The sequence below is a fragment of the Pectobacterium jejuense genome (assembly GCF_026800125.1).
GTDB lineage: Bacteria > Pseudomonadota > Gammaproteobacteria > Enterobacterales > Enterobacteriaceae > Pectobacterium > Pectobacterium jejuense.
On the sequence record NZ_JAPQKX010000007.1, the window covers coordinates 57,672 to 114,325 of the forward strand.

Annotated in this window: 58 protein-coding genes, 6 tRNA genes and 1 riboswitch (2 of these 65 cut by a window edge); of the genes, 18 read left to right on the forward strand and 46 right to left on the reverse strand. The window is 51.9% G+C overall.

Features of this window, described 5'->3' with window-relative positions; all coding sequences use genetic code 11:
- Positions 1-954 carry the 5' portion of a phosphoribosylformylglycinamidine cyclo-ligase gene (gene purM, locus NXT09_RS13950; RefSeq protein WP_268580072.1) on the reverse strand. Its footprint begins 84 nt before the window's first position, so the window shows 954 of its 1,038 coding nt (coding positions 1-954); the start codon lies at positions 952-954; the stop codon falls past the left edge of the window.
- 337 nt (positions 955-1,291) lie between these two features.
- Between purM and upp the strand changes: the two genes are divergently transcribed.
- From upp to hda, 3 genes are all read left to right on the forward strand, one after another.
- Positions 1,292-1,918: a uracil phosphoribosyltransferase gene (gene upp, locus NXT09_RS13955; protein ID WP_010286492.1), complete on the forward strand. Its 627-nt coding sequence runs from the start codon at positions 1,292-1,294 to the stop codon at positions 1,916-1,918.
- Positions 1,919-2,257: 339 nt separating this feature from the next.
- The gene (uraA, locus tag NXT09_RS13960; protein ID WP_094370181.1) at positions 2,258-3,547 is read left to right on the forward strand and encodes a uracil permease; all 1,290 of its coding nucleotides are present in this window, start codon (positions 2,258-2,260) and stop codon (positions 3,545-3,547) included.
- A gap of 99 nt (positions 3,548-3,646) precedes the next feature.
- A complete protein-coding gene (gene hda / locus NXT09_RS13965) occupies positions 3,647-4,354 on the forward strand; it encodes a DnaA inactivator Hda (RefSeq protein WP_268580073.1) in 708 nt (235 codons plus the stop codon).
- 38 nt (positions 4,355-4,392) lie between these two features.
- Here hda and arsC read toward each other — a convergent pair whose 3' ends face one another.
- From arsC to NXT09_RS13985, 4 genes are all read right to left on the reverse strand, one after another.
- Entirely contained in the window at positions 4,393-4,785 is a 393-nt protein-coding gene (arsC, locus tag NXT09_RS13970) for an arsenate reductase (glutaredoxin) (protein WP_268580074.1), read from the reverse strand.
- A 14-nt stretch (positions 4,786-4,799) separates the two neighbouring features.
- A complete protein-coding gene (gene bepA, locus NXT09_RS13975) occupies positions 4,800-6,263 on the reverse strand; it encodes a beta-barrel assembly-enhancing protease (RefSeq protein WP_268580075.1) in 1,464 nt (487 codons plus the stop codon).
- 169 nt (positions 6,264-6,432) lie between these two features.
- On the reverse strand, positions 6,433-6,900 hold the full coding sequence (bcp, locus tag NXT09_RS13980; protein WP_010286501.1) for a thioredoxin-dependent thiol peroxidase: 468 nt from the start codon (positions 6,898-6,900) through the stop codon (positions 6,433-6,435).
- A gap of 78 nt (positions 6,901-6,978) precedes the next feature.
- Positions 6,979-7,530: a glycine cleavage system transcriptional repressor gene (locus NXT09_RS13985; protein WP_180775701.1), complete on the reverse strand. Its 552-nt coding sequence runs from the start codon at positions 7,528-7,530 to the stop codon at positions 6,979-6,981.
- A 159-nt stretch (positions 7,531-7,689) separates the two neighbouring features.
- On the opposite strand from NXT09_RS13985, the gene NXT09_RS13990 reads away from it, so the two are divergent.
- From NXT09_RS13990 to NXT09_RS14020, 7 genes are all read left to right on the forward strand, one after another.
- Positions 7,690-8,502: an AraC family transcriptional regulator gene (locus tag NXT09_RS13990; protein WP_268580076.1), complete on the forward strand. Its 813-nt coding sequence runs from the start codon at positions 7,690-7,692 to the stop codon at positions 8,500-8,502.
- A gap of 76 nt (positions 8,503-8,578) precedes the next feature.
- Positions 8,579-8,941 (forward strand): cupin domain-containing protein, encoded by a 363-nt coding sequence (locus NXT09_RS13995; protein WP_240584780.1) that lies wholly within the window; start codon positions 8,579-8,581, stop codon positions 8,939-8,941.
- A gap of 214 nt (positions 8,942-9,155) precedes the next feature.
- Entirely contained in the window at positions 9,156-10,034 is an 879-nt protein-coding gene (gene dapA, locus NXT09_RS14000) for a 4-hydroxy-tetrahydrodipicolinate synthase (RefSeq protein WP_010286511.1), read from the forward strand.
- 16 nt (positions 10,035-10,050) lie between these two features.
- On the forward strand, positions 10,051-11,088 hold the full coding sequence (bamC, locus tag NXT09_RS14005) for an outer membrane protein assembly factor BamC (protein WP_268580077.1): 1,038 nt from the start codon (positions 10,051-10,053) through the stop codon (positions 11,086-11,088).
- Positions 11,089-11,235: 147 nt separating this feature from the next.
- The gene (gene purC / locus NXT09_RS14010) at positions 11,236-11,949 is read left to right on the forward strand and encodes a phosphoribosylaminoimidazolesuccinocarboxamide synthase (RefSeq protein WP_010286515.1); all 714 of its coding nucleotides are present in this window, start codon (positions 11,236-11,238) and stop codon (positions 11,947-11,949) included.
- Between the two features lie 219 nt (positions 11,950-12,168).
- Complete coding sequence (locus tag NXT09_RS14015; protein WP_010286516.1) at positions 12,169-12,621, forward strand: DUF441 domain-containing protein; 453 nt, start codon at positions 12,169-12,171, stop codon at positions 12,619-12,621.
- A gap of 17 nt (positions 12,622-12,638) precedes the next feature.
- The gene (locus NXT09_RS14020) at positions 12,639-14,693 is read left to right on the forward strand and encodes a tRNA(Met) cytidine acetyltransferase TmcA (protein WP_268580078.1); all 2,055 of its coding nucleotides are present in this window, start codon (positions 12,639-12,641) and stop codon (positions 14,691-14,693) included.
- Positions 14,694-14,714: 21 nt separating this feature from the next.
- On the opposite strand, the gene NXT09_RS14025 is transcribed toward NXT09_RS14020, so the two are convergent.
- Positions 14,715-15,059 (reverse strand): DUF7668 domain-containing protein, encoded by a 345-nt coding sequence (locus NXT09_RS14025; protein ID WP_268580079.1) that lies wholly within the window; start codon positions 15,057-15,059, stop codon positions 14,715-14,717.
- An 88-nt stretch (positions 15,060-15,147) separates the two neighbouring features.
- The gene (locus tag NXT09_RS14030) at positions 15,148-15,519 is read right to left on the reverse strand and encodes a hypothetical protein (protein WP_268580080.1); all 372 of its coding nucleotides are present in this window, start codon (positions 15,517-15,519) and stop codon (positions 15,148-15,150) included.
- Between the two features lie 196 nt (positions 15,520-15,715).
- Between NXT09_RS14030 and NXT09_RS14035 the strand changes: the two genes are divergently transcribed.
- The 3 genes from NXT09_RS14035 to NXT09_RS14045 all read left to right on the forward strand — a co-directional run bounded on the left by NXT09_RS14035 (position 15,716) and on the right by NXT09_RS14045 (position 18,763).
- Positions 15,716-15,943 carry a DUF1272 domain-containing protein gene (locus NXT09_RS14035; protein ID WP_268580081.1) on the forward strand — a complete coding sequence of 76 codons (228 nt, stop codon included), beginning with the start codon at positions 15,716-15,718 and terminating at the stop codon, positions 15,941-15,943.
- Positions 15,944-16,108: 165 nt separating this feature from the next.
- Entirely contained in the window at positions 16,109-16,726 is a 618-nt protein-coding gene (gene ypfH / locus NXT09_RS14040) for an esterase (RefSeq protein WP_240584794.1), read from the forward strand.
- A gap of 366 nt (positions 16,727-17,092) precedes the next feature.
- Positions 17,093-18,763: a methyl-accepting chemotaxis protein gene (locus NXT09_RS14045; protein WP_268580082.1), complete on the forward strand. Its 1,671-nt coding sequence runs from the start codon at positions 17,093-17,095 to the stop codon at positions 18,761-18,763.
- A gap of 93 nt (positions 18,764-18,856) precedes the next feature.
- On the opposite strand, the gene NXT09_RS14050 is transcribed toward NXT09_RS14045, so the two are convergent.
- From NXT09_RS14050 to NXT09_RS14065, 4 genes are read right to left on the reverse strand one after another with little or no spacing between them, the layout of a single operon-like run.
- Complete coding sequence (locus NXT09_RS14050) at positions 18,857-19,048, reverse strand: YpfN family protein (RefSeq protein WP_205552656.1); 192 nt, start codon at positions 19,046-19,048, stop codon at positions 18,857-18,859.
- 2 nt (positions 19,049-19,050) lie between these two features.
- Positions 19,051-19,725 carry a M15 family metallopeptidase gene (locus tag NXT09_RS14055; RefSeq protein WP_268580083.1) on the reverse strand — a complete coding sequence of 225 codons (675 nt, stop codon included), beginning with the start codon at positions 19,723-19,725 and terminating at the stop codon, positions 19,051-19,053.
- On the reverse strand, positions 19,722-20,849 hold the full coding sequence (gene dapE, locus NXT09_RS14060; RefSeq protein ID WP_268580084.1) for a succinyl-diaminopimelate desuccinylase: 1,128 nt from the start codon (positions 20,847-20,849) through the stop codon (positions 19,722-19,724). Before dapE ends, NXT09_RS14055 begins: the two co-directional genes overlap by 4 nt.
- A 1-nt stretch (position 20,850) precedes the next feature.
- On the reverse strand, positions 20,851-21,228 hold the full coding sequence (locus NXT09_RS14065) for an ArsC family reductase (RefSeq protein WP_268580085.1): 378 nt from the start codon (positions 21,226-21,228) through the stop codon (positions 20,851-20,853).
- A gap of 233 nt (positions 21,229-21,461) precedes the next feature.
- On the opposite strand from NXT09_RS14065, the gene ypfM reads away from it, so the two are divergent.
- The gene (gene ypfM / locus NXT09_RS22590) at positions 21,462-21,521 is read left to right on the forward strand and encodes a protein YpfM (protein ID WP_137739554.1); all 60 of its coding nucleotides are present in this window, start codon (positions 21,462-21,464) and stop codon (positions 21,519-21,521) included.
- A gap of 220 nt (positions 21,522-21,741) precedes the next feature.
- On the opposite strand, the gene NXT09_RS14070 is transcribed toward ypfM, so the two are convergent.
- Positions 21,742-23,628, reverse strand: a complete 1,887-nt coding sequence (locus NXT09_RS14070) for an autotransporter domain-containing protein (protein WP_268580086.1) — start codon at positions 23,626-23,628, stop codon at positions 21,742-21,744.
- Positions 23,629-24,017: 389 nt separating this feature from the next.
- Positions 24,018-24,725, reverse strand: a complete 708-nt coding sequence (locus NXT09_RS14075) for an aspartate/glutamate racemase family protein (RefSeq protein WP_268580087.1) — start codon at positions 24,723-24,725, stop codon at positions 24,018-24,020.
- A 217-nt stretch (positions 24,726-24,942) separates the two neighbouring features.
- On the opposite strand from NXT09_RS14075, the gene cspE reads away from it, so the two are divergent.
- A complete protein-coding gene (gene cspE, locus NXT09_RS14080) occupies positions 24,943-25,152 on the forward strand; it encodes a transcription antiterminator/RNA stability regulator CspE (protein WP_005976270.1) in 210 nt (69 codons plus the stop codon).
- A 65-nt stretch (positions 25,153-25,217) separates the two neighbouring features.
- Here the strand turns inward: cspE and crcB are convergent, their stop codons facing one another.
- Positions 25,218-25,601: a fluoride efflux transporter CrcB gene (crcB, locus tag NXT09_RS14085; protein ID WP_268580088.1), complete on the reverse strand. Its 384-nt coding sequence runs from the start codon at positions 25,599-25,601 to the stop codon at positions 25,218-25,220.
- 85 nt (positions 25,602-25,686) lie between these two features.
- Positions 25,687-25,791, reverse strand: a riboswitch (Fluoride riboswitch).
- A gap of 247 nt (positions 25,792-26,038) precedes the next feature.
- On the opposite strand from crcB, the gene tatA reads away from it, so the two are divergent.
- On the forward strand, positions 26,039-26,236 hold the full coding sequence (gene tatA / locus NXT09_RS14090) for a Sec-independent protein translocase subunit TatA (protein WP_268580089.1): 198 nt from the start codon (positions 26,039-26,041) through the stop codon (positions 26,234-26,236).
- 82 nt (positions 26,237-26,318) lie between these two features.
- Here the strand turns inward: tatA and lipA are convergent, their stop codons facing one another.
- The 13 genes from lipA to leuS form a co-directional block, all read right to left on the reverse strand.
- Positions 26,319-27,284, reverse strand: coding sequence for a lipoyl synthase (gene lipA / locus NXT09_RS14095; protein WP_010284032.1), 966 nt, complete (start codon positions 27,282-27,284; stop codon positions 26,319-26,321).
- Between the two features lie 227 nt (positions 27,285-27,511).
- Positions 27,512-28,195 carry a lipoyl(octanoyl) transferase LipB gene (lipB, locus tag NXT09_RS14100; protein WP_268580090.1) on the reverse strand — a complete coding sequence of 228 codons (684 nt, stop codon included), beginning with the start codon at positions 28,193-28,195 and terminating at the stop codon, positions 27,512-27,514.
- 160 nt (positions 28,196-28,355) lie between these two features.
- Positions 28,356-28,619 (reverse strand): DUF493 family protein YbeD, encoded by a 264-nt coding sequence (gene ybeD / locus NXT09_RS14105; protein ID WP_005976281.1) that lies wholly within the window; start codon positions 28,617-28,619, stop codon positions 28,356-28,358.
- Between the two features lie 150 nt (positions 28,620-28,769).
- Positions 28,770-29,981 carry a D-alanyl-D-alanine carboxypeptidase DacA gene (gene dacA / locus NXT09_RS14110; protein WP_205552642.1) on the reverse strand — a complete coding sequence of 404 codons (1,212 nt, stop codon included), beginning with the start codon at positions 29,979-29,981 and terminating at the stop codon, positions 28,770-28,772.
- 166 nt (positions 29,982-30,147) lie between these two features.
- On the reverse strand, positions 30,148-31,272 hold the full coding sequence (gene rlpA / locus NXT09_RS14115) for an endolytic peptidoglycan transglycosylase RlpA (protein WP_268580091.1): 1,125 nt from the start codon (positions 31,270-31,272) through the stop codon (positions 30,148-30,150).
- A gap of 13 nt (positions 31,273-31,285) precedes the next feature.
- Entirely contained in the window at positions 31,286-32,398 is a 1,113-nt protein-coding gene (mrdB, locus tag NXT09_RS14120; RefSeq protein ID WP_039356439.1) for a peptidoglycan glycosyltransferase MrdB, read from the reverse strand.
- Positions 32,399-32,407: 9 nt separating this feature from the next.
- The gene (mrdA, locus tag NXT09_RS14125; protein WP_205552638.1) at positions 32,408-34,312 is read right to left on the reverse strand and encodes a peptidoglycan DD-transpeptidase MrdA; all 1,905 of its coding nucleotides are present in this window, start codon (positions 34,310-34,312) and stop codon (positions 32,408-32,410) included.
- Positions 34,313-34,345: 33 nt separating this feature from the next.
- The gene (gene rlmH, locus NXT09_RS14130; protein ID WP_005976291.1) at positions 34,346-34,816 is read right to left on the reverse strand and encodes a 23S rRNA (pseudouridine(1915)-N(3))-methyltransferase RlmH; all 471 of its coding nucleotides are present in this window, start codon (positions 34,814-34,816) and stop codon (positions 34,346-34,348) included.
- A gap of 1 nt (position 34,817) precedes the next feature.
- Positions 34,818-35,135 (reverse strand): ribosome silencing factor, encoded by a 318-nt coding sequence (gene rsfS / locus NXT09_RS14135; protein WP_010284049.1) that lies wholly within the window; start codon positions 35,133-35,135, stop codon positions 34,818-34,820.
- 194 nt (positions 35,136-35,329) lie between these two features.
- Complete coding sequence (gene nadD, locus NXT09_RS14140) at positions 35,330-36,019, reverse strand: nicotinate-nucleotide adenylyltransferase (RefSeq protein WP_268580092.1); 690 nt, start codon at positions 36,017-36,019, stop codon at positions 35,330-35,332.
- A complete protein-coding gene (gene holA / locus NXT09_RS14145; RefSeq protein WP_268580093.1) occupies positions 35,986-37,011 on the reverse strand; it encodes a DNA polymerase III subunit delta in 1,026 nt (341 codons plus the stop codon). Before holA ends, nadD begins: the two co-directional genes overlap by 34 nt.
- Entirely contained in the window at positions 37,008-37,562 is a 555-nt protein-coding gene (gene lptE / locus NXT09_RS14150) for an LPS assembly lipoprotein LptE (protein ID WP_039356450.1), read from the reverse strand. The genes holA and lptE overlap by 4 nt, the downstream gene beginning before the upstream one ends.
- Positions 37,563-37,576: 14 nt before the next feature.
- The gene (leuS, locus tag NXT09_RS14155; protein ID WP_039275330.1) at positions 37,577-40,159 is read right to left on the reverse strand and encodes a leucine--tRNA ligase; all 2,583 of its coding nucleotides are present in this window, start codon (positions 40,157-40,159) and stop codon (positions 37,577-37,579) included.
- 309 nt (positions 40,160-40,468) lie between these two features.
- On the opposite strand from leuS, the gene NXT09_RS14160 reads away from it, so the two are divergent.
- The gene (locus NXT09_RS14160) at positions 40,469-40,951 is read left to right on the forward strand and encodes a zinc ribbon-containing protein (RefSeq protein WP_010298779.1); all 483 of its coding nucleotides are present in this window, start codon (positions 40,469-40,471) and stop codon (positions 40,949-40,951) included.
- Between the two features lie 51 nt (positions 40,952-41,002).
- Here NXT09_RS14160 and NXT09_RS14165 read toward each other — a convergent pair whose 3' ends face one another.
- The 9 genes from NXT09_RS14165 to miaB all read right to left on the reverse strand — a co-directional run bounded on the left by NXT09_RS14165 (position 41,003) and on the right by miaB (position 50,502).
- Positions 41,003-41,728, reverse strand: a complete 726-nt coding sequence (locus NXT09_RS14165; protein WP_014914630.1) for an amino acid ABC transporter ATP-binding protein — start codon at positions 41,726-41,728, stop codon at positions 41,003-41,005.
- Positions 41,728-42,402 (reverse strand): glutamate/aspartate ABC transporter permease GltK, encoded by a 675-nt coding sequence (gene gltK / locus NXT09_RS14170; RefSeq protein WP_205552630.1) that lies wholly within the window; start codon positions 42,400-42,402, stop codon positions 41,728-41,730. The genes NXT09_RS14165 and gltK overlap by 1 nt, the downstream gene beginning before the upstream one ends.
- Before the next feature lie 3 nt (positions 42,403-42,405).
- Positions 42,406-43,146: an amino acid ABC transporter permease gene (locus NXT09_RS14175; protein ID WP_039472509.1), complete on the reverse strand. Its 741-nt coding sequence runs from the start codon at positions 43,144-43,146 to the stop codon at positions 42,406-42,408.
- Between the two features lie 219 nt (positions 43,147-43,365).
- On the reverse strand, positions 43,366-44,262 hold the full coding sequence (locus NXT09_RS14180; protein WP_040032949.1) for an amino acid ABC transporter substrate-binding protein: 897 nt from the start codon (positions 44,260-44,262) through the stop codon (positions 43,366-43,368).
- Positions 44,263-44,669: 407 nt separating this feature from the next.
- A complete protein-coding gene (lnt, locus tag NXT09_RS14185; RefSeq protein ID WP_268580094.1) occupies positions 44,670-46,199 on the reverse strand; it encodes an apolipoprotein N-acyltransferase in 1,530 nt (509 codons plus the stop codon).
- A 7-nt stretch (positions 46,200-46,206) separates the two neighbouring features.
- The gene (gene corC, locus NXT09_RS14190; RefSeq protein ID WP_010298789.1) at positions 46,207-47,085 is read right to left on the reverse strand and encodes a CNNM family magnesium/cobalt transport protein CorC; all 879 of its coding nucleotides are present in this window, start codon (positions 47,083-47,085) and stop codon (positions 46,207-46,209) included.
- Between the two features lie 128 nt (positions 47,086-47,213).
- A complete protein-coding gene (gene ybeY / locus NXT09_RS14195) occupies positions 47,214-47,693 on the reverse strand; it encodes an rRNA maturation RNase YbeY (RefSeq protein ID WP_268580095.1) in 480 nt (159 codons plus the stop codon).
- Positions 47,690-48,748, reverse strand: a complete 1,059-nt coding sequence (locus NXT09_RS14200) for a PhoH family protein (protein ID WP_014914633.1) — start codon at positions 48,746-48,748, stop codon at positions 47,690-47,692. Before NXT09_RS14200 ends, ybeY begins: the two co-directional genes overlap by 4 nt.
- Before the next feature lie 329 nt (positions 48,749-49,077).
- Positions 49,078-50,502 carry a tRNA (N6-isopentenyl adenosine(37)-C2)-methylthiotransferase MiaB gene (gene miaB / locus NXT09_RS14205; protein WP_010285423.1) on the reverse strand — a complete coding sequence of 475 codons (1,425 nt, stop codon included), beginning with the start codon at positions 50,500-50,502 and terminating at the stop codon, positions 49,078-49,080.
- 227 nt (positions 50,503-50,729) lie between these two features.
- Between miaB and ubiF the strand changes: the two genes are divergently transcribed.
- Entirely contained in the window at positions 50,730-51,896 is a 1,167-nt protein-coding gene (gene ubiF, locus NXT09_RS14210) for a 3-demethoxyubiquinol 3-hydroxylase (protein ID WP_268580096.1), read from the forward strand.
- A gap of 22 nt (positions 51,897-51,918) precedes the next feature.
- Here ubiF and NXT09_RS14215 read toward each other — a convergent pair whose 3' ends face one another.
- The 10 genes from NXT09_RS14215 to nagC all read right to left on the reverse strand — a co-directional run.
- Positions 51,919-52,548, reverse strand: coding sequence for a hypothetical protein (locus NXT09_RS14215; protein WP_268580097.1), 630 nt, complete (start codon positions 52,546-52,548; stop codon positions 51,919-51,921).
- A gap of 183 nt (positions 52,549-52,731) precedes the next feature.
- The gene (locus tag NXT09_RS14220) at positions 52,732-53,220 is read right to left on the reverse strand and encodes a hypothetical protein (protein ID WP_240584805.1); all 489 of its coding nucleotides are present in this window, start codon (positions 53,218-53,220) and stop codon (positions 52,732-52,734) included.
- Positions 53,221-53,375: 155 nt separating this feature from the next.
- A tRNA-Gln gene (locus NXT09_RS14225) sits at positions 53,376-53,450 on the reverse strand.
- 6 nt (positions 53,451-53,456) lie between these two features.
- Positions 53,457-53,533 (reverse strand) — tRNA-Met (locus NXT09_RS14230).
- A 53-nt stretch (positions 53,534-53,586) separates the two neighbouring features.
- Positions 53,587-53,661, reverse strand: a tRNA-Gln gene (locus NXT09_RS14235).
- A 35-nt stretch (positions 53,662-53,696) separates the two neighbouring features.
- Positions 53,697-53,771: transfer RNA gene (locus NXT09_RS14240), tRNA-Gln, on the reverse strand.
- Positions 53,772-53,834: 63 nt separating this feature from the next.
- Positions 53,835-53,919: transfer RNA gene (locus tag NXT09_RS14245), tRNA-Leu, on the reverse strand.
- A 9-nt stretch (positions 53,920-53,928) separates the two neighbouring features.
- Positions 53,929-54,005: transfer RNA gene (locus NXT09_RS14250), tRNA-Met, on the reverse strand.
- A gap of 219 nt (positions 54,006-54,224) precedes the next feature.
- The gene (gene asnB / locus NXT09_RS14255; protein WP_010285438.1) at positions 54,225-55,889 is read right to left on the reverse strand and encodes an asparagine synthase B; all 1,665 of its coding nucleotides are present in this window, start codon (positions 55,887-55,889) and stop codon (positions 54,225-54,227) included.
- A 203-nt stretch (positions 55,890-56,092) separates the two neighbouring features.
- Positions 56,093-56,654, reverse strand: partial view of a DNA-binding transcriptional regulator NagC gene (gene nagC, locus NXT09_RS14260; RefSeq protein ID WP_205552620.1) — the 3' end only. The gene runs 662 nt beyond the window's last position; 562 of the gene's 1,224 nt are visible here — the last part of the coding sequence; its start codon lies off the right edge, out of view; its stop codon occupies positions 56,093-56,095.

The following is a 56,654-nucleotide window of genomic DNA, read 5'->3' on the forward strand; positions in this document are numbered from 1 at the left end:
TGCAACGGCCTCGTCTGCCTGTTCGGCTGGCAGTGCGATGATCATACCAACACCGCAGTTGAAAGTACGATACATTTCGTGGCGGCTGACATTACCGGCCTGTTGCAGCCAGTTGAAAACGGCAGGCCATTGCCAGCTGGATTCGTCGATCGTCGCCTGCATGCCTTCTGGCAGTACGCGTGGGATATTTTCCCAGAAGCCGCCGCCAGTCAGGTGAGAAATCGCGTGGACATCGATTTTCTCAATCAAGGACAGTATGGATTTCACGTAGATTTTGGTCGGGGCCAGCAGGTGATCGGCCAGTGATTTGCCTTCCAGCTCGAACTGCTCTGGATCGGTCTTGCTGACTTCGAGTACTTTGCGCACCAGCGAATAGCCGTTTGAGTGCGGGCCGCTGGAAGCGAGGGCAACCAGAACATCGCCGTTCTGCACTTTGCTGCCGTCAATAATTTCTGATTTTTCTACAACGCCGACACAGAAGCCAGCAACGTCGTAGTCTTCGCCGTGATACATCCCCGGCATTTCGGCGGTTTCGCCACCGACCAGCGCACAGCCTGATTGCTTACAGCCTTCCGCGATACCGGTAATCACGCTGGCAGCGGTGTCGACATCCAGCTTGCCCGTGGCGTAATAGTCGAGGAAGAACAGCGGCTCAGCGCCCTGAACGACCAGGTCGTTCACACACATTGCAACCAGATCGATACCAATCGTATCGTGGCGTTTCAGATCCATCGCCAGGCGCAGTTTGGTGCCGACTCCGTCAGTGCCGGAAACCAGAATCGGTTCGCGGTATTTTTGCGGTAAGGCGCACAAGGCACCGAAACCACCCAATCCACCCATAACTTCCGGGCGACGGGTCTGTTTCACTACACCTTTGATACGGTCTACCAATGCATTACCCGCATCGATATCCACGCCTGCGTCTTTATAACTGAGAGAGGTTTTGTCGGTCACTGCTGAGTCCCCACGAAGGTTACGGGTCGTATTCAGAAAACACGGTATTTAGAAAACATACTGTGGTAAAAATAATGCGCGCTAATTCTAACAGTGTAGGCAATCGTTTGCGAGTGATGAGTCATCGGCTGGCTATTTTTCGTTAATGGCGACAATTTCTCCCCTCGGTTGATCTGGATCAGGCTTAATCATATGGCGCTAAGTAAAAAAGGCGGTATAATCCCGCGATTTTTTTTACGACGGGCTCTTGTGCCCGCCGCCCTGCGGGCCGCCGCAAGCGGTGTTTAAAAACGCGTTTGGCGTTTTTGTCCGTCCACTAGCCGATGGGGAGATAATGATGAAGATCGTCGAGGTGAAACACCCACTCGTCAAACACAAACTGGGTTTGATGCGTGAGAACGATATTAGCACGAAGCGTTTTCGTGAGCTGGCGTCCGAAGTCGGAAGTTTGCTGACTTACGAAGCGACGGCTGACCTGGCAACCGAAAAAGTCACCATTGATGGCTGGTGCGGTCCGGTTGAAGTCGATCAGATCAAAGGCAAAAAGATTACCGTCGTACCGATTCTGCGTGCAGGATTGGGAATGATGGAAGGCGTGCTGGAAAATGTCCCTAGCGCGCGTATCAGCGTTGTCGGCATCTACCGTGATGAAGAGACGCTGGAGCCTGTTCCTTATTTCCAGAAGCTGGTTTCCAATATCGAAGAGCGCATGGCGCTGGTTGTTGACCCTATGCTGGCAACCGGTGGTTCAATGATCGCGACGATCGATCTGCTGAAAAAAGCGGGTTGTCACAGCATTAAGGTGCTGGTGTTGGTTGCGGCTCCAGAAGGGATTGCTGCACTGGAAAAAGCCCACCCAGATGTCGAACTTTACACGGCATCCATCGATAAAGGCCTCAACGAGCAGGGTTACATCATGCCGGGCCTGGGTGATGCGGGCGATAAAATATTTGGTACGAAATAACAGGTAAGCCGACTTATTAGTCGGCTTTTTTTTGGCGCAAGCATACCCGTCATACTTCAAGCTGCTTGTGCGTTGGCCGCCCTTACTCACCCCAGTCACTTACTTGTGTAAGCTCCTGGAGATTCGTGCGGTTGCCGCCTTCACGCAACTCGAATTATTTAGGGTATTGGTATTGCCTATAGTGCGCCACAGCCTGTGTTACGTCACACGCGGTTCTTTTATACATCAGCAGTCAACATGATTCTGCTTCACTACGGTGGGGCGGGATGAGTCTGGCTGTCATAAGAAGTGCGGGTCTACCTGCACACATAAATAGCAACACTACAGAGGATATTGAAGATGACTCGTCGCGCCATCGGGGTAAGTGAACGACCACCCTTGTTACAAACCATCCCGTTGAGTTTCCAGCATCTGTTCGCGATGTTTGGCGCTACCGTTCTGGTACCCATTCTGTTCAAGATCAATCCGGCTACCGTACTGTTATTCAACGGTGTGGGGACGCTGCTTTATTTATTCATTTGTAAGGGCAAAATCCCCGCATATCTGGGATCGAGCTTTGCGTTCATTTCTCCGGTTTTACTGCTATTACCGCTGGGATATGAAGTCGCGCTGGGGGGGTTCATCATGTGCGGCGTGTTGTTCTGTCTGGTGGCGCTGATTGTTAAGAAAGCGGGCACCGGCTGGCTGAATGTGCTGTTTCCGCCTGCGGCGATGGGGGCGATTGTCGCCGTTATCGGCCTTGAACTGGCGGGTGTCGCGGCGGGAATGGCCGGGCTGCTGCCTGCCGATGGCACTTCTGTCGATTCTACCGCTGTGACGATTTCACTGGCGACGCTGGCGATCACCATTCTGGGGTCTGTGCTGTTTCGCGGCTTTCTGGCAATCATCCCGATTCTGATCGGGGTACTGGCTGGCTATGCGCTGTCGTTCGCGCTGGGCGTGGTGGATTTGACTCCGATTCGTGAAGCGCACTGGTTCGCGATGCCGACATTCTATACGCCACGTTTTGAGTGGTTTGCCATTCTGGCGATTCTGCCTGCGGCGCTGGTGGTGATTGCGGAACACGTTGGTCACCTGGTAGTGACGGCGAATATCGTGAAGAAAGACCTGATGCGTGAACCGGGGCTGCACCGTTCCATGTTCGCCAACGGCATTTCTACCGTGCTGTCCGGCTTCTTTGGCTCTACGCCGAACACAACCTACGGCGAAAACATCGGCGTGCTGGCGATCACCAAAGTGTACAGCACCTGGGTGATCGGCGGTGCGGCAATCCTCGCGATTCTGCTCTCTTGCGTGGGCAAACTGGCGGCGGCGATTCAGGCTGTACCGGTTCCTGTTATGGGCGGCGTGTCGCTGCTGCTGTACGGCGTAATTGGTGCATCCGGTATTCGCGTGCTGATTGAATCCAAAGTGGATTACAACAAAGCGCAAAACCTGATCCTGACCTCCGTGATTCTGATCATCGGTGTCAGCGGCGCGAAAGTGCATCTGGGCGCGACCGAACTGAAAGGTATGGCACTGGCGACGGTTGTCGGTATCGGTATGAGCCTGGTGTTTAAGGTCATCAGCCTGTTCCGCAAAGAGGAAGAGATCCTCGATGCGCCGGAAGAGAACGACGCACGTTCATAACCGCGTCATTCTCCCTGTTGAGGCCGTGACGATCGCGTCCTCAACAGGGCCCAGTTTCTGTGATAAACTCGATCCGATTTCCTGCCCGTTTTGCTTGAGGTGATTCTGAACACGCCGGCACAGCTTTCATTGCCACTCTACTTACCCGATGACGAAACATTTGCCAGTTTCTATCCGGGTGAAAACGCGTCTCTTCTTGCCGCCGTCAATAATGCTTTGTATCAGGAGCATGGTAGCTACATCTATTTCTGGTCACGCGAAGGGGGCGGGCGCAGCCATCTGCTGCATGCAGCCTGTGCCGAATTGTCGCGTCAGGAACGCGCGGTGGGCTATGTGCCGTTAGATAAACGCGCCTATTTTGTGCCGGACGTGCTGGAAGGGATGGAGCAACTGGCGCTGGTGTGTATTGATAACATCGAATCGATTGCGGGTGATGATGAGTGGGAAATGGCGGTGTTTAATCTGTATAACCGCATTCAGGAAACAGGGCGTGCCCGGCTGTTGATTACCGGCGATCGTCCGCCGCGTCAGCTGAATTTAGGGCTGCCCGATCTGGCTTCTCGTCTCGACTGGGGACAAATCTACAAGCTGCAGCCGCTGTCGGATGATGAGAAAGGGGAAGCGCTACAGCTGCGTGCCAGACTGCGCGGGTTCGAATTGCCGGAAGACGTCAGCCGTTTTCTGCTTAAGCGTCTGGATCGGGAAATGCGTACGTTATTTATGACGCTCGATCAGCTCGACCATGCTTCCATCACTGCACAGCGCAAGCTGACCATTCCTTTTGTGAAAGAGATCCTCGGTCTGTAGTTAACGATCACTGTTAAAAGATCGTCGTTGAGGATCACTTACAACGACAGTATTTCCAGTACCTGTTCCGGCGGACGGCCAATACGTGCCTGACCCTGTGCCACGACGATGGGGCGCTCGATGAGCTTCGGATTATCGATCATCGCCTGAATCAGCTGTGCTTCCGTTAGTGCAGCGTCGGACAGCCCCAACTGCTGATAAATCTCTTCTTTGGTTCTCATCAATTCGCGCGCGCTAGTCAAGCCCAACTGCTTGATAAGCTGAACCAACGTTGCGGCATCGGGCGGCGTGTCGAGATAGAGTACGACGTCGGGCGTAATATTGTGTTCCTGTAGCAGCGCCAGCGTTTCACGGCTCTTGGAGCAGCGTGGGTTGTGGTAAATCGTCACGGCGGGTTGGGGTGAATAAAGTTGGGGTGAAGATTGTGTCATCGTCATGCTCCTTATCAGGATTTCTGGTACTGGCGGAAGCGCTGCTGTAACTGGCGGAGCTGATCAATACGGGCGTCGTAACGCGCCTGTTCCAGACTCCCCAATTTAACCAGTGAACTCGCGTTGCTCAGTAACCGAATAGATTGATCGAGCTGACCGCTGAGTGCCAGACTCTCCGCTCGTGCGGCCAGTTCTTCTGCCCGCTGTCCTTGTGCTGCGGCGGCTTGTGCCAGCAGATCCCAGCCGTTCGAATCGTCAGGGTGCGCGTAGGTGTAGCGATACAGTATTTTGCTGGCGGCAGCGGGCTGTTTCCCTTCCACATAAGCATTCGCCAGATTAAGCTGAAGTACCGGGTTCGCCTGCATTCCGGGCACGTTTTGTAAACGGGCGATAGCCTGTGTTGCGCGGCTTTGTCCTATATCGATATCCGTCATCATATCCAGAAACCACGGATTTTCAGGCGCGCTGCTTAGCAGCGGTTGCAGCACATTACGCGCCTCATCGTACTTCTTCGCCTGATAAAACTGTATCGCGCGGCCATATTTCGCGGCCAGCTGCTCCCGCACGTTGCCTTTTTCCCATTGCTCCAGCAGATCGTTGTTCAGCGGACGCTCCAGTGAACCATACATACCAAAGGTGCGTATTTTGGCGAACAGGAAATCCTGAGAAGATTGTACCGGCGTGGAGCGCATCTGGTTGGCGCGGTTGCGGGCATCGGACAGGCGGCTTTCCGGCAAGGGGTGAGTCAGTAACATTTCCGGCGGTCTGGAGGCATAGCGAGATTGATCCGCCAGCTTTTGCAGGAAATTCGGCATGGCCTGCGGATCAAAGCCCGCGCGCTGCAACACCTGAATACCGATACGGTCTGCTTCTTGTTCATTCGACTGCGTGAACGTAATCATGCCCTGCTGCGCACCCGCCAATGTACCGCTGAGCGCCGCCATCCCCAGCTGTGGGTTGGCCATCGCCAGCAGAATCGAGCCGAGCGCGCCGACCCAGGTGAGTGGGGCGCTACGCTGTTGTGATTCCATGCTGCGTGCCAGATGGCGCTGGGTAACGTGAGAGATTTCATGCGCCAGCACCGAGGCCAGTTCGCTTTCGCTATCGGCATAGCGGAACAGCGCGGAATGCAGCACTACGTTGCCGCCGAAGAAGGCGAAGGCGTTGATGTCATCATTGCGGATCAGGTAAAAATGGAACGGCGTACGCACCGAATCAGCCTGTTTGACCAATCTGTTGCCGAGCTGGTTAATGTAATTTGACAGCAGCGGATCGTTGATAAGCGGCGCACCAGCCCGCAGCTGGCGGACGTAAAAATCGCCCATCGCCAGCTCCTGATTGATACTGAGCGTACCGCCTGCGGTGGTGCCGATATCCGGCAGCCGATCCTGCGTGTCGGCCTGAGCAGGAAGCAGGTTGCCAGCCAGTAATGCCCCAAACAGGACGGACATGACCGTTTTTCTTAACCGAATAGACATAACGGAAGATAACCTTATCAACAGCTAACGTGAAAACATTCTGCTGACTATCTTAGCCAGCGATGGCAGACAAAGAAATGCCCGAGCGGGAAAAACGTGGTGAAGAGAGAGAATGGTAGGAAAAACCGGCACGTATGACGGTGCCGGTGGACGAACTGAAAACCGCGAATCAGGCGTTTTTCAGATAATCGAGAACGATGTCGTGGTGGTTGCTGGTTTTGAAGTCGTCAAACACCTTCTCTACCTTGCCGTTTTCGTCGATCAGGAAACTGATGCGATGAATACCGTCATAGGTTTTCCCCATGAAGGTTTTTTCTCCCCAAACGCCAAATCCTTCTGAAACCTGATGATCCTCATCAGAAAGCAGCGTGAAATTTAAGACTTCTTTCTCGACGAAGCGGGACAGTTTTTCTGATTTGTCCGTGCTAATACCGAGAACTTCAACGCCATGTTTTTTCAAATCGTCCATATTATCGCGCAGGCCGCAGGCCTGAACGGTGCATCCTGGCGTCATCGCTTTAGGGTAGAAATACACCAACACTTTCTGTCCCTGGAAGTCGGTTAAATTTACTTGTTCGCCATCTTGGTCGGGCAAGCTAAATTTCGGTGCAATATCACCGGCTTTCAGTGTGTTCATCACGACTCTCCGTCTTGTTTCTCTTCATGCTGTGGATATACCCATAATCTTGCGGCCCAATACTATTGGGCACAAATGCTACTGGGCATAGTTAACGACGCTAATACTGCCTTGTGCGTGCAATTCTGTACATAGCTGATGAAAGGCTGGCTCAATAATTGAGCTATCCAGCGTGGCAGAGCTGTGTGCGGCAATCTGAATATACAGCTGCGGCGGCTTGTCACCCTCGGCAGGCTGGGTTTTTGAAACCAGCTCAGCAATGTTTAGCTGATGAGAATCGAACAAATCGGTAAAACGCTCGATGATGTGAGGGGAGTCGGCAACGTCAATCTTCACCCAGACGGTAGAAGGGGTTGGTTGGCTAGCCTGTGACTCCGTCCGCTTCATCACGATCAGCAAATCCATCTCCGCGCCTTTGAGCGGCAGGGTTGATTCAATCAGCGTTATCGCGTTCCAGCTACCGGACAGCAGCATAATGAAGGTGAACTCTTTGCCCAGCATAGCAAGACGGCTATCTTCGATGTTGCAGCCACAGCTACTGACGTGGCGCGTAATCGCATTGACAATACCGGGGCGATCGACTCCCAGCGCGGTAATAACCAGATAGTGTTCTTGTGAGCTTGGCAACATCATGCTTCCTGTCTTTTTTCCCATTAATCACATGGTAAACATAAAAAATTGCCTGGAGCAATTTTTAACGCCGCTTGCGGTATATCAGACAATATTTCGTGATTGTGGACAATCCGCGCTAAGGTAAGCATTGGTCATTGGAGATAAGCGCCTTTCATCATGCGACGCCATCAAATAAATAACGACTGGGTAAAACAGGCTCAGCATCCCGCCTCGTTCGAACGAATTGAGGCTTTTTTCCGTGGCCATGGCTACGATCCCCACCGACACGATACCTATGCGATTGGACGGACGTTATCCGGCGTGCAGCGTTTTCACTATCGCGGCAGCCTGTGCAATAGCGTGCCGGGGGGAACGCTGGTGCTTCATCCGGATGAGATTCATGATGGCGAAGCGGGTTCTGTCGACGGCTTTCAGTACCGCATGATTTATGTTGAGCCTGCGCTGATTCAAAAAATACTCGGTGGTAAACCTTTGCCCTTCATTAACGGCGGTATCTCCAACGATCCACGTCTGTTTGCGGCAACAGAACCGCTGCTTAGAGCGATGGAAGAAGCGTTTGATGAGCTGGAAGAAGACGATGTGCTCTACGATCTGGCGCAGGCGCTATCGGCTGTGGGGGGGCAGCGGCATCCGCGGCGTTTATTCGACTATCAGGCTGCTGAGCGGGCGCGTGAATATATTCATGATACCTTTGATAAAACCATTACGCTTGATGAGCTGGCACAGGTGAGCGGCCGGGACCGCTGGAGCCTGACACGCGATTTCCGCGCACTCTTCGGCACCACGCCGTACCGCTACGTCACCATGCGCCGTCTTGAACACTGCCGGCGGCTCATGCTGGCCGGTGGTAACCTCGTCGATATTGCTGCTCAAGCCGGTTTCGCCGATCAAAGCCATATGACGCGCCATTTCGTGAAGGCATTTGGCCTTTCTCCCGGTCACTGGCAGCGCATGTTCACTGCGTTTTAGCTTGCTTGCACAATCGTTCAATACAATCGGTACTCTGCTTCGCTAGCCTGAGGGCGTCATCATAAGGAGAGACGATATGTATAAATCCATTAATTTTGCCCAAAAGTTAGCGTTATTCGACGATCGCTGGCAGCCGAAAGTGATTGCTGAGATGAATGACTATCAGTTTAAAATCGTTAAAATTCAGGGCGATTTCATCTGGCATTGCCATCCTGAAACGGACGAAACGTTCATCGTGCTGGAAGGCCAACTGAGAATCGATTTTCGTGATGGCGATGTGCACATCAATGCTGGGGAAATGTACGTTGTCCCAAGCGGCGTTGAACATAAGCCTTATGCAGAACACGAAGTAAAAATGCTGCTCATTGAACCCAAAGGCGTGCTGAATACGGGTCATGAAGGCGGCGAGCGGACGGCTGAAAATGATATTTGGATTTGAACGGCTGAGTAAAAAACAACCTGAAACGTCCCGCGAGTGACGGATAAGCCGCAGTAAACGGGCTGCTTTTGTACCAAAACATCAGAAGCATTTTTAATTTCGTTTACTGCGTCATAAAAAAACCTGCGTCAGGCACCTACAACGCCCTTGTCCGCTTGCTTTTGCATAGAAGTCAAAAGTACCATGAAGCACTTGTTTGTGGAGGGGATGGCCAATGTTTACGGGAAGTATTGTTGCGCTAGTTACGCCGATGGACGCCAAAGGCGCTGTCGATCGGGCGAGCTTGAAAAAACTGATTGATTATCATGTCGCTAGCGGTACATCGGCGATTGTCTCTGTCGGCACGACGGGGGAATCCGCCACGCTGAGTCACGACGAGCATGGCGATGTCGTGCTGCTGACGCTGGAACTGAGCGACGGACGTATTCCTGTCATCGCTGGAACCGGTGCGAATGCTACCGCTGAAGGCGTTTCACTGACTAAACGCTTTCATGGCACCGGCGTTGTTGGCTGCCTGACGGTCACACCGTACTACAATAAACCAACGCAGGAAGGCCTGTACCAGCACTTCAAAGCGATTGCCGAGCATACCGATCTGCCGCAAATCCTGTATAACGTACCTTCCCGCACCGGCTGTGACATGCTGCCGGAAACCGTTGCCCGTTTGTCCGAAGTGAAAAATATTGTCGCAATTAAAGAAGCGACGGGGAACTTAAGTCGGGTAAGCCAGATCCAAGAGCTGGTTAGTGAAGACTTCATTTTGCTGAGCGGCGATGACGCCAGCGGTCTGGACTTTATGCAACTTGGTGGTAACGGTGTGATTTCCGTAACGGCGAACATTGCTGCGCGTGAAATGGCGGAACTTTGCAAGCTGGCAGCGCAGGGTAATTTTGTCGAAGCGCGCCGTTTAAATCAGCGCCTGATGCCACTGCATCAGAAATTATTTGTTGAACCCAATCCTATTCCGGTGAAGTGGGCCTGTAAGGAATTGGGACTCATGGCGACCGATACGCTGCGCCTGCCGATGACACCGCTGACCGATTCCGGTCGTACGGTGATGGGGCAAGCACTTAAGCAAGCGGGTTTGCTGTAATCGTTAGGGAGATTTAATGAGTTATTCATTACAAAAGTCGATGGTGGCGAAAGTTGTTGGCATATCACTCGTGATGTTGCTGGCGGCTTGTTCCAGCGATCAGCGCTATAAGCGTCAGGTCAGTGGCGATGAATCCTATCTGAAGGCACCGGCGCTGCACGCGCTGAATACGCCTGCCGGGATGATTTTACCGGTGCAGAACGGGGATTATGATATACCGCCAGTTACCCTGAATGGTGCGGTCGGCAAAGAGCTGGATATCCGTCCTCCAGTGCAGCCATTGGCTTTGTTGAATGGTTCCCGTACCCAGATCTCAGGAGATACGGCAACGCTGTTGTTAGAAAACAGCGCGCAAAACAGCCAGCTCTGGTCTCAGGTTATCCGCGTATTGCAAGACAAAGCGTTCACCATTGCTAACCGTCAGGATGCCAGCCAAACGTTGACGACTGATTGGATCTCATGGCCGCGTGAAGATGAAGACGTCCCGTATCAAGGGCGTTATCAGATTTCCGTGCAGCAGCAGGGTTATCAGGTCGCACTGGTCGTGAAACTGCTGGGATTACAGCTGAACGGTCAGCCGGTGACGGCGGGCGATCAGGCCCGGCGCTACACCGGCTTGATGCTGAATGCGCTTAGCAATGGTCTGGATTCTCAGGCAACTGCACGCGAAAACGCACTGGCAAACCGTACCATTGGTTCGCTGGATGTGCAGAGTGGGGCGGATGACACAGGCCTGCCATTGCTGATTGTGCGCGGCCCGTATACCGTGGTGTGGGATCGTCTGCCTGTCGCGTTGGACAAAATCGGCATGAAGGTTAACGATCGCAGCCGTCCGCAGGGTTCTGTCTCCGTGACGTATCGTGCGCCGAGCGGCGGAACCTGGGATGACCTGGGCGCGAAAAATCCTGAACTGCCTAACGGCGATTACAAATTGCAGGTCGGCGATTTAGATAACCGCAGCAGTCTGCAATTTATCGACTCCAAAGGGCATACGCTAACCCAGTCTCAGAATGATGCACTGGTGGCCGTATTCCAGGCGGCGTTCAGTAAATAACGCATAAGTAAACCAAGGGTCGGATTATCCGGCCCTTCTTCATTCAACAATCTCTACCCGAATTGACGGGCGCTATCGGCAACCGTTCGGGGAAGCGTTAAATATCGGGTCGTACTTGTTGACCCTCACTGTGTGGAGTAATTAAAGATGCAAAAGCTAGCTGAGCTGTATCGTGGAAAGGCGAAAACCGTCTACACCACCGAAGATCCCGATCTACTGGTGCTGGAGTTCCGCAATGATACATCAGCAGGAGACGGTGCACGCATTGAGCAGTTTGACCGTAAAGGAATGGTGAATAACAAGTTCAACCATTTCATCATGAGCAAACTGGAAGAAGCCGGAATCCCAACGCAAATGGTGAGCCTGCTGTCTGACAATGAAGTGCTGGTGAAGAAACTGGACATGGTGCCGGTCGAGTGTGTCGTGCGCAACCGCGCGGCGGGATCGCTGGTAAAACGTCTGGGTATCGAAGAAGGCATCGAGCTGAACCCGCCGTTGTTCGATCTGTTCCTGAAAAACGACGAGATGCATGACCCAATGGTGAACGAATCTTACTGCAAGACGTTCGGCTGGGTGAACGAAGAGAATCTGGCTCGCATGAAAGAGCTGAGCTACAAGGCGAACGACGTGCTGAGCAAACTGTTTGGCGACGCCGGGCTGATTCTGGTCGATTTCAAGCTGGAGTTCGGTTTGTTCAAAGGTGAAGTCGTGCTGGGTGATGAGTTCTCACCAGACGGTAGCCGCCTGTGGGACAAAGAAACGCTGAACAAAATGGATAAAGACCGTTTCCGTCAGAGCCTCGGTGGCCTGATTGAAGCGTATGAAGAAGTTGCGCACCGTATCGGCGTAAAATTAGACTAACTGCGCAATCGTTTACGTTCGGGTCGCCAGTCGGTGATAGGCTGGCGGCCTGAATGTTTTGCCGATTTTCCTCGCGAAAAGCTGCCTTTCTCTTCTCGTCTCTGCCCGAATGATTTGCTCACTTGGCCCTGACTTCGATTCCTGCCCCTGACCCCGATTAATGCTATCATCGCGGTTTGCTTAACGCTCAATCCGACTACTTTCGACAGACTCGCATCCATGACTTATCTCGATCCAACATTGTTAATTCTGCTCGTCCTGGCGGGGCTGGGTATCATCAGTCACAACATGACCGTCACGCTGGCGATTTTGGTTCTGCTGGCGGTACGTATCACACCGTTGAACAGCTATTTCCCGTGGGTGGAAAAATACGGCCTGAGCATCGGTATCGTCATTCTGACGATTGGCGTGATGGCACCGATTGCCAGTGGAAAAATTACCGCCAGTGAAGTCATGCATTCCTTCCTGCACTGGAAATCTCTGCTGGCAATTCTCATTGGCGTTGCTGTGTCCTGGCTTGGCGGACGCGGAGTGTCGCTGATGAGCAACCAGCCCTCCGTGGTGGCGGGGCTGCTGGTGGGCACGGTCATGGGCGTGGCGCTGTTTCGTGGCGTTCCCGTTGGGCCGCTGATCGCCGCAGGATTGCTTTCCCTGCTGATTGGCAAGACTTGATTGATCCGGCGCGTGTGATGATGTTGCGTGATTTTCTCCACAGACAACGCCAGCAGCAGCGCTATGGCGTCCGGCGATTACTGGTGCTAAGCGGTGAGGCGAGCTGGTGTGAAGAACAGGCGCTGGCGCTCAGCCGCCAATCGTCTGGCGACTGGCTGTGGATCGGCGAGTCCGCACCTGATTCCGTCACCGCGCTGCCAGCTAGTCGAGTGCGGACGCTACTGGGGCGAGAGTTTCTTCACGCGGTGTTTGATGCGCGCAAAGGCGTGGACGTCGAGGCGCTGGCGATGCTGTCAGGCACGCTACAGGTCGGTAGCTGGCTGATCATGCTGGTGCCGTCGTGGCAGCAATGGCCGGCGCAGCCGGATGAAGACAGCCTGCGCTGGAGCGAACAAGAACAGCCGATTGCCACCCCGCACTTTATTCAACATTTTCAGCGCCAGCTGTTGGCCGATGAAGACGTGGTTCTCTGGCAGCAAGATCAGACATTCGTGATTCGTCCACTGGGCGAACGCACTGACTGGCAGCCTGCGAACGGTGAACCGACAGCGCAGCAGCAGCACATTCTGCATGAGCTGAATGCCGCAGAATCTGGTGTATTTGTGATTACCGCACCGCGTGGACGAGGGAAATCGGCTCTGGCGGGAATGCTGACGCAGCGCAGTCGCGGAACCTGCTGGATTACCGCACCTTCCCGTGCGGCGGCGGAGATTCTGCAACAGTACGCGCGGGCCGATGCGCAGTTTTGGGCACCGGATGCGCTGCTGGCACACTGCCGCCTTCATGGCGCTCCCAATATCGACTGGTTGTTAATTGATGAAGCGGCGGCGATTCCGTCTTCCGTGCTCTCCGCGCTGTTGCCGTATTTTCCCCGTATTCTGATGACCACGACGGTACAGGGATATGAAGGTACCGGACGGGGATTTCTACTGAAATTTTGTGCGACGCTGCCGCAGTGGCGGGCGTTTACGCTGGACGAGCCTCTGCGCTGGGCCGCGAACGATCCACTGGAACGGGTGTTGGATCAGGCGTTGTTATTTAACGAACCCGAAGCGTTTCATTCCCCGCAACAGCCCGATCGACCTATTCCACCTTCAGCACTGGAAAGTCGAATCGAACGTGCCGACGACTGGCTGACGCACCCTGAGCGTCTGGCATGGTGCTACGCGCTTTTGTGCAGCGCGCATTACCGTACTTCGCCTCTGGATTTGCGCCGCCTGATGGATGCGCCGGGCATGCATATTACCAGCGCACAGGTGGCGGGCGAGATGTGTGGTGTGCTGTGGCTGGTGGAGGAAGGCGGATTGTCTGCCTCGCTGGCTCATGAAGTGTGGGCAGGACGACGACGCCCACGCGGTAATCTGGTGGCGCAGTCGCTGGCGGCACATGCGGGTTTATGGCATGCGCCGACGCTGCGTGCTCGCCGCGTGAGCCGGATTGCAGTGGCATCGTCATCTCGCCGGCAGGGGATTGGCCGGGCGCTCATTGCAGAACAGATGCGCGAGGCACAGCGACAGGCGCTGGATTATCTGTCGGTTAGCTTTGGCTATCAGCCAGACCTGTGGGCGTTCTGGCAGTCGTGTGGGTTTCAACTGGTGCGTATCGGCAGCCATCTTGAAGCCAGCAGCGGCTGTTACAGCGCGATGGCGATACTACCGCTAAGTGAAGCGGGGCATAAACTGGTGGAGCAGGGAAGCCAACAGCTAGCGCGTGACTGGCGTTGGTTACAGCGCCTGATTCCGCTGAACCTCGCACTGCCGCAGACAGGAAATACTGAACTGGATGAAGACGACTGGCGTGAGCTGGCAGGTTTTGCGTTTGCGCATCGGCCGATGGAGGTCAGTTTCGCCGCACTTTGCCGCTTGTTGATTCACACCACATTGCCGTTACCTGCGCTACGCCTGCTGGCAGAAAAGCCGGTAGAAGGCGAACAGATAGCTACGACACTGGGGTTGACCGGCAGGAAAACACTTCTGAAGCGCTGGCGAGAAGAAACTGCCGCAGCGCTGGTCGAGCTCGATGCACAGCGGTGTGAGCGCTGGCGAAGAACCGTACTATTAGGCGATGATTGACGGATGTTGTGTCATTGAAGACTACAAAACTCGCAAATCGTACAGAACAGCAAAGTAGGTATTATCCGGTAACGTGCTGACAGATATTTTCGCGGTTAAATCACAAAAGCCAGATGTATCCCAAAGATCAAAATCCACTCGCACTTTATCTTGTTGTTTCGTTTCATAAATATCTAATCGATCAAAATAAGCATCAGGTGGCATCACCAATTGATTATCCTGACCCAGATAATTTTTGAGGGCATCAGCGTATTCAACCTTTGTGCTTGGCCCAAGCATTCCATACTCATCCAGCAAATCAAATTCAGCCTTAACAAGGAGTGAAACCAAATTTTTGACAGCATCGTTAATATGTTTGGCTCTCATTTTAACCCCTCTAGGCGGTTCATTTGATGAACGCTGATCGCCATATGGATGGTCGTTCGGCACATCGAATAGGGAAATTAGAATTGGATTACTGCGTCTCTAACAGTCGGAAAATCAGCGGGTTTTTCCCCTGTTTGTCAGAATAGTCGGCAATTAACGTGAGGTCGGTCTTTTGCTTTCCAGACCAGAGCTGACATTCCACTCGCTTGCGCTGAGGTTCGGCGTCTGTTGCGTAGCTGCACAGAGGAACCCGGCCTGTTTTGTCGGGGGTAAAGGCAACGTCATAAGGTGGAATCGCCAAATCTGTCAGGTTTTCCCCCGCGCTATCCAGCTCCTCAAGAATCTCTTCGTAAATCGCAGGGCTCACACCAAAATCCAATAAAGTCGCGGGATCGCCATGTTGGATGCCCCTTAATAGATCGCCCGCAAGCCGATACATTTCTTCTCTGTCACCTGCCATCTCTCACTTCCTTGCCTTGAACGAAACCGTCCCACTCTACATCATCAGCGACGGCCTGCGAATTTTTGCCGCACATTTGCTATTGCCGGGGTTTCTGGTAGAAAAGAACCTTATTCCCTTTCACCGATCGTTGTGCGCTAACCACAGGAAAGTGACAGCGAGAATCTCATTATTTTTGCTGAGTCAGGATAAGCCGATGCTGGAATTACGCCCCAACTGTGAGCACTGCGATTGTGATTTGCCGCCGGACGCCGAAACGTATATCTGCTCCTACGAATGTACGTTCTGTCCTGACTGTGCGGATGCCGTATTTCATCACGCCTGCCCGAACTGCGGCGGTGAGTTAGTCAAACGGCCAGTGCGTCCGGCACGCTGTCTGGCGAACGATCCGGCTTCAACCATCCGTATTATCAAACCGCACTGATAAGGCGAGGGCGGGATATCCCTTTTGTCGTTGCAAAAAATGGAACATCTCATTCAGTAATTCCCGATTTCTCCTGTTATTGCGCGGCGTATAGTGAGAGCTAACCGTACTTTATGACGACTATCGGCAGGTGACGCGTTCGGCGCATGCCTTCAGGAGAGAAATGTGAATCAAGATTATGTTGTTGTTCAGCAGCCTTCGGAAGCGAATCGGTTAATCCTGCTGTTTCATGGCGTGGGTGATACTGCCGCAGGTATGGCGCAGATTGGGCGCTATTTTGCGGCCGCCTTGCCGCAGGCGATGGTGATCAGCATTGCCGGGCCGTTCAGCAGCGGTTACGGCGATGGGCGGCAGTGGTTCTCTGTTCAGGGAATCACGGAAGAGAATCGTTTCTCTCGTATTGAGGCGAATCTGCCGCGTTTTATTGAGACGGTGCGCTACTGGCAAGAACAAAGCGGTATGAGTGCGGAACAAACCGTGCTGGTGGGCTTCTCGCAAGGCAGCATTATGTCGCTGGAGGCGTTGAAGTCTGAGTCCTCGCTGGCTGGGCACATTATCGCGTTCAGCGGTCGCTTTGCTGTGCTGCCAGAAAAAGCCTTTGCTGATGTTGCAGTGCACCTGATTCACGGTGAAGCGGACGGCGTAATTGTGGTTGGACATGCGCATGCTGCCGCTCAGCGCTTTCAGGAACTGGGGACGTCGTTTACGCTGGATGTTGCCCCCGCTGTCGGGCACGGCATTGATGAACGGATGTTGAAACAGGCCTTGTCTTACCTCAAATAAAAATCTATCCCGCTATACCCGTCATACTTCAAGCTGCATGTGCGTTGTTCCCTTAAATGCCCGGTTCTTTATAGGCTGGCTTTAAAGGATCAACGCCTTGCGCTGTTCAATCTGCTCACGTTTTATCATGCTGCTCAAATTATTTTGTTATTCCATCTGATTATCTTATTGCTCATTTCTTAATTTCTTTATTCAAAGTAGAGGCTCTATTTTTAGGAGTGAGAATTTATCCATATTAAAAAGAATATAATCCATATTTGAATGTTAAATAATATAGGCAATGTTTTTATTTGTGTTGAGTGTTCAATATTTATCTTATTTTTTCAGATATAAATATCGCATCCTTATGGAAAAAGAGGGTGTGCCATGTTTAAACGAATTAAAGTCATTACCATCCTTGTTATCTTATTGTTTGTATTGGGGATATCTCAGTTTTTAACTGGGGCGTTATCCGTTCGTGCACTGATTAACGATAGAGAAGGATTCCTTGTTTCTCAACGCTCTAACCAGAATGTCGCTGCCTTTACTGATGCATGGATTATGATGAATCAGACGCGCATCGCTATCGGTTCTATTATACAAAACATGATGATGGGGAATGCGGATAAAGAGGCTATGCAGGCTCTTTTACAGCAAGCAAAATCGCAATTGGCCGCCTCAGAGAGTAGTTATAAACACTATTTGTCTCTGCCTAATACGCCTGGGTTGGATGAAGCATTATCCAAAAAACTTGAGGCGAGCTATACCGCTTACGACAAGCTACTAAATGATATTGTGGATTCGCTTTCCGGTGGGTTAGCAGGGGCGGCGATGAAATTGAGTAGCGGTGCCACGCCGCTGAACGTGGCCATGCAGGACGCCTATATTACGTGGCGGGCGGCACAAAACCAGCTATCGGATGACGGGCTACAGGAAAACCACGCTGCATTTGAAACGATGCTGTGGCTTCTGGGCGCACTTTCCATCGTCGTCGTGCTGGTGATTATCCTCAGTTGGATCGGGTTGCAGCGTATTCTTTTGCATCCGCTGCGTACGCTCATGCGGCATATCAGCGCGATTGCCGAGGGCAATCTGACGCACCCTATTGATACGACCGGCCGCAATGAGATGAGCCAGCTTGCGGCGGGGCTACATCATATGCAGCAGTCATTAATCCGTACCGTGAGTCTGGTGCGCGACAGTTCCCACTCTATCCACTCTGGGGCCAGTGAAATCTCGGTGGGCAGCAACGATCTGTCTTCGCGCACGGAGCAGCAGGCCGCATCGCTACAGGAAACGGCGGCCAGTATGGAGCAATTGACCTCGACGGTGAAGCAGAACTCAGACAACGCACGTCAGGCTACGCTGCTGGCAAAAAATGCGTCGGAGACGGCCAATAAAGGCGGCACTGTCGTCGATAATGTCGTGAAAACGATGAATGAGATTGCCGACAGCTCACAAAAAATCGCCCACATTACCAGCGTGATTGATAGCATCGCCTTCCAAACCAATATTCTGGCGCTGAATGCGGCGGTAGAAGCAGCACGAGCCGGGGAGCAAGGGCGAGGATTTGCCGTCGTGGCGGGTGAAGTGCGAACGCTGGCACAGCGCAGTGCCCAGGCCGCTAAAGAGATAAAATCGCTGATTGATGATTCGGTTAGCCGCACCACTACCGGCTCTTTGCAGGTGAAAGACGCGGGTGACACGATGAAAGAAATCGTCGGTGCGGTGAGCCGGGTAACGGATATCATGGGGGAAATCGCCTCGGCGTCCGATGAGCAGAGCCGGGGAATCGATCAGGTTGGGCAGGCGGTCAATGAAATGGATCGCGTTACTCAGCAAAACGCCTCGCTGGTGGAAGAGTCCGCATCTGCCGCCGCAGCATTGGAAGAGCAGGCCAGATATTTACAAAACGCGGTGGCGGTGTTCAAGATTAATCAGGCAGCAGAGCAGGAACATCGTGCCGAGCGCGCGCCTTCGCTTGCTGCATTACCAAAATCGCTGTTACCTAAACCCGCTCATGCCGGGCCGTCGAATGCGAATTGGGAAACGTTTTAGCGGAAGTAAACGTTTTTAACGGAAGAGTAAGCATCCAAACCGCCTGCACGCGAGCTAAGCCTCGCGCTGCAGGCGGTTTGACGATGATAGGTATCAGGGTTTTTTCTTCGGCCAGTCGTCGTCTTCATCGTCCCACTTGTCGTTGTTGTCACGATGTGGGGGCAATTTCGGTTTATTGAGCAGAAAACGCGTATGGTCAACGTTGCGCAATTCTTTGATGCCGTTAATCAGCATGCCTATCAGGACAATCAGAATTATCCACCAGTAATCAGCCAGCCATGCCATGGTTACGCCTCATCAACATTATGAATATAACGGGTAAACAGCTGCGGCAAGTTCTGGCTGAGCCAGTGGTAGCCTGCAATGTCTTCATCTTGCCAGGCGGCAAGGATGAGGTTGGGTGTAAGCTGCTCTTCCGCATACTGTGCTAATGGATAATAGCTGATATGCCAGAGTTCGGCTGCGACACCGCCGAGATCGTGCGCATAAGGTCGATAAAAACCGTATTCATGCATGTGCGCGCTCAGCCACGCGTTCAGAGCGGCAAAGTAACCACCTTCTTCATATTCCCACGGCTCCAACTGGAGCGAGCAGCCTGCGGGTAATAAATCGGGATCGTAGATATCGAGATCGCTGCCCCAATGGTGGCGGCTGGAACCGGGCATGGCGGACCAGCGCAGAATCGCTTCACAGCGCTCGCCTTCGTCCAGAGATAACACATCCAGCGGCTGGCTGTTGGCATCCATGACGGGACGCTCGCCGCGAAATTTGCCATTCCAGATCTGACGCTGGCGCTCAAAATCACGAAACGTGCTGGCTGGCTGTAGGTTAAATCCTGCCGTTTTTGCCGCCTGCTGTAGCGCCAGAAACGCGGTTACCGCCTCTGGCTGAAGACGATGACGACCCTGTAAAGCGACCAGATGCTGGTCGCTTTTACCGGTTAACGTAGCTGGCGTCATCATGCGATGAGCTGCTCCATAATGCGCTGATACATGCGGCTCAGCAGTTGCAGGTCTGCCGCGCTGACGCATTCATCCACTTTATGGATCGTGGCGTTCACGGGGCCCAGTTCAACCACCTGCGCGCCCATGCGGGCAATGAAACGGCCATCGGAGGTGCCGCCGGTGGTCAGCAGCTCTGGTGTGACCTCGTTGTAATGCTTGACGGCATTCACCACGGCATCGACCAGCTCGCCGCGTGCGGTCAGGAATGGCTGGCCGGAGAGCTTCCAGTCGATGGTGTACTTAAGCTGGTGGCGATCCAGTAATTCAGCCACGCGCTGCTGGATTAACACATCCGTCAATTCGGTGCTGAAGCGGAAATTGAACTGCACAGACAGCTCGCCGGGGATGACGTTATTGCTGCCGGTGCCTGCTTGAATATTGGCGATTTGCATCGTGGTCGGCGGGAAGAAGGCGTTGCCCTGATCCCACTCGGTTGCGATCAGTTCGTTAAGCGCCGGCGCTGCACGGTGAACGGGGTTGTCCGCCAGATGAGGATATGCAACGTGCCCTTGCACGCCGTGTACGCGCAGATTCGCGGTGATAGAACCACGACGACCATTTTTTACCACATCACCCACAACATGCGTACTGGACGGTTCGCCGACCAGACAGTAGTCCAATCGCTCGTTGCGTGCCATCAGCGCCTCAACCACTTTCACGGTGCCGTTAACGGCGCTGGCTTCTTCGTCTGAGGTAATCAGGAACGCCAGACGCCCTTGATGATTAGAGTGGGCGGCGACAAAGCGCTCGGCGGCAATCACCATCGCAGCCAGTGAACCTTTCATGTCCGCCGCGCCGCGGCCATACAGCATGCCGTCACGAATGATGGGGTCAAACGGTGGATGCTGCCAGTGGCTTTCATCGCCGCTGGGAACTACATCGGTATGTCCGGCGAAGGCCAGCGTTTTCCCTGTGCCGCGCCATGCCCAGAAATTCTGGGTATCGCCAAAATCCATCGCTTCGACGGTAAAGCCAATCGCCGTCAGGCGTTCAATCATGAGCGCCTGGCAACCCTCGTCATTCGGGCTGAGGGAAGGGCGTTTAATTAACTGTTGAGCGAGTTCTATGACTGGGCAAGACACGTTATTTGTTCTCCGCAATAAATTTCTGGTAGCTGTCGATACTGAAACCAAGCAGCGCGTGGCCGTCATCGGTTATCAGCAACGGCCGTTTAATCACCGCTGGCTGTTCCAACATCAGGTTTTTGGCGGCCTCTGCGCTGTCGCCGGTATCGCTATTGATCTGTTCACGCAATTCTTCGCTGAGCTTACGCCAGGTCGTTCCGCGTGTGTTGAGTAAGGCCTGAAACCCCAGTTGGTCGATAAAACGCTGCAGCTGCTGTTCATCCAGACCGTCGGCACGGTAATCATGGAAGCGATACGCCACCTGCTGATCGTCCAGCCAGCGGCGTGCTTTCTTTATGGTGTCACAGTTTTTGATGCCGTACATGGTCAGCGCCATAGGGATAAAATCCTTTCTGCTTATTGGGTTGCATGACGATTGCTGTTCAGGACAACACAGCCTGACTGAGCTTAATCGTGCGATAGCCCAGCATGCCGAAAAAAGGCGGGGAGATCTACTGTGAACTGTGTAGCAGAAATGTGAACAAGTGTAGTTTTTATACTTTCATAACACTTTTTCCTGATTAAAAAGTGTGCATATAATGCGTCGCCGTTAATCACCAAGAGGTTCGCATGGTAGAAGTAGAAGTAAGTACTTGGAAAGATTTTATTGAAGCAATGTTACGTAAATAATAATGAGAAGTACTGTTAGTCATTGCATACCATACCAGGAATAAAATCATACGAATAAAGCAGTATTGAGTCTCTCAATACTGCTTTTTTTCTATCCCCGTCATACCTCAAGCTTCATGCGCATTCGTAGCGTTCTTTCCTCATGTCTCGTCCATAATCTTGCCGATCCAAAGAGGATATTGCTGTCATCTTTACTACCAGATAATACATAACAATATGATTAGAATGCGTATTCCAGACCGACGCTGGTGCTGTAATTGCCTTTTCTGGGGTTACCACCAAACTCATTGGAATATTGCAGCCATGTATGCAGACTGGTTGTCAGGTTAACCATAACCCCAGCATCTGCGACGCCCCAGTCTTTTTCTGAAGCCGCACTTGGCATGGTGAAGTGACCACTCATCGAGTTTAATCCTGCGGTGACTGGGTGCACATTACTGGCCATGTAATCATGATTCCAGGCCATCCCGATGTAAGGGCTAATGTCCAAACTGGCCACGAGTAAGTGGGCCTGAGTTTGCCAGCCAAGACTGGAAACCAGAGAATTACGATGTTGTTCAGAAAACCACATGGCCGAGCTGTTATTTCCGCGCTCACGATAGCCTTCTACCTCAACGGATTGACGTTCCAGACGAGCAAAAGGCCCTGTTTTGACGGATGTCCCCAGATCAAACCACCAGCCAGCATCAATCCCACCACCAAAATGACGTCCTTTCACTGAGCCGGATTCTGTGCGCGTAGCCGGGCCAATGTTAATAGTGCGATAAACATCATCAAAGTGAGAAGAACCAGCATTGACGAAGGCGCTCATCCAGGGATGGTCGGCGTGGTAGACCTGATAAAGTGCAACGCTGTGGTCATACAATGTGTAGCCTGCGCCATCAAGCGCCGTTTTTTGGTTAGAGACGGTGACCAGCGCTCCGACGTTAAGATTGTCACTTAATCTCACGTCGCCACCGACTGAAGCAAAGCGGTTATTACTGCTGCTTGAAAATGTATCGTCGGTTGAGTTGGCCTGATGGCGGTAATCACCACTAGCGAATACCCGCGTATCGCCGCCATAGGTATCGGTAAGGATCGCTTTACGTAACAAATTGTACTGCGACTTTGTTGCCTGTAGAGGCGCTTTGCTCAGTAATGAAATTTTACCTGGCGCTGAAATTTCAGATAAAACGACACTGGCGAGCATCTTGTTGACACCCGTTGTAGGATGGACATTGTCAGCAAAAAGATAGGTATATTCTGTGCCGCCAGCATAGTTTCCTGTATTGCAAAAAAGTGATGAGGTTGTGTTACAGGCACCACTGGTTGTGTTGATAATGCCATAGGTTGATGGCGTCGCCATTATTTCAGACAACAATCCATACGTATTGACAGGGATTATGTTTAAACCATTATCACTCAACGTGCGAAGTCCGCTGTTTAATGTATTGTTATATTGATTGGCTACGTCCTGATATTTTTCTTGTAGGTTGCGTCTTGCAGCATCGGGAGTTGCGCCAAGGTTGGTGAGATTATAAACAACGACATATTTCCCTCCTGCATGATATAAATTATTTAGTAATGATATTTCAGTGTTTGCAACAGGAATGATTTGAATAGTTTCAGTTGAAGGCGATGATTCATAAATAGCATAAATATCATTGGAACCACCCCAGAACTGATAAAGCGTTGATGCGTTAATATTATTGCTTTGAATATAATTGTTAACCTGAGATTGAATCGTCGGCGAAAAGATAATGCCCAGTGAATAATTATTAACAATACCGGCTCCACCCCAGGCATAGTTGGTTCCTCCTGAGGATGAATCTGTTGCCGACAGACCTAGCCCATCTGCGACATACATCGTAGCTGTTTCCCCAGGGTTAGTTGTAAACCTCGATGTTCCGATTCCTAACGCATGTGAAAGATTACCTGCATCACTTAAGCTATCACCAAAAACGACCGTGTTGTTAAAAGTCTCTGCTTCCGCAGATGATGTGTAAATAAGTAATGCAAAAATAATAAATAGTAAAAATTCCTTTGATTTCACCCATAACACTCTGTTTATGAAATTAGCATTATTGCTGTTATTAGTAATCGCCAGAAATCTTCGGATGATTCGCATAATTTTTGCCCCCCTGAATTGTGAAAAAATAATATATTCAATAAATTGGGTACGGATGATCGAGAATAAGGAGTTTGCTTTCGGTGGTTGATAATAACGAATGAAGATTATTGTCGTTGAGGTTGCGATATATAGGATATATCTTATATGTAAAACTATGAGAGATATCTTAGCCGCGATGTTTTCCTTATTACGGAGGACATAACGGCTATAGATTGGGCCGTCATACGTCAAGATGCTGGTGTTGGCTTTTTAACTACCTGGCCTGATATCGGCCCTTTGTACATAGGAGCCGATATCAGTGTTACGCTGGGAAAAGAGGAAACTTGAGTAAATAAAAGAGGCTATTATTAGTTTGCGTATAGATTTTATTTTATCTAATTAATTCATCATGATGGCTGGTTAAGTGCAAATTTTGCAGCAGCAATTGCGTGGAGCCTGCTGGTATCAAAAAGAGGAACCTTCGCATCCTGAGCACTGATTAACAGCGGAATCTCCGTGCAACCCAGAATGATGCCTTCCGCGCCTTGCTGTTCAAGCTGCTGGATAATGTCCCGATAGACTAGCCGCGATGCGTCGTTAATGTTTCCCAGACACAGTTCATCGTAAATGATGCGATTAACGGCCTCTTTTCCCTCATGGTCAGGAACTATCACCTCCACGCCAAATCGTTCCTGAATGCGCTGGCGATAGAAATCCTGCTCCATTGTGTAGCGGGTTCCAAGCAAACCGACTTTCTTCAATTTATGCTGTTTCAGGCTGGCACCGGTGGCATCGGCAATATGCAAAAGAGGAAGCTGACAGGCGCGTTCAACGTCATCGGCCACTTTATGCATGGTGTTGGTACAGATGACGATCGCCTCCGCTCCCGCCTGACGTAATCCTACTGCGATATTGCTGAGTACAGCGGCTGACTGCGCCCAATCGCCTTGTGACTGCAACCGTTCGATCTCGTGGAAATCGACGCTGTGCAGGATGATTTTGGCGGAGTGCAGGCCACCAAGTTGGCTTTTCACATACTCGTTGATAATGCGGTAATACGGGATGGTGGATTCCCAACTCATACCCCCGATCAGACCCAGCGTTTTGCTTACCATGATGCCTTCCTTCATATCGTAAAAAGTGATGAATTGGTCAGAACTGAACTCTCTGCGTTCTGCATCGGGTTAAAATAGGACAGCTGAGTTGCGCGGTATACATTTTTAGCGACTTTTATCACTTTTTATCCAACTTCAACTGGACAAAAGGCCAATCTATTGTTGTACTGTACCTGACACAGATTTTGTGTCTTTCATTCATGTAAAGGTAAGTTTGATGTCTAAGATTAAAGGTAGTGTTAAGTGGTTCAATGAGTCTAAAGGCTTCGGTTTCATCACTCCTGAAGATGGTAGCAAAGACGTGTTCGTACACTTCTCTGCCATCCAGAGCAATGGTTTCAAAACTCTGGCTGAAGGTCAGCGTGTAGAGTTCGAAATCACTGACGGTGCCAAAGGTCCTTCAGCTGCTAACGTTAACGCTATTTAATTATACCGATTTCGTGAAAAACCCGCCAATGGCGGGTTTTTTTTGCTTCAATTTCCACACTGACATCAGTGTGTTGTCACCCACGTGACCAGAGCAAACGCCAGCGCGGTCATGAGCAGCGAACCCGCCAGATTCAACAGTACGTGTAACCCCGCCGCCGCAAGCTGCCCACTTTGCAGGAACATGACGACTTCTGCGGAAAAGGTCGAAAACGTCGTTAAACCGCCGCACAGCCCGGTGGTAATCAATATTTTCCAGTCCTGATCGAGATGAGGATGGCGCAGGAAGAAAGCGAGTGCGCCGCCAATAACAAAAGCCCCAATCAAGTTGGCAAGCAGAGTACCCAGCGGCAGCGTTGGATACAGATTGTTAAACTTCACGCCAAGCTGCCAGCGCGCCACGCTACCGACTCCGCCGCCAATAAATACTGCGAATAATGTACTAAACATAGAAACCTTTCTTTGGGCTGTTTTGCCTGAGTTGTTTTTGTGGTCTCGGAGAGTGTTGGGCAGGACGCTACGCCCTCTCTGCGAGGTGGACGTAGACATCATTAGCCGAGTGGCGGTTGTACCCTGTTTTTAAGACTGTCAGCGTTTTGGCTGCGCGAGGGTAGGGAGGAATGTCATCTCCGCTTTAGTATGGAAAGTTTACGCCGTCAGAAGGGATTTTTGTAGTGATGCCGAGGTGAAAGTTGTAAAGCAATCTGAATGCGGGCGAAAGCGCTTTTGCCGTGTCTTACTTTGTTATAGATGCAATTTGTTACAGATGCTAATTGTGTCGTGCTGCATAAGGTTTTAGATAGAGGACATAGAGTAAAAGAATTATTTTCAATAAAAAATCGTTCTCGTTCGCTGGCGTCTCCAGCATCTAAATCAGGTAGGTTTGTATGGAAGGTATCAGTATTGCCAAGCTGTTGGTGATTGGCGCGTTAATCATTCTGCTGTTCGGTACGAATAAACTTCGTAGCCTCGGCGGTGATTTGGGTGCGGCGATTAAAGGCTTCAAGAAGGCGATGAGTGACGATCAGCCAGCAAAGACGGATGATACGGCAGCGCTGCATGATTCATCTCGTAAAGAACCCTGATCGACTCTCACACAGCAAAACGGACGGCTATTGCCGTCCGTTTTTTATTCCACACAAAAAATGTGTAAATATGTATGAGCGCTTATTTTACTTCGATGCCCTTTGCCTGTAGGTCAGCATGGTAGGACGAGCGAACAAATGGACCGCAGGCAGCGTGGGTAAAGCCCATCGCCATCGCTTCGGCCTTCATCTCATCAAATTCATCCGGGCTGACGTAGCGCTGTACTGGCAGGTGATGGCGGCTTGGCTGTAAATATTGTCCCAGCGTCAGCATCGTCACACCGTGGCGGCGCAGGTCACGCATCACTTCCACGATTTCTGCATTGGTTTCTCCCAATCCAACCATCAGACCAGATTTGGTTGGGATATCTGGATGCGCGTTCTTGAAGTTTTCCAGCAGCTTCAGTGACCATTCATAGTTCGCACCAGGGCGGACCTGACGGTAAACGCGTGGTACGTTTTCCAGATTGTGGTTGAACACATCTGGCGGCGTGGCGGTCAGGATCTCTAACGCGCGATCCATACGGCCACGGAAGTCTGGCACCAGCGTTTCGATGCGGATACTCGGGTTTTTGCGGCGAATGGCGCTGATACAGTCTGCAAAGTGCTGGGCTCCGCCGTCGCGCAGATCATCACGGTCAACGGAGGTGATCACGACATAGCGTAAGCCCATGTCGTGAATGGTCTGTGCCAGTTTCTCAGGCTCATTGGCATCCGGCGTAAGCGGGCGGCCGTGGGCAACGTCACAGAACGGGCAACGACGGGTACAAATGGCACCCAGAATCATGAAGGTGGCGGTACCGTGGTTGAAACACTCCGCCAGATTCGGACAGGACGCTTCTTCGCAAACTGAGTGCAACCCGTTTTTGCGCATGGCCGCTTTGATTCCCTGAATACGGCTTGAATCCGCCGGAAGTTTAATCTTCATCCATTCAGGTTTGCGCAGAAGCTCTTGGCGTTCGGTGACGACGGTACGTACCGGGATTAGCGCCATCTTATCGGCATCGCGGTATTTAACGCCGCGTTCGATCTGAATCGGTTTACTCATGTTTGCGTAAGTTCCAGTTCTGAATCGTTTCTTTAAATTTGTAATTCAAATTCAAAGGATTATGTTTTTAGTTAAACTTTTTTTTAAAAAACTATAAAAATTATATCATCTTGCCTAACCACAATCAGCCTTTGCGCGATCAAAATGAAGAAATTATGTGAATAAAATGTAATTTATCAAAAAACGATCGTCTAACTGACAGATTTTTATTAACAGGATGAAATGCATTACCCAGGAAGCGGCTCACCCTGAACGTCCAGATTCCACGAAACAAATTCGGGTGCGGAGTAGCCGACTAACTGCAAAAAGGTGTTCACCAGCACGGGAGCGGTGTCATCCAACGTGACGCCCGGTACCAGATCGCTGATTTGCGTCATCTTCATTCCGGCGTAACCACACGGGTTGATACGCAGGAAAGGGGAGAGATCCATGGCAATATTGAGCGCCAGCCCGTGGAAAGAGCAGCCTTTGCGAATACGCAGCCCTAACGAACAGATTTTACGTTCGCCTACATAGACGCCGGGCGCATCAGGGCGCGCATGAGCTTCAATCTGGAAATGTGCCAGAGTGCCAATCACGGTGTTTTCGATGGCGGTGACGAGCTGACGAACGCCGAGCTTGCGACGCTTCAGGTCAATCAACACGTACATGACCTGCTGGCCGGGGCCGTGATAGGTCACCTGGCCGCCTCTGTCGCTCTGAATCACGGGAATATCACCGGGCATGAGGACATGTTCGGCTTTGCCTGCCTGACCCTGCGTAAATACACGAGGGTGCTGAACCAGCCAGATTTCATCTGGCGTTTTATCATCACGTCGGTCGGTGAAATTATGCATCGCCAGAGAGACGGGTTCATACGGCTGTACGTCAAATTGGCGTACGATGATCTTATCCTGTAGCAAGTGTGTCATCTTCAGGTTAAGGAAAGGTGGGGGGGATTATAACGGCGGGAAGCCTCAGCGAACAGCACTTTACAAAATCACAAAACCCTGCCGTATTCGCTAGTTTTCCCGCTCGTTCTTTTTACTGCGTGATTCTTATAGAACCCTATGTTTCATAGAATTCTATGTCTTACAGAACCATGCGCACGATGTCGATGTTGCCCAGTTCTTCGTACAGCGTTTCCACCTGCTCAATGTGTGTCGCAGTGATGGTGATGGAAACAGAGTGATAATTCCCTTTGCTGCTGGGTTTGATCTGCGGCGTGTAGTCGCCTGGCGCATGACGCTGTACCACTTCAACGACCAGATCGACTAACTCTGGTTTTGCCTCACCCATGACCTTGTAGGTAAAAACACAGGGGAATTCAAGCAGTTCGTTTAATTTGGTTTTCATTTGCGCTCCAGAGAGGGTAATACATCGGTATTATTCCGACGGTATTAGCACTGACATCAGTACAGTATACTAAAAAAGCATAACTCCCGCGTTCTGCGGGAGTTATGGATGGTATCTATATGGGGGCGTTTTGACCCCACACAAGGGGGATTAGCCGAACCAGTGATGGAACATCAGTTTGATGTAGTCGATCATGCGGCCAAAGATCCCGCCTTCTTTCACTTCGTTCATCACCACCAGCGGGCGCTGATCGATGGTTTTGCCATCCAGTTGGAAGTTGATGGAACCCACAACCTGATTTTTGGCTAACGGCGCATGCAGTTCCGTGTTGTCCAGAACATAGCTGGCTTTCAGATCTTTCATACGGCCGCGCGGAATAGTCAGGTAGGCATCTTTCTCAACGCCCAGCGCAACGCGGTCGCTGTCGCCAAACCAGACGGGCTCAGAAGCGAATTCTTTGCCTGCTTTCAATGGCGCGACGGTTTCAAAGAAGCGGAAGCCCCAAGTCAGCAGTTTCTTGCTTTCTGATTCACGGCCTTTGGCGTTACGTCCACCCAGTACTGCAGAAATCAGGCGCATCTGGCCTTCTGTTGCCGAGGCGACCAGATTAAAGCCAGCTGATGACGTATGGCCCGTTTTGATGCCGTCAACATTCAGGCTGGAATCCCACAGCAAACCGTTGCGGTTAGGTTGGCGAATATTGTTGAACGTGAACTCTTTCTCTTTGTAGGTCGCGTATTCTTCTGGCACATCGCGGATCAGCGCCTGACCGATCAGGGCCATATCGCGTGCCGAACTGAACTGGCCCGGCGCATCAAGACCGTGCACGGTTTCAAAATTGGTATTTTTCAGCCCCAGTGCTTTCACGTAACCGTTCATCAGGTTAACGAAGGCATCCTGGCTGCCGGCAACGTAGTCGGCCATCGCGACGCAGGCATCGTTACCGGATTGCAGAATGATGCCGCGGTTTAACTGGGAGACAGGAACGCGGTCGCCCGGCTTCAGGAACATCAGGGAAGAACCCTGGAAGGTCGGGTTGCCGGTTGCCCAGGCATCTTTACCGACGGTAACGATGTCGTTCGGGCTGATTTTTCCTGATTTAATGGCCTGACCAATCACATAGCTGGTCATCATTTTCGTTAAGCTGGCCGGATCGCGGCGCGTGTCGGCATTCATTTCTGCCAACACTTTCCCAGAGTTGTAATCAATCAGGATGTAGGATTCAGCATCGATTTGCGGGACGCCGGGGATCATCGTTTTAAGATTGATATCTTCGGCATAGGCAAAGGAAGAGGCGCTAATGACGAGCAGTGCGCCAAGCGCAGTACGTTTAGTAAAACGAGACGTGTTTACAGTATTCATGATTGGAACAACAACATCCGTGGGTATGAGTTAAAAAACGAGCCACACTATAGCAGATGGGAAATAGGCAGGCATCAGACATTACGTTACGTGATTTTGCAAAAGGGCGGTATGTTCAATGCCATAGCCGCCGTTTTCGCTGCGTGAGTCTGCCGATTATCTGTTACTAGAGGGTGCTGGGTGCGGCGGTAATAAACGACTGCTGCTGAGCTTCGACTGACAAACGTTGTTGAAGTTCAGCGGCTTGCTGACGATTCTGGAATGGCCCCAGTTGAATACGATACAGGCCACCGCTCGCCGTGACTTTCCCGGCCACGCGGAAGCGTTCGCTCAGACTGCGCTGCCAGGTTTGCGCGCGCTGTTGATCGCTCAATGCACCGACCTGAACCACGTAGCGACCCGTGGCAGATGGCGTCGCAGCCGCGGGAGCGGCAACCGTTGCCGCAGCAGCTGGCGCGACGTTCATTGGTGCCGCGGATGACGATGGCGCTACCGCTGGCGTCACGTTGGACTCAACCACGCCAGCGCGCAGGGCGGAAGGCGCCCCCAGAAAACCACCGCTGTGCGACGGCGCGCTGCTCTGCGGCTGTGTACTTTCTGCTGGTGCACTCAGGCTGCTATTGCTGATCGGGCGCACGGCGCTGTTGGACGTTGGCGACGTCGTTTCCATCATCGGTGTGCCCAGTCCACTGGCACCGAAGCTCGGACGTTCCGGCAGGGCGAAGCTTTGCTTCGCGACGGTGGTGCCGACGGTTCCGGGACCGGATAGCGTGCCGTCTGGTGCGACGTTGATGAAGTCCACTTTTACTTTGGTATTGTTCGAGATATTCAGCCGATCGCCTGCGGCCTTCGACAGATCGATAATTCTGCCCGGCGTATACGGCCCGCGGTCATTTACGCGTACAACCAGACGGCGACCGTTGCTCAGGTTGGTCACGCGGACATAGCTTGGCAGAGGCAGCGTTGGGTGGGCGGCGGTTATCGCATTAGGATCAAACGTTTCGCCGATTGACGTACGGTTGCCGCTCGCTTCTTCGCCGTACCATGTGGCTAAGCCTGTCTCGCTAAAGTTTTGCGGGTTTTTGACAATCTTATAGCTCTTGCCTTTGATGCTGTAGTCTTGCAGCGTACCCTGATTGTAGGGTTCATAACGTGGTTCTGCGCCACCGATCTCTTCCGTCGGGCCGCTGTAAACCTGAGTCACGGGCGGCGCAGGCTGCCGCTGTTCCGTTGTGGTACAGGCCGCAAGCGCCAGAGTTGCTACGCCGACCCAAAGCCAATCCTTACGCATTGCTCACCTCGTATTATAAATTCTTAGATAGCAGTTTGCGGTGAGTATGTATCGACATGACGATACCGAACCCCGCCATTAAGACGACCAGCGCCGACCCGCCGTAGCTGACTAGCGGCAGCGGCACGCCAACGACGGGAAGTATACCGCTGACCATCCCGATATTGACGAACACATAGAAAAACAGAATCAACATCAGCCCGCCGACCATTACCCGACCGAACGAGGTTTGCGCATTCGCGGCGATGACCAGGCCGCGCATAATCATGAACAGATACATAGCGAGCAGAATCAACACGCCGATTAACCCAAGCTCTTCTGACAGCACGGCAAAGATAAAGTCGGTGTGGCGCTCTGGCAGAAACTCTAACTGAGACTGTGTGCCATGCAGCCAGCCTTTTCCAGATAGACCGCCTGAGCCTATCGCAATTTTCGACTGAATAATATGGTACCCGGCCCCGAGCGGATCGCTTTCTGGATCAAGCAGCATCATGACCCTGGCGCGCTGATAGTCATGCATCAGGAAAAACCAGAGTATAGGAATAAAAGCGGCGAGTAGCAGGACGGCGATGCCAATTAAGCGCCAGCTCATACCTGCGAGGAAAAGCACAAATAGCCCCGATAGCGCGACTAGAATCGAGGTGCCTAAGTCGGGCTGCGCGGCAACCAGCAGCGTAGGGACAAAAATCAGCACCAGCGCGATTGCCGTATTTTTTAGCGACGGCGGGCACATATCACGGTTGATAAAACGGGCGACCATCAGCGGTACTGCTATCTTGGCAATTTCTGACGGCTGAAAACGGATAAAGCCCAGATCCAGCCAGCGCTGCGCGCCTTTACTGATTTGCCCAAAAATATCCACGATGAGCAGCAAAATCACGCAAAACACATAGAGATAGGGGGCCCAGCCTTCATATACGCGCGGAGGGATTTGCGCCATCACGATCATCACCGTAAACCCCAGCACGATTTGAACGACTTTTCGCTCCATCATACCGACGTCTTGCCCGCTGGCGCTCCATAAGACAAATAGGCTATAGCCCAGCAGTGCCAGGATGCAGAGAAGAAACGGCAGATCGATATGGATTTTCGCCCAGAACGATCCCTTTTGTTGGCTATCGGTCATGACTGTCTGTTACTCACTCTCGCTACCCGGTGGTGCAGGAGGCGCACTGGGTAAATCGGTATTGTTATCACCCAGCAGAATATGATCAAGGATCTGGCGGGTGATGGTGCCAACGGTCGGGCCTGCGCCACCGTTTTCCAGAATAATCGACATCGCTACTTTAGGGTCTTTATATGGGGCAAACGCAACCATTAATTTATGGTCACGCAGATGTTCTGCGATCTTGTGCGCATTATAGGTTTCGTTTTCTTTCAGGCCGAAAACCTGTGCTGTACCGGATTTGGCCGCAATTTTATAAGGCGCATCCTCAAAGCTTTTGTGGGCAGTACCGTTAGGCCGATTAGCTACGCCATACATTCCATCCTTCGCCACTTCCCAATAGCCAGAGTGGATGTTGCCAATTTGCTGATTCTCTGTCTGTCGGAAAGGCACAATCTTGCCATTTTCCCGCGAGCTATAAAGCAGGTGCGGCGTTTTGACCTGGCCGTCGTTGATCAGCGTCACCAGCGCCTTATTCATTTGGATAGGCGTTGCGGTCCAATAACCTTGACCAATCCCGACCGGAATCGTATCCCCTTGATACCAGGGTTTTTTGAACCGTCCTAATTTCCACTCGCGCGTTGGCATATTGCCTTTGCTTTCTTCCGAAATATCGATACCGGTTTTCTCGCCGTAACCAAATTTGTTCATCCATTCGGATAGACGATCGATCCCCATGTCATAAGCGACCTGATAGAAGAAGGTATCCGCGGACTCTTCCAGCGATTTGGTGAGGTTAAGGCGACCATGTCCCCATTTTTTCCAGTCGCGGAAGCGCTTTTCGGAACCGGGTAATTGCCACCAGCCGGGATCGAACAGGCTGGTGTTCGTGGTTATCACGCCTGCCGTGAGAGCAGAAACCGCAATATAAGGTTTAACGGTGGAGGCGGGGGGGTAAATCCCCTGTGTCGCACGGTTGATCAGCGGACGATCGGGGTCGCTTTGGAGTTTTGTGTAATTCTTGGTGGAAATCCCGTCGACAAAGAGATTGGGATCGTAACTGGGCGTGGAAACCATCGCCAGAATACCGCCGTCGCGTGGATCGGTGACAATCACGGCAGCACGGCTGCCTTCCAGCAGTTTCTCGATGTAGATTTGCAGGCTTAGGTCCAACGTCAGATAAATATCACGCCCGGCCTGCGGTGGCTGTTCGTGGAGCTGGCGGATCACGCGGCCGCGGTTGTTAACTTCAACTTCTTCATAGCCAGGCTTGCCGTGCAGCAGATCTTCGTAATGACGTTCAATACCTAGCTTACCGATGTCACGTGTGGCGGCATAATCGGCAATTTTTTCTTCTTTGGTTAGCCGCTCTACGTCTTTATCGTTGATTTTGGAGACATAGCCCGTGACGTGCGTCAGAGCAGAACCGTAAGGATAATAGCGGCGCTGGTAGCCTTTAACTTCAACACCGGGGAAGCGGTATTGGTTGACGGCAAAGCGGGCGACCTGAATCTCATCGAGCCCAGCTTTTACGGGGATGGAAGTAAAACGGCGTGAACGCTTACGCTCTTTTTCAAAGTTTTCCAGATCGTCATCGGTCAGATCGACGACGGGGCGCAGGGCTTCGAGCGTATCTTTAAGATTGTCGACTTTGTCGGGTACCAGTTCTAACTGATAGATAGTGCGGTTCAGCGCCAGCGGGGTGCCGTTACGGTCATAGATGATGCCGCGGCTGGGCGCGATAGGAACCAGCTTAATGCGGTTCTCATTAGAACGTGTGCGGTAATCATCAACGCGCACAATTTGCAGATGATAAAGATTAGCGACTAATACACCGGAAAGCAGCAAAATGCCCAGAAAGGCTACCAAAGCACGGCGCACAAACAGGGCGGACTCAGCCGTATAATCACGAAAGGGTTTACGTTCTACTTTCATCCAGCGTTATTTCACAGGTTTCATCGTATCGCCTTACTCCCGATGGTAAGGGTGATTAGTCGTAATGCTCCATGCACGGTACAGGCTCTCTGCCACCAGTACACGAACAAGCGGGTGCGGCAGCGTTAATGGCGAGAGTGACCAGCTTTGTTCTGCTGCGGCTTTACACTCCGGCGAAAGTCCTTCTGGCCCGCCAATCAGCAAGCTGACGTCGCGCCCGTCCTGTTTCCAGCGCTCTAGCTGTTGCGCCAACTGCGGCGTCTCCCAGCGAGTCCCTGGTATGTCCAGCGTAACAATGCGGTTGCCTTTGCCTACTGCGGCTAGCATCTGTTCGCCTTCGCGCTCCAGAATGCGTTTGATGTCCGCATTTTTACCCCGTTTCCCCGCCGGAATTTCGAGTAATTCGAAAGGCATGTCCTTTGGGAAACGGCGCAGATAATCGGTGAAACCAGTCTGCACCCAGTCGGGCATTTTGGTGCCAACGGCGACCAGTTGCAGTTTCATACTAGCCCCACAGCTTTTCTAATTCGTACAGCTGACGGCTTTCTTCTTGCATGACATGAACCATCACGTCACCTAAATCGACAACAACCCAGTCAGCAGCGCTTTCGCCCTCGACACCGAGTGGAATCAGACCCGCGGCGCGTGAAGACTGCACGACGTGATCGGCGATAGAAGCGACATGACGCGTAGAGGTACCCGTACAGATAACCATGTAATCGGTGATGCTGGACTTACCCTGCACGTTAAGTGCAACAATATCCTGGGCTTTTAAGTCATCGACCTTATCAATAACGAAGTCTTGGAGTGCTTGGCCTTGCAAAGGTTCCCCCTCAATGGCGTTTTGTCAGCAACTGACGAACGCGTGTGGCGCTGAATTGTTTAGGAAAAAGGTGAATCACCGAGTAATTGCCGAGAATTTCCGCTTTTCCCGGTGATTGAAACCAGCCGCGGAGTATATCACGCACTTTTCCCGAGTGGTATAAAGCCCGTGGCTGATGGGCAGGAAAAGCGGTGTTATTGGTACAGGCCGTTTTCGTCGATGTAGCTGAGCACGGCGGGAGGTAATAAATCGCGACAGTCCAGACCTTGCTGGCGACGCTGGCGAATGTCCGTGGCGGAAATAGTGACCAGCGGCGTGTCTGCTAAAAAGATCCGTCCCTGCGGTTGTTGATGAAGATCGTCCGGCGTGTGCGTCAGATGATCGTCCAGCCACTGCTGTAATTCGGGCGTTTCCAGCGTCGAGCGATAGCCGGGCCGAGCACATACTAGCAAATGGCAGACGCTGAGTAGATCTTGCCAGCGGTGCCAGTGGTGCAGCGTGAGCAGCGAATCCTGCCCGATGATAAAGCCCAGCGGCGCATCTCGGCCTTTCTCTGCCCGCAGCGCTTCCAGCGTATCGATGGTGTAGGAGGGCGTTTGCCGTTGCAGTTCACGATCGTCCACGGTAAATAGCGGGTTGCCTTCCACGGCCAGCTCAGCCATATGAAAACGCTGCCGGGAACTGGCTTCGGGCTGCTGCCGGTGCGGCGGAACGTTATTGGGCATCAGGACGACTTGAGTCAGCCCCACGAGCTTTGCCAGTGCGGTCACTGGCTGAAGGTGACCGTAATGAATCGGGTCAAACGTGCCGCCAAAAAACGCGGTCAGGGATGGCGCTGCGGGTGACGTATTCAGATGAATGCCTCCGGCAAGGCTTTGCCGCACAAAAGCATGGCAAGCGATTCCAGTTCAGACCAAACGGACTGACCATAGTCTTGCTTTAAGGTTATTTCCACCTGCGTTAGCAATCGTACGGCCTGCTGTAGCTGTTGAAGAGAAAGCCGCTGTAGTGCCTGAGTGAGCAGATCACGCCGGTTTTGCCACACTTTTTGCTGATCGAACAGCGTACGCAGCGGCGTGTCTGACATGCGCCGCTTTAGCGCCAGCAGCTGTAGCAGTTCACGCTGTAGCGTGCGCAGTAAAATGACAGGTTCGCAATCCTCCTGTTTTAACTGCTGCAAAATGTGCCAGGCGCGTTTGCCTTTGCCTGCCAGCAGCGCATCAAGCCAGTGGAACGGTGTGAAGTGAGCGGCATCATTGACTGCACTTTCGACACGCGGCAGGGTCAGCTTGCCATCGGGATAAAGCAGCGCCAGCCGCTCTAACGCCTGAGACAGCGCGAGCAAGTTGCCTTCATAGCAATAGCAAATGAGCTGAGTGGCCTGTTCATCCAGCGTCAACTTCATGGTTTTGGCACGCTGAGCAACCCAGCGAGGGAGCTGTGCCTGTTCCGGCGTCAGACAATTGATATAGACGCTGTCTTGCGCCAGCGCTTTGAACCAGGCGCTGTTTTCCTGCGCTTTGGTCAGCTTATGACCACGCAGAATCAGCAAAATATCGGGGTGCAATAATCCAGCGAGCTTAACCAGATTTTCACCCATCGCGGCGTTTGGGCCATTTTCCGGCAAAACCAGTAAGAGCGATTGGCGCGAGGCGAACAGGCTGAGCGCCTGACAGGTGCTGAAAATCGCATCCCAGTCGGTATGAAGATCCAGGATGAAGCTGAAATGCTCGCTGAATTCGTGCTGTTGAGCGACCCGTTTGATGCTGTCGAGACTTTCCTGCAGCAAGAGCGGGTCTGAACCAAAGACCAAATAACAACCGCGCAGCCCCTCATGGAGCTGCGCGGTGAGTTGTTCGGGGTAAAGCCGAATCATGAACGCGTGGCGGCAGTCGTTGAATCGGTGGACTGCAGCCGATTTTTGACTTCCTGGCTACCGTTGATGGTCAGCAACTTACGCACCAACTGCTGGGCAGCCTGCTCACGCATTTCCTGACGAACGATGTCTTGTTCGGCATCTTTCGCCAGAGCCGCCAGCGGGTTATCAAAGAACGTGCGGAACACCGTCACGCTGAGCGGATAAATATCTTCACCCGGCATCAGCACCTGCGCCTGCAACGTTAGCACCATCTGGTACTCCGCTGTTTTACCGTCCTGAAAAATAGAGACGGTATCGCGCGTTTCGCTTGAGCCCAGTACCCGCAGAGACGGGATATCCTGACGTGTCGCATCATCAACGATTTTCACATCGCTGAGACGGAGCTGCTCACGTACTGCACGCGTTAGCGGACCATAAGGATCGCTGCTGTCGAGCACCAGTGTCTGTAACTGCGCAGGCACTTGTGTCGTGCCGCGCAGATGAAAACCGCAGCCAGCGGTGATTAACACCGCCAGCCCCAGCAACAACGTGAATAGACGATGTCGCACAGTTCCTCCTTGCCTTAACCCACAACCAGGTTAAGCAGTTTGCCAGGGACATAAATCACTTTACGAACCGTGACGCCGTCCAGATATTTCGCGACCAGCGGTTCTTGTGCAGCGCGTTCGCGAACCTGTTCTTCGCTTGCGTCAGCGGCAACGGTGATTTTACCACGTACTTTACCGTTAACCTGAACAACGACCAGCTTGGAATCTTCAACCATCGCGTTCTCATCTGCAACCGGCCACGGCGCAGTATCGACATCGCCTTCACCTTGCAGCGCCTGCCACAGCGTGAAGCAAACGTGCGGCGTGAACGGATACAGCATACGAACGACGGCCAGCATGGTTTCCTGCGTCAGTGCGCGATCCTGATCGCTGTCCTGCGGGGCTTTCGCCAGCTTGTTCATCAATTCCATGATGGCGGCGATCGCGGTGTTGAAGGTCTGGCGACGGCCGATATCATCGGTCACTTTAGCAATCGTTTTGTGCAGATCGCGGCGCAGTGATTTCTGATCTTCCGTCAGTGTAGCGATATCCAGAGCTGTTACCGCACCTTTCTCGGTATGCTCGAAGGCTTGTCTCCAGACGCGTTTCAGGAAGCGGTTTGCGCCTTCTACGCCGGATTCCTGCCATTCCAGCGTCATTTCTGCCGGAGAAGCAAACATCATGAACAGACGCACGGTATCTGCACCGTATTTCTCTACCATGACCTGCGGGTCGATGCCGTTGTTTTTAGACTTCGACATTTTGCTCATGCCCGCGTAAACCACGTCACGGCCTTCGTTATCTACGGCTTTGACGATGCGTCCTTTCTCATCACGCTCAACGGTCACGTCAGTCGGAGAAACCCAGATGCGTTCGCCGTTATTGCCCAGATAGTAGAAGGCATCCGCCAGCACCATGCCCTGACACAGCAGACGTTTAGCGGGCTCATCAGAGGTCACCAGACCCGCGTCGCGCATCAGTTTGTGGAAGAAGCGGAAATACATCAGGTGCATGATGGCGTGTTCGATACCGCCAACATATTGGTCAACGGGCAGCCAGTAGTTGGCGGCAGCCGGATCCAGCATTCCCTGATCGTACTGCGGGCAGGTGTAGCGCGCGTAGTACCAGGACGATTCCATAAAGGTGTCGAACGTGTCAGTTTCACGCAGCGCTGGCTGACCATTAACGGTCGTCTTCGCCCATTCTGGGTTAGATTTCAGCGGGCTGGTGATGCCATCCATCACGACATCTTCCGGCAGGATTACCGGCAGTTGATCTTCTGGCGTTGGGATGACGGTGCCGTCTTCCAGCGTTACCATTGGGATTGGTGCACCCCAGTAACGCTGACGGGATACACCCCAGTCGCGCAGGCGATAGTTGACTTTACGCTCGCCAATGCCTTTCTCTACCAGCTTATCGGCAATAGCGTTGAATCCAGCTTCGAAATCCAGACCGTCAAACTCACCAGAGTTGAACAGGCTGCCTTTTTCTGTCATTGCCTGAGCGGACAGATCGGGCTCGCTGCCATCGGCGTTCAGAATAACTGGCTTGATGGACAGATCGTATTTGGTGGCAAATTCCCAGTCGCGCTGGTCGTGGCCTGGAACGGCCATCACTGCGCCTGTACCGTATTCCATCAGGACGAAGTTGGCGACCCAGATAGCGACTTTCTCACCATTCAGCGGGTGAATCGCGTACAGGCCAGTGGCCATGCCTTTTTTCTCCATTGTCGCCATATCGGCTTCGGCAACTTTGGTATTACGGCATTCTGCAATGAAATCGGCCAGCGCTGGGTTGGTTGCGGCAGCCTGCGCAGCGAGAGGGTGGCCTGCGGCAACGGCAACGTAGGTCACGCCCATGAACGTATCCGGGCGCGTGGTGTAAACGGTCAGTTTCTCGTCGCTGTCTGCCACATCAAAGGTGATTTCCACACCTTCAGAACGACCAATCCAGTTACGCTGCATGGTTTTGACCTGCTCAGGCCAGCTTTCCAGCGTATCCAGATCGTTCAGCAGTTGGTCTGCGTAAGCGGTGATTTTGATAAACCACTGTGGAATTTCTTTGCGTTCGACTTTGGTGTCGCAACGCCAGCAGCAGCCATCGATAACCTGTTCGTTCGCCAGTACGGTCTGGTCGTTCGGGCACCAGTTAACGGCGGAGGTTTTTTTATAAACCAGACCTTTCTCGTACAGCTTGGTGAAGAACCATTGTTCCCAGCGGTAGTAGTCTGGTTTGCAGGTCGCGACTTCACGATCCCAGTCATAGCCAAAGCCCAGCAGTTTAAGCTGGTTTTTCATGTAGTCGATATTGGCGTAGGTCCAGGGGGCTGGCGCGGTGTTGTTTTTAACCGCTGCACCTTCTGCTGGCAGACCAAAGGCATCCCAACCGATCGGTTGCAGAACGTTCTTACCCAGCATGCGCTGATAACGGGAGATCACGTCGCCGATGGTGTAGTTACGGACGTGGCCCATATGTAGTCGGCCAGAAGGGTAAGGCAGCATGGAAAGGCAATAGTATTTTTCCTTGCCGGGCTGTTCGGTGACTTTAAATGTCTGCTTCTCTTGCCAGTGAAGCTGGACGTCCGCTTCTATCTCTTCTGGGCGGTATTGCTCTTGCATGGCTGCCAGGGGTCCTGTTTAGTGAAGAATCGCTACGTGAGTAGCCTGTTCTGATTCATAACAAAAGATCCGCATAGCATAGCCGTAAGCGGCGCGGGCAACAACACCCAGCGCCCGACTGAGGAATATTTCTGATCTGGGAACGACATACTGCGAGGCGTTGCGCAAATTGGCGACAATTTATCAGGCGTACCGGAAAAATAATCTAAAATAGAGAGAGATAGGCAACGTATCGGTTTTGGCCTGATGTGCCAGACGACGAATAGTCGTGCTTTATCACCTTTCAACCCGCTTAATTCAGGAGGAAGCATGAATAAACTAGCCCGCTATTACCGCGAGTTAATGGCTTCAGTGACGGCCCGGCTGAACAATGGTGAACGCGATCTCGACAGTCTGGTGCTGAGCGCCCGCAAAACCTTGCAGGAAAGCTCGGAGCTGACGCAGAAAGAAATAGAGCAGGTGATTCAGGCCGTTCAACGCGATTTGGAAGAGTTTGCCCGCAGCTATAACGAGAGTCAGGATGAGTTTACCGACAGCGTGTTTATGCGAGTCATCAAGGAAAGCCTGTGGCAGGAGCTAGCGGATATTACGGATAAAACGCAGCTAGAGTGGCGTGAGATCTTCAAAGATGTGAATCATCATGGGGTGTATCACAGCGGTGAAGTGGTGGGGTTAGGTAATCTGGTGTGTGAGAACTGCCATCACCATATCGCGTTCTACACGCCGGAGGTTTTGCCACTCTGCCCGAAATGCTCACATGACCTGTTCCACCGCCAGCCGTTTCAGCCTTAGGGCTGCTAGAGCGGTAAATAAGCGTGCCTTGCGGCACGCTTTATCTGAATATTAATGCAGGATTTTCGCCAGGAAGTCTTTAGCGCGTTCGGACTGTGGGTTATTGAAGAAATCATCCTTACGGGTGTCTTCAACGATTTTGCCCTCATCCATAAAAATCACGCGGTGCGCCACTTTACGGGCAAAGCCCATTTCATGCGTGACGACCATCATGGTCATGCCTTCCTGCGCCAATTCAACCATAACGTCCAACACTTCGTTGATCATCTCTGGATCAAGCGCGGATGTCGGTTCGTCAAATAGCATCGCGATAGGATCCATGCACAGTGCGCGCGCGATGGCGACACGCTGTTGCTGACCACCGGAAAGCTGACCTGGGTATTTGTTGGCGTGTGCCGCCAGCCCAACGCGTTCCAACAGCTTCTGCGCTTTAGCTTTGGCTTCTTCACGATTACGTTTCAACACTTTCACCTGCGCCAGCGTCAGGTTCTCGATAATGGATAAATGCGGGAACAGTTCAAAGTGTTGGAATACCATCCCGACTTTGGAACGCAACTGGGCCAGATTGGTTTTCTTATCGTTAACGGCAATGCCATTGACGGTAATTTCACCTTGTTGAATTGGTTCCAGACCGTTTACGGTTTTGATCAGGGTTGATTTACCAGAGCCAGAAGGCCCGCAGACGACCACAACTTCACCTTTTTTTACTTCTGTGGAGCAGTCGGCTAGCACCTGAAATTGGCCGTACCATTTAGAAACATTTTTCAGGGAAATCATCAAACCGTCCTTTTTTTCAGGTAACTGACCAGCATTGAGGCTGAAATGCTGAAGAGAAAATAAATGAAACCGGCAAACAGGATCATTTCAACTTGTGTTCCGTCACGCTCGCCGATGGTTGAGGCGGTACGGAAGAAATCAGCGAGGCTGAGCACGTAAACCAGTGAGGTATCCTGGAACAGAACAATCCCCTGCGTCAGCAGCAGCGGCACCATCGCGCGGAATGCCTGCGGCAGAATAACCAGCTTCATGGATTGCCAGTGCGTCATGCCTAATGCTAACGCCGCGGAAGATTGACCGCGTGATACGCTGAGAATACCCGCACGAATGATTTCCGAATAATAGGCTGCCTCGAACAGCGAGAAGGCTACCATAGCTGAAATCAGTCGAATATCGGTTTTCGGCGATAGCCCAAGCACATTTTGTAATAAGCTAGGAACCACCAGATAGAACCACAGCAGCACCATGACGAGTGGAACGGAGCGGAACAGGTTCACATACAGTTTGGCGAACCAACTGATAGGCTTGATTGGCGATAAACGCATCACCGCCAGAATCGTGCCCCAGACAATCCCGAAGACCACCGCCGTTAGCGTAATTTTGAGTGTGACAACCATCCCCTGAATCAGGTACGGCATGCTTGGCCCAATTGAGCTCCAGTCAAATTCATGCATGATTTATTTGCTCCCCATATTGCCCGGCAAACGGGTTTTTCGCTCAACGACCTGCATAATCAACATAATGACGGCATTGATACCAACATACGCCAGCGTGATGGCGGTAAAGGATTCATACGCGTGGGCGGAATAGTCCAGCAGTTTCCCCGCCTGTGCCGCCATATCAACCAGACCAATCGTAGACGCGATGGCCGAGTTTTTTACCAGGTTCAGCATCTCTGACGTCAACGGTGGAACAATCACACGGTATGCATTCGGTAGTAACACATAGCGGTAGGTTTGCGGCAGCGTCAGGCCCATCGCCAGCCCGGCGGCTTTCTGGCCGCGTGGTAGCGATTGAATCCCTGCACGCACTTGCTCACAAACGCGCGCGGCGGTGAAGAGTCCCAGACAAATCATTGATGACAGGAAGAATTGAATATTTGGATCTAGCTCGGCTTTAAACCACATACCGATGTTGACGGGAAGCAGTTCGGGAACCACCAGATACCAGGTAAAGAACTGGACAATCAGCGGGACGTTACGAAATAGTTCGACGTAGCAGGTGCCAATACCCGCAAGAAAACGATTTGGGACGGTACGCAGGATTCCAAATAGAGAACCAATAAGAAAGGCGATAATCCAGGCACAGATAGATAATGTGACGGTGACTTGCAGCCCGGACAAAATCCACCCGAGGTAGGTTGTGTTGCCGAAGGGGGCGGCTTGTAGAAATATGCCCCAGTTCCAATCTATTGACATAACGAACTCCGGTAAAAAAAGGGTAGCGAAGCTACCCTGAAGATTGATGAGCGGCCATATTCCCGTTCTGTTTCAAACTACAGGTGTATTGTTTATTTTCCTGTTTATCGAAATTTCTCGGGGCAACATGTGATGGGGAACGACCATCACATGCCTGTCTGTCCTGCCACGAATCAGCAATCAGAGGGCAGATAGCTCTGCCCTTATTCTCATTATTAATTAGTTTAGCGCTTTGTCATTTGGCGCCTTGAACAAGGCCTTCATTTCATCTGACAGTTCAAAGTTCAGATTAAGATCTTTTGGCGGAATAGGCTGTTTGAACCAGCGATCGAACCATTTTTCAGCTTCACCGGAGGTCTGAACTTCAGCGATGGTGTCATCAACCAGTTTCTTGAATTGCGGATCGTCTTTACGCAGCATACAGCCGTAGGCTTCTTCAGACTGCGCTTTACCGACGATATCCCACTGATCGGCGCTTTTTGCTTTCGCACGTTCGCCCGCCAGCAGCGCGTCATCCATCATAAAGGCGACAGCACGGCCACTTTCCAGCGTACGGAAGGAGTCACCGTGGTCTTTCGCACTGATGATACGCATCTTCAGCTGTTTTTCTTCATTCAGCTTGTTCAGCAGAACTTCAGAGGTGGTGCCGGAAGTCACTACGACGGTCTTACCCGCCAGATCCGGGAAGTCTTTTACGCCGGAATCTTTTTTGGTTAACAGACGCGTACCGACCACGAAAATGGTGTTAGAGAACGCGGCTTGTTTCTGACGTTCCAGGTTGTTAGTCGTTGAACCACATTCAAAATCAAAGGTACCGTTCTGCAACAGCGGGATACGGTTCTGAGAGGTGATAGGGAGTAGCTTGACCTGCAGATTAGGCGCATCCAGTTTTTTCTTAACCGCTTCAACAATTTTGTCAGAGTAGGCTTGAGAGTAGCCGACCACTTTTTGCGTGTTGTCATAGTAGGAAAAAGGCACGGACGATTCGCGGTGTCCAATGACGATCACGCCATTATCTTTGACCTTTTTCAATGTACCGGCCAGATCTTCAGCCTGAGCTACGCTGGCGGCGGTGCCAAGCAGAAGCAGTGATAATGCCAGTTTACGCATTTGCATGTTCTAACTCCTTTGCTGTCGTTATATACCTGTCATCTTCAAGTTAACATTGTCTTCAAGCTAACATCGTATTGCTGTATCACTCATAATGCTTTGCGACTTCTCTGTGATAACGCTGCACCGTTAAAGCGCGAAGTTACTGTCTATACAGTTAAAAAGTAGCTGATTGTAAATAGATTGAAATAGAAATGTTTGTTTTTTGCGATATCCGCCGCACCAAATAACAGCAATGTCAGAGGGTGGCACCAATTTGGTGCGTTGCTTGCCCCAATAGAGAGCTTTACGCCGACGTAATATCCAAAAAAATACAGAAACAACCCTTTACAGGGTAATAAGAGGCAAATACCGTGCCATAAATAAAAAAAGGCATGCAAAAGCATGCCTTTAGGGATGGGAAGAGGGGCGGGTTATCGGCGACGCAAACCGAAGAAAACGGCAGCGACACCGCCTAGTAGCGTAATGATCCAGAGCGGCCAGGAACCGAAGCGCGCATAAGGCGTTATCCCCGTTGCTGGCACGACCTGCGTGCTCAGCACCGCACGCGTAAACTGCGGCAGACTGGCGCTGACACTGCCATCAGGGGTAATCACCGCGGTGACGCCGTTATTGGTACTACGAACCAGAGGACGCCCTAATTCCAGTGCGCGCATGCGTGCCATCTGGAAGTGTTGCCACGGGCCGATTGAATGTCCAAACCAGGCATCGTTCGAGATGGTCAGAAGCATATCGGTGTCTGGCCGGAAGTTATCACGCAACTGCTGGCCTAAGATGATTTCATAACAAATGGCGGCGTTGAGCTTGAAGCCGTGCACAGAAAGCTGAGGCTGAACGTAGTCTCCGCGGCTGAAAGACGACATGGGGAGATCGAAGAACGGCGCCAGCGGACGTAACAACGTTTCCAGCGGGACAAACTCGCCAAAAGGTACCAAATGGTTTTTGTTGTAACGGTTCGTTGTGGGGTAGTGATACGGGTCTTTGTCGCCCAAAACGATCACTGAGTTATAAAAATCGGTTTTATTACCTTCACGCCGGATATCGACGATACCTGTAATCAGGCTGCTATTACGGCTACGCAGAATGTCGTCAATTTGCTTCAGATAAGCACCCTGACGGCTTTCAATATCAGGAATTGCCGTTTCTGGCCAGATAACGATGGGGGCCTTGTCCATATAGGGCAGGCTGTTATCCAGATAGATCTTCAGCGTGTTCAACAGCTCATCTTGTTCCCATTTCATGGCCTGCGGGATATTGCCCTGTACCAGTGCGACATTGACGGCGCGTTCAGGTTGCAGGGTATACCACTGCACGTTGCGCAGCGGCCATGATAAAACGAAAACGCCGATGGCAATGGCTGCCGGCGCGATTTTTCGTTGGTTGATGGCATAAACGAGCAGTCCGCTAAGGCTCATCAACAGGAAGGTAATGGTGTCGATACCCAGAATAGGCGCGATACCTTTGAGCGGGCCGTCAATTTGGCTGTAGCCGAATTGCAGCCACGGAAAACCGGTGAGCACCCAGCCGCGTAGAAATTCGGTTAACTGCCAGAGTACGGGAGCGGCAAGCGCCAGACGCCACAGCGTTGTTTTCGGCCACAGGCGTGAGAGTAGGGCAGAAAACAGCAGAGGGTAGAGCGACAAATAGGCTGCGAGCAGAATGACCAGCGCGACATTGACAGGGCCCGGCATTCCGCCAAACTGCGCGATGCTGACGTAAACCCAGTTAACGCCGCTGCCGAACAGACCCAATCCCCAGCAAAATCCTATCCAGGCTGACTGACGACTCGTACGGTTGAGCGTCAGTGCCTGTAGGGCCATGAGCGAGATAATCGCCGCAGGCCAGAAATCAAAGGGAGAAAATGCCAGCGTGCCACAGGCACCAAATAAGAGCGCCAGCAGGGCTTTGACCTGCTGGCGTTGTAGAAAAGAAGCGACAACCATTGCCAAATTATTCTTCCAATTTTGGTTGAGGGGCATTGTCAGGGATTCTGACATGAACCTGAATAATACGGCGGCTGTCCGCCATCGCAACCTTAAACAGGTAACCTTCTATGTCGATGGTTTCGCCACGGGCAGGAAGATGGCCGAATGACTGCATAACCAAGCCGCCAATGGTGTCGACCTCGTCATCACTGAACCGTGTACCGAAAGCTTCGTTAAAATCTTCGATATCGGTTAAAGCACGAACGGTGTAGGTCTGGCGATTAAGCTGACGAATATCTCTGTCTTCTTCATCGTCATATTCGTCTTCAATTTCGCCGACAATCAACTCAAGAATATCTTCAATCGTGACCAGACCGGATACGCCACCAAACTCATCGATGACAATCGCCATGTGATAGCGCAGCGAGCGGAACTCGTTCAGCATTCTATCAACGCGTTTACTTTCCGGCACAACCACGGCGGAACGCAGAACTTTATCCATACTGAAGGGCTCGGAATCGCTGCGCATAAACGGCAGCAAATCCTTCGCCATCAGGATGCCTTCAATGTGGTCTTTATCTTCGCTAATTACGGGGAAACGAGAGTGGGCGGATTCGATAATCACGTCCAGACACTCTTCCAGCGTTTGATCGCGCTTGAGCGTAATCATCTGCGAGCGAGGGATCATGATGTCGCGTACACGCTGGTCGGCGATATCCATGACGCCTTCGAGCATATCTCGTGTTTCAGGATCGATCAGGTCATTCTGTTCGGAATCACGAATCAGAGTGAGTAGGCCGTTACGATCTTTTGGCTCGCCGTGAAAAAGCTGATTAAGAATAAGAGAAAAGAAGCCCTTTTTGGGACTGGGTGCATCGCTGTTTTGAGAATGGTCGTCGCTCATGCGTTTTAATTAACATCACTCTTGTTAAGGGATTATTGCCAGCCGTTGGAATCAACACAGCGGCTGACGTGGAGCAGAAAAGTACCCGATATCTTCCCGATCTCGGGCTATACAAAATGTATTTCTATTTATTCGGTGAGGCCATCTTTTTCTGCAAGGTAAGGATCGGCATAGCTCATACTTTGCATAATCTCGGTTTCCAGCGCTTCCATTTCTTCGGCTTCGCTGTCTTCGATATGGTCATACCCTAGCAGATGCAGGCTACCATGGACAACCATGTGCGCCCAGTGCTCTTCTACGGTTTTTTCCTGCTCTGCGGCTTCACGCTCGACAACCTGACGGCAGATGATTAAATCGCCAAGCAAAGGAAGCTCGACCTCAGGCGGTGCTTCGAAAGGAAACGACAATACGTTGGTCGGCTTGTCTTTACCGCGATAGGTGTTATTCAGATCGCGGCTCTCTGCTTCATCCACGATACGGATCGTGACTTCAGAGACTTCCTGAAACTGCGGCAGAACGCCTTCCAGCCAGCGCTGAAAGTCTTTTTCTTCCGGTAGCCCCTGTGCTTGCTCGCTGGCGATTTGTAAATCCAGAATCACCTGACTCATTTTTGCTCCTGATCTGATGCCGCAGCCTGTGCTTCACGCTTACGCTGTTCTGCTAAGGCGTCTTTACGTTTCTGTTCGGCATTTTCCCACGCTTCATAGGCATTCACAATCCGCGCAACCACTGGGTGGCGCACCACGTCTTCGCTGTGGAAAAAGTTAAAGCTGATCTCTTCCACATCGGCCAGCACTTCTATCGCGTGGCGCAAGCCGGATTTCAGATTCTTCGGCAGGTCAATCTGCGTGACGTCACCGGTGATGACCGCTTTTGAGTTGAACCCGATGCGCGTCAGGAACATTTTCATCTGTTCGATGGTGGTGTTCTGGCTTTCATCCAGAATGATAAAGGCATCGTTCAGCGTTCGGCCACGCATGTAAGCCAGTGGCGCGACTTCAATCACGTTGCGTTCGATGAGCTTCTCTACGCGCTCAAAGCCCAGCATTTCAAACAGGGCATCATAAAGTGGGCGCAGGTAGGGATCGACTTTCTGGCTCAGGTCACCAGGCAGGAAGCCCAGCTTTTCACCGGCTTCGACTGCCGGGCGCGTTAGCAGAATACGGCGAATATCCTGACGCTCCAGTGCATCCACGGCGGCAGCGACGGCTAAGTAAGTTTTCCCCGTTCCTGCCGGACCAACGCCGAACGTGATGTCGTGATCGAGGATATTGGCGACATACTGCGCCTGATTCGGCGTGCGCGGCTTGATTACGCCGCGTTTGGTGCGGATGTTGACCACTTTGCCGTAGTCAGGAACGTGTTCCGCAGACTGTTCCAGCACGCGAGATTCTTTAATCGCTAGGTGAATTTGCTCAGGATCGATATCACCGATGACGCCACGCACTGGGGCCGTATCGACATACAGACGTTGCAGGATATCGGCAGCAGCTTGCGTGAGCAGGTTTTTACCGACCAGCTTAAACTGGTTATCCCGACGATTGATCTCGATGCCTAAGCGGCGCTCTAACTGCTTAATATTGTCGTCAAACGGACCGCAAAGGCTGAGCAGGCGTTGGTTATCTGCGGGTTCAAGGGCAATCTCTTTTGTCGTTACGTTCAAATTATTCCTCTTGAGCGTTGCTGTGCTGGCACGTTCTGCCGGCACAAAATGAACAGTTGTCAGACGGCCTGATGTATCAGCCATATGAATGAATTATTCATCGTGAATGCCCGATGGTGCAAGTCACAATCATGATATTGGGATGCTGCCTCGCAAAAGCAAATGTAAGCGGCATGAAATTGAAGCGGATAGCTCGCGATAAAAAAACGCAGGAGCGTTTTTCAACGTGGCGAAGCAATGGCCTGGAGGGTAGCAGGCTATCCCAGCCTGCCATAAAAAATGGGTGGCTCTGCCACCCATCATCACGCTGAAACTGAAACGTACATCGGTTATGGCTGATAGAACCCGACGCCGATCTCATTCTCTTTGCGGGTACGTGCAATCACGGAAGACGGTGATTCATGTACGCGCAGATCCATTTGATCTTCGGTGCGCACCACGATGCCGCGCAGCGAGTTGGTGTAAACATCAACGATTTCCACATCGACGAATTTACCGATCATATCCGGCGTGCCTTCAAAGTTGACGACGCGGTTGTTTTCCGTACGGCCAGACAGCTCCATCACGCTCTTACGCGAGGTACCTTCTACCAGAATACGCTGGACGGTGCCCAACATGAGGCGGCTAAAGCGCATTGCCTGCTGGGTAATGCGTTCTTGCAGAAGATACAGACGCTGTTTTTTCTCTTCTTCCGGCACGTCATCGACCATATCCGCAGCCGGTGTACCCGGACGAGCAGAGTAGACGAAGCTGTAGCTCATATCGAAATTCACATCGGTAATCAGCTTCATCGTCTGTTCAAAGTCAGCCTGCGTTTCGCCAGGGAAACCGACGATAAAGTCAGAACTGATCAGAATGCCCGGACGTGCATTGTGCAGCTTACGGATGATCGCTTTGTATTCCAGCGCGGTATGACGGCGTTTCATCATCGTCAGCACGCGGTCAGAACCGCTTTGCACCGGCAAATGCAGGAAGCTGACCAGCTCCGGCGTATCTTCATAGACGCTGATAATATCGTCTGTGAATTCAATCGGATGGCTGGTGGTAAAGCGGACGCGGTCGATCCCGTCAATAGCGGCAACCAGACGCAGCAGCTCAGCAAAGGAGCAGATTTCACCGTCATAGGTTTCGCCACGATAGGCGTTGACGTTCTGCCCTAAAAGGTTAACTTCACGTACGCCTTGCGCGGCCAGTTGAGCGATTTCGAACAACACATCATCGCACGGGCGGCTAACTTCTTCGCCGCGGGTATAAGGCACAACGCAGAATGTGCAATATTTATTGCAGCCTTCCATGATGGAGACGAAAGCTGTTGGCCCCTCGGCTCGCGGTTCTGGCAGGCGGTCGAATTTTTCGATTTCAGGGAAACTGATATCCACGATCGGGCTACGGGTGCCCTGAACGTGATTAATCATTTCCGGCAGGCGGTGTAAGGTTTGCGGGCCAAAAATAACGTCAACGTAGTGCGCACGTTCACGAATATGCGCGCCTTCCTGTGAGGCCACGCAGCCACCGACACCAATAATCAGGTTCGGATTGAGATCTTTCAGCGTTTTCCAACGGCCAAGTTGATGGAAGACCTTTTCCTGCGCCTTTTCACGGATCGAACAGGTATTGAGCAGCAGGACATCGGCTTCTTCAGCGATTTCAGTCAGCTCATAGCCGTGCGTACTTCCCAGTAAATCAGCCATCTTCGATGAATCGTACTCATTCATCTGACAGCCCCAGGTTTTAATATGCAGTTTTTTTGTCATCGACTTACCATTACTCAGTGCGGATAAGAAAGATTCCCCTCATTTGGGATGGGTATTGTAGTCGCTCGCCGACGTTGTGACCAGCGCCGGAAACCACGCTGATTTGATAACTCCTTACTTTTTATAAAAATGCGGCTTTTCTGAAAAGTTACCCGCAAATCCAGTACACTATTTTCATGCATTTTTACTGGTGTGAATAAACCAGAACCAGAGAGGATAAAGCCAATATGCATTACGATGCGATTGTGGTTGGCGGTGGCATGGTTGGCGCGGCCGCGGCGCTTGGGCTGGCACAGCAAGGATTTCAGGTTGCGGTGGTTGAGCAGGACATGCCGACGCCGTTTGATGCCGCCAGTCCGCCAGATTTACGGATCTCGGCGATTGGCTATGCGTCGGTTGCGCTATTGAAAGAACTGGGCGCATGGCAGCGGGTGCAGCAGATGCGCAGCGCGCCTTACCGTCGGTTGGAAACCTGGGAATGGGCGAGTGCCAGAGTCGTTTTTGATGCTGCCGACATTCACCTGCCCGAGTTGGGTTTTATGGTGGAAAACCGCGTGTTGCAATTGGCGCTCTGGGACAGTTTGCAGGAAGAAGAACGCTGCCACTGTTATTGCCCGGCTACGCTGCAGAACCTGCAGCGCACCGATGATGGCTGGTGTTTACAGCTTGCCGATGGGCAACAGCTGACGGCTGCGCTGGTGATTGGCGCCGATGGCGCGAACTCTCAGGTTCGCCAGTGGGCGGGGATTGGCATCAGCGGCTGGCAGTATCGTCAGTCTTGTATGTTGATCGGTGTTGAGACCTCGCAGCCCCAGCAGGATGTGACCTGGCAGCAGTTTACACCGAGTGGCCCGCGTGCGTTTTTGCCGTTGTTTGACCAGTGGGGATCGCTGGTGTGGTATGACAGTCCGCAGCGTATTCGTCAGCTTCAGGTAATGCCGCTTGCACAGTTGGATAAAGAAATTGCGGCCGCGTTTCCTGAGCGATTGGGCAAGGTCAAGGCACTCTCCGCCGGGTCGTTCCCGCTGGTCAGACGCCATGCGCAAACCTATATCAAGCCAGGTTTGGTGCTGCTGGGGGATGCCGCGCATACCATCAATCCGCTGGCGGGGCAGGGCGTTAATCTGGGGTATCGTGACGTTGAGGCGCTGCTGGATGTGCTAATCAACGCGCGTAATGCAGGAGAAGAATGGGCTTCTGAGCGCGTGTTACGCCGCTATCAGTGTCGCCGTATGCCGGATAATCTGATGATGCAAAGCGGGATGGATCTCTTCTATAACGCGTTCAGTAATGCGTTACCGCCGCTGAGCTTTGCGCGCAATATGGCGTTGATGGTTGCACAGCGCGCTGGCGTGTTAAAGCAGCGCGCATTGAAATATGCTATTGGCGTCTGATGAATAATGAGGACGCCGCCCGCTACAGTACGGGTTCGGCGGTAAAGATAATATCGGTGTCCTCATTCGTTGTTGCCGTAAAGCGAACATGTCCTATCTGTCTAACACCTTTACCTGAAGTTTGGCTATCCTGAAGCAAGCCGAACATCATCTCGGTCATCTCAGGGCTCTCGAGACTGTTTTCTCCTGATGACGCCCCGCTCAATAGCGCAGAAAACGCGGCAGTGACGATTTGCAGATTCTGTCTTGTTGCATCGGGGGATTCTGACGCGGCGTTGAGTATCACAAGCCCATTAAGCTGTTGGCTTTTACTCTCTACCGACCCAATTAATCCGACGTGCTCATTAAAAATGTGCTGAAAGTCATCGACGGACGTTCCCTTTTCCAACTTAACGGTCAATTCGAGAGGGATATTGAGTTTCTTCAGGTTGGCATTCATCCGGTCAGCGAACGTTTGTGAAGACATCTTAAAAGAAGGGACGCCAGCCGCCTCAGTCGGTGTGATGAAGCAAAACAGCAACGCCACGCTGAGTAGTAGTTTGCTTAACTGCGCACGTATGACAGACCATTGCGATTGGCCGACGCCACTCTGCTGTGGCAGCACAACGTGGCTGAAATCATGAGTAACAGAGGATGTCGATAAAACCTTCATGCCCGCCCTTTTAGGAAAATCGAATGATTGATTTGCATATGTTAGCACCAGACTATGTTAATACCAGACATAACAAAACGGGGCGACGTCTTTCGACTGTCGCCTCGCCTGCGGTTTTCAGGTATCAATTTTATTTTTCTACAAACGGGTGGGCCAGCCTGCGCTACTGCCGGGATTCTGGTGTTACAGCTTCCCTTCTGCAAGATCGAAGTTAACCACTCCTTTAGTTTTTAGATCTAAAGTGCATGCATATGTAATCGTTGTTTTGGCGTTAAAGCTATTTGTGAATTTGACTTTGTCGCCGATGAACGTTAGCTGATTGCTTTTGCTGTCGAGTAAAAAGCGGGAAAAGATATTATCGAGTATGTCGTCAGCCCATTCGTAATCGTACTTTGAGGCTTTTTCTACAAGAGGCTTACAGTGAGCTGTCGCGTCAACAACATTGGCTTTGAAAAGGCATTGCCCATCGGTAGAGCTACAAGTTTTTGGTGCTGTACTTTCGTCATCACCACTAACCCAACGGAATATTCCCCATCCGATAGCAACTAGCATAACTGTCATAACTAACAATATGCCCAATGTGACGCCTGGGTCTTTAATCCCGCAGTGTGGGCAAACCTTTGCCGACATGGATACTTCTTTTTTACACACTCTGCATTTCGTTAATGCCATGTGGAAATTCCGTCTTCAAAATAACAGCTAAGAAAATTGAACATAACAAGAGGCGCTTTTTGTCTTTCTGTCGCCACTTTGTCGCCATGCATAACAAAACGGGGCGACGTCTTTCGACTGTCGCCCCGTTTCTTTGCTGTTTTACCAGCTTTATTTGGCTGGGGTACGAGGATTCGAACCTCGGAATGCCGGAATCAGAATCCGGTGCCTTACCGCTTGGCGATACCCCAAAAATATGGTGGCTACGACGGGAATCGAACCTGTGACCCCAGCATTATGAGTGCTGTGCTCTAACCAGCTGAGCTACGTAGCCAAATCTACTGCTAATGTTACTTCACTTCAACAAATCTTCTACTATCAAGTAGATGGCTGGGGTACCTGGATTCGAACCAGGGAATGCTGGTATCAAAAACCAGTGCCTTACCGCTTGGCGATACCCCAACAGGACAACGAATTTTTCAGCATATGTTTTGAAATGGCTGGGGTACCTGGATTCGAACCAGGGAATGCCGGTATCAAAAACCGGTGCCTTACCGCTTGGCGATACCCCAATCACTACAAAACACTAAACACTAACAGGCTTCGAAAAGCGATGTCAGACCGAGAAGATGATATGGTGCGGGAGGCGAGACTTGAACTCGCACACCTTGCGGCGCCAGAACCTAAATCTGGTGCGTCTACCAATTTCGCCACTCCCGCAAAAAAAGATGGTGGCTACGACGGGAATCGAACCTGTGACCCCAGCATTATGAGTGCTGTGCTCTAACCAGCTGAGCTACGTAGCCATCTTTTCCGCGTCACCTTCATCGGCGTTGCGGGGCGCATTATGCGTAGTTGGCCTAATTGCGTCAACTAGTTTTTTCCCGAAAAGTGCCCTCAATGTATCGTTTGTTTGGGTTGTGAACAGTATGGTGAGAAAAACGCCAAAAAGCACGCATTCCCAGTCAATTAAGCGTACAAAAACGGGCCATGAAAGGCCCGTTGATTGAAGAAATTAAATCGAATTATTTGTAGGCGGACTGGTGTACGCCAACCGCGCGGCCTGATGGATCATCCAGTTTCTTGAAAGATTCATCCCACTCAATCGCTTTAGCTGACGAACAGGCGACTGACGGGCCACCCGGTACACATTCTGCCGCGCTTGGAACCGGGAACAGCTCTTCGAAGATTTCACGGTACAGGTAGGCTTCTTTGGAGCCTGGCGTGTTGTACGGGAAGCGGAAGCGTGCTGTCTCCAACTGCTGATCGGTAACCTGCTGAGCCGCCACTTCTTTCAGCGTATCAATCCAGCTGTAGCCCACGCCGTCAGAGAACTGCTCTTTCTGACGCCATGCAACGCTGTGCGGCAGGTAGGATTCAAAGCATTCGCGCAGGATGTGTTTTTCCATCTTGCCGTTGCCACACATTTTGTCGCGTGGGTTGATGCGCATCGCGACATCAAGGAAGTTTTTGTCCAGGAACGGTACACGAGCTTCCACGCCCCAGGCTGACATCGCTTTGTTAGCGCGGGCGCAGTCGTACTGGTGCAGTGCCAGCAGCTTACGCACGGTTTCTTCATGCAATTCTTTGGCATTTGGCGCTTTATGGAAGTAGAGATAGCCGCCGAACACTTCGTCAGAACCTTCGCCTGACAACACCATCTTGATGCCCATTGCTTTGATTTTACGCGACATCAGGTACATCGGCGTTGAGGCGCGAATCGTGGTGACGTCATAGGTTTCGATGTGATAAATCACGTCGCGAATCGCATCCAGCCCTTCCTGCACGGTGAAGTGAATTTCGTGGTGCACGGTACCTAAATGGTTAGCGACTTCCTGCGCGGCTTTCAAATCTGGCGCACCTTCCAAACCGACGGCGAAAGAGTGTAACTGAGGCCACCAGGCTTCACTACGCTCGTCATCTTCTACGCGACGTGCCGCATATTTTTTGGTGATCGCGGAGATAACGGAGGAATCCAGACCGCCAGAGAGCAACACGCCGTAGGGCACGTCAGACATCAGGTGGCTTTTCACCGCTTCTTCCAGCGCATCGCGCAGCGCTTCTTTATCCGTTTCGTTGTCTTTTACTGCGTCGTAATCAAACCAGTCGCGCTGGTAATACTCGCGAATTTCGCCGTCTTTGCTCCACAGGTAGCTGCCAGCCGGGAATTCTTTGATGGTGCGGCAAACCGGAACCAGCGCTTTCATTTCAGAAGCGACGTAGAGGTTGCCGTGCTCATCGTAACCCATATACAGCGGGATGATGCCGAGGTGGTCACGGCCAATCAGGTAGGCGTCTTTTTCGCTGTCATACAGGGCAAAGGCGAACATGCCGCGCAGTTCATCCAGGAATTCCGGACCTTTTTCCTGATACAGCGCCAGAATCACTTCGCAGTCGGAGCCAGTCTGGAATGCGTAACGGTCACCGTATTGCTGACGCAATGCTTGATGGTTATAAATTTCACCGTTAACGGCCAGAATGTGGGTGCGCTCGGCGTTGTAAAGCGGCTGTGCGCCCGTGTTGACGTCAACGATAGACAGACGTTCGTGAGCCAGAATCGCTTTGTCGCTGGCATAAACGCCGGACCAGTCTGGCCCGCGGTGACGCATCAAACGGGATAGCTCCAGCGCTTTCTTACGCAGTTCAACAGGATCGCTTTTCAGATCAAGCACACCAAAAATAGAACACATACATGACTCCCAATAATGACAGATTCGAACTCAGTGCCATTGATTTAGCATCAAAGCGCCATAGGAATTCAATATTATTTAATGAAAAAAGCCATCGATGTGGTGTTTCGTTAATTTATTCGGTTTTTTGGTGGTGATTCGTCAAATTCATAGAAGGGAAAGGCCGGATTTTTAGGGATTACATAATCCGGCCAGAAAGGGAATCAGGCGTTTTCGAGCAATTGCTGTAGCAGCACGCCGTTCAGCATCGCCCGTTTGACCAGGGCAAACGCGCTGATAGCGGAAAGATGGTTGAGGCTGGAGATCTCAATCGGCAGGTTGTGACGAAATTCTTTCAGCACCTGCGCGTTGATGCAGCGTTGGATTGCAGGAAGCAGCGTTTTTTCTGCTTCGGTGATTTCTCCGGCAATCACGACTTTCTGCGGGTTGAACAGGTTGATCGCGATGGACAGCGCTTTGCCGAGATTGAGCCCAGCCTGTTCGATGACTTCACGGGCGAGGGCATCACCGCGGTTTGCCGCTTTGCAAATCGCAGAAATCGTGCAGCTATCGGTAGACAGTTTGCTGGGGTAGCCCTGAGCCAACAGATGTTGTACGCGTTGTTCAATCGCGGCGTTAGCGACGACGGTTTCCAAACAGCCGAAATTGCCGCAGTGGCAGCGATCGCCAAGTGGATCGATCTGAATATGGCCGATCTCGCCCACATTGCCGTTACTGCCAAGAAAAATTTGCCCGTTGACGAGAATACCCGCGCCAGTGCCGCGA

Excerpts from the sequence above, each read along its gene's own strand:
- upp (WP_010286492.1), top strand. The coding sequence starts at position 1,292 with ATGAAGATCGTCGAGGTGAAACACCCACTCGTCAAACACAAACTGGGT.
- uraA (WP_094370181.1), top strand. The coding sequence starts at position 2,258 with ATGACTCGTCGCGCCATCGGGGTAAGTGAACGACCACCCTTGTTACAA.
- arsC (WP_268580074.1), bottom strand. The coding sequence starts at position 4,785 with ATGACACAATCTTCACCCCAACTTTATTCACCCCAACCCGCCGTGACG.
- bepA (WP_268580075.1), bottom strand. The coding sequence starts at position 6,263 with ATGTCTATTCGGTTAAGAAAAACGGTCATGTCCGTCCTGTTTGGGGCA.
- bcp (WP_010286501.1), bottom strand. The coding sequence starts at position 6,900 with ATGAACACACTGAAAGCCGGTGATATTGCACCGAAATTTAGCTTGCCC.
- NXT09_RS13985 (WP_180775701.1), bottom strand. The coding sequence starts at position 7,530 with ATGTTGCCAAGCTCACAAGAACACTATCTGGTTATTACCGCGCTGGGA.
- NXT09_RS13990 (WP_268580076.1), top strand. The coding sequence starts at position 7,690 with ATGCGACGCCATCAAATAAATAACGACTGGGTAAAACAGGCTCAGCAT.
- NXT09_RS13995 (WP_240584780.1), top strand. The coding sequence starts at position 8,579 with ATGTATAAATCCATTAATTTTGCCCAAAAGTTAGCGTTATTCGACGAT.
- dapA (WP_010286511.1), top strand. The coding sequence starts at position 9,156 with ATGTTTACGGGAAGTATTGTTGCGCTAGTTACGCCGATGGACGCCAAA.
- bamC (WP_268580077.1), top strand. The coding sequence starts at position 10,051 with ATGAGTTATTCATTACAAAAGTCGATGGTGGCGAAAGTTGTTGGCATA.
- purC (WP_010286515.1), top strand. The coding sequence starts at position 11,236 with ATGCAAAAGCTAGCTGAGCTGTATCGTGGAAAGGCGAAAACCGTCTAC.
- NXT09_RS14015 (WP_010286516.1), top strand. The coding sequence starts at position 12,169 with ATGACTTATCTCGATCCAACATTGTTAATTCTGCTCGTCCTGGCGGGG.
- NXT09_RS14020 (WP_268580078.1), top strand. The coding sequence starts at position 12,639 with ATGATGTTGCGTGATTTTCTCCACAGACAACGCCAGCAGCAGCGCTAT.
- NXT09_RS14025 (WP_268580079.1), bottom strand. The coding sequence starts at position 15,059 with ATGAGAGCCAAACATATTAACGATGCTGTCAAAAATTTGGTTTCACTC.
- NXT09_RS14030 (WP_268580080.1), bottom strand. The coding sequence starts at position 15,519 with ATGGCAGGTGACAGAGAAGAAATGTATCGGCTTGCGGGCGATCTATTA.
- NXT09_RS14035 (WP_268580081.1), top strand. The coding sequence starts at position 15,716 with ATGCTGGAATTACGCCCCAACTGTGAGCACTGCGATTGTGATTTGCCG.
- NXT09_RS14045 (WP_268580082.1), top strand. The coding sequence starts at position 17,093 with ATGTTTAAACGAATTAAAGTCATTACCATCCTTGTTATCTTATTGTTT.
- NXT09_RS14050 (WP_205552656.1), bottom strand. The coding sequence starts at position 19,048 with ATGGCATGGCTGGCTGATTACTGGTGGATAATTCTGATTGTCCTGATA.
- NXT09_RS14055 (WP_268580083.1), bottom strand. The coding sequence starts at position 19,725 with ATGATGACGCCAGCTACGTTAACCGGTAAAAGCGACCAGCATCTGGTC.
- NXT09_RS14065 (WP_268580085.1), bottom strand. The coding sequence starts at position 21,228 with ATGGCGCTGACCATGTACGGCATCAAAAACTGTGACACCATAAAGAAA.
- NXT09_RS14070 (WP_268580086.1), bottom strand. The coding sequence starts at position 23,628 with ATGCGAATCATCCGAAGATTTCTGGCGATTACTAATAACAGCAATAAT.
- NXT09_RS14075 (WP_268580087.1), bottom strand. The coding sequence starts at position 24,725 with ATGGTAAGCAAAACGCTGGGTCTGATCGGGGGTATGAGTTGGGAATCC.
- cspE (WP_005976270.1), top strand. The coding sequence starts at position 24,943 with ATGTCTAAGATTAAAGGTAGTGTTAAGTGGTTCAATGAGTCTAAAGGC.
- crcB (WP_268580088.1), bottom strand. The coding sequence starts at position 25,601 with ATGTTTAGTACATTATTCGCAGTATTTATTGGCGGCGGAGTCGGTAGC.
- tatA (WP_268580089.1), top strand. The coding sequence starts at position 26,039 with ATGGAAGGTATCAGTATTGCCAAGCTGTTGGTGATTGGCGCGTTAATC.
- lipA (WP_010284032.1), bottom strand. The coding sequence starts at position 27,284 with ATGAGTAAACCGATTCAGATCGAACGCGGCGTTAAATACCGCGATGCC.
- lipB (WP_268580090.1), bottom strand. The coding sequence starts at position 28,195 with ATGACACACTTGCTACAGGATAAGATCATCGTACGCCAATTTGACGTA.
- ybeD (WP_005976281.1), bottom strand. The coding sequence starts at position 28,619 with ATGAAAACCAAATTAAACGAACTGCTTGAATTCCCCTGTGTTTTTACC.
- dacA (WP_205552642.1), bottom strand. The coding sequence starts at position 29,981 with ATGAATACTGTAAACACGTCTCGTTTTACTAAACGTACTGCGCTTGGC.
- rlpA (WP_268580091.1), bottom strand. The coding sequence starts at position 31,272 with ATGCGTAAGGATTGGCTTTGGGTCGGCGTAGCAACTCTGGCGCTTGCG.
- mrdB (WP_039356439.1), bottom strand. The coding sequence starts at position 32,398 with ATGACCGATAGCCAACAAAAGGGATCGTTCTGGGCGAAAATCCATATC.
- mrdA (WP_205552638.1), bottom strand. The coding sequence starts at position 34,312 with ATGAAAGTAGAACGTAAACCCTTTCGTGATTATACGGCTGAGTCCGCC.
- rlmH (WP_005976291.1), bottom strand. The coding sequence starts at position 34,816 with ATGAAACTGCAACTGGTCGCCGTTGGCACCAAAATGCCCGACTGGGTG.
- holA (WP_268580093.1), bottom strand. The coding sequence starts at position 37,011 with ATGATTCGGCTTTACCCCGAACAACTCACCGCGCAGCTCCATGAGGGG.
- leuS (WP_039275330.1), bottom strand. The coding sequence starts at position 40,159 with ATGCAAGAGCAATACCGCCCAGAAGAGATAGAAGCGGACGTCCAGCTT.
- NXT09_RS14160 (WP_010298779.1), top strand. The coding sequence starts at position 40,469 with ATGAATAAACTAGCCCGCTATTACCGCGAGTTAATGGCTTCAGTGACG.
- NXT09_RS14165 (WP_014914630.1), bottom strand. The coding sequence starts at position 41,728 with ATGATTTCCCTGAAAAATGTTTCTAAATGGTACGGCCAATTTCAGGTG.
- gltK (WP_205552630.1), bottom strand. The coding sequence starts at position 42,402 with ATGCATGAATTTGACTGGAGCTCAATTGGGCCAAGCATGCCGTACCTG.
- NXT09_RS14175 (WP_039472509.1), bottom strand. The coding sequence starts at position 43,146 with ATGTCAATAGATTGGAACTGGGGCATATTTCTACAAGCCGCCCCCTTC.
- NXT09_RS14180 (WP_040032949.1), bottom strand. The coding sequence starts at position 44,262 with ATGCAAATGCGTAAACTGGCATTATCACTGCTTCTGCTTGGCACCGCC.
- lnt (WP_268580094.1), bottom strand. The coding sequence starts at position 46,199 with ATGGTTGTCGCTTCTTTTCTACAACGCCAGCAGGTCAAAGCCCTGCTG.
- corC (WP_010298789.1), bottom strand. The coding sequence starts at position 47,085 with ATGAGCGACGACCATTCTCAAAACAGCGATGCACCCAGTCCCAAAAAG.
- ybeY (WP_268580095.1), bottom strand. The coding sequence starts at position 47,693 with ATGAGTCAGGTGATTCTGGATTTACAAATCGCCAGCGAGCAAGCACAG.
- miaB (WP_010285423.1), bottom strand. The coding sequence starts at position 50,502 with ATGACAAAAAAACTGCATATTAAAACCTGGGGCTGTCAGATGAATGAG.
- ubiF (WP_268580096.1), top strand. The coding sequence starts at position 50,730 with ATGCATTACGATGCGATTGTGGTTGGCGGTGGCATGGTTGGCGCGGCC.
- NXT09_RS14215 (WP_268580097.1), bottom strand. The coding sequence starts at position 52,548 with ATGAAGGTTTTATCGACATCCTCTGTTACTCATGATTTCAGCCACGTT.
- NXT09_RS14220 (WP_240584805.1), bottom strand. The coding sequence starts at position 53,220 with ATGGCATTAACGAAATGCAGAGTGTGTAAAAAAGAAGTATCCATGTCG.
- asnB (WP_010285438.1), bottom strand. The coding sequence starts at position 55,889 with ATGTGTTCTATTTTTGGTGTGCTTGATCTGAAAAGCGATCCTGTTGAA.